General features: G+C 64.2%; 57 protein-coding genes and 1 tRNA gene (2 of these 58 running past the window's edge). 28 read left to right on the top strand and 30 right to left on the bottom strand.

All coding sequences use genetic code 11. The features are described 5' to 3' along the window. The 3 genes from BLR92_RS09060 to BLR92_RS09070 form a co-directional block, all read right to left on the bottom strand. On the bottom strand, positions 1–97 hold the beginning of the coding sequence (locus BLR92_RS09060) for an L-carnitine dehydrogenase (RefSeq protein ID WP_089727724.1). Its footprint begins 878 nt before the window's first position; the window shows 97 of its 975 coding nt (coding positions 1–97); it begins with the start codon at positions 95–97; the stop codon falls past the left edge of the window. 16 nt (positions 98–113) lie between these two features. Continuing rightward, positions 114–992 (bottom strand): beta-keto acid cleavage family enzyme, encoded by an 879-nt coding sequence (locus BLR92_RS09065; protein ID WP_089727725.1) that lies wholly within the window; start codon positions 990–992, stop codon positions 114–116. A gap of 142 nt (positions 993–1,134) precedes the next feature. Next, positions 1,135–2,154 carry a GlxA family transcriptional regulator gene (locus tag BLR92_RS09070; protein WP_089727727.1) on the bottom strand — a complete coding sequence of 340 codons (1,020 nt, stop codon included), beginning with the start codon at positions 2,152–2,154 and terminating at the stop codon, positions 1,135–1,137. Between the two features lie 148 nt (positions 2,155–2,302). Here BLR92_RS09070 and tmpA point away from each other — a divergent pair, with 148 nt between their 5' ends. The 9 genes from tmpA (at position 2,303) to BLR92_RS09115 (ending at position 10,954) form a co-directional block, all read left to right on the top strand. Then, positions 2,303–3,421, top strand: coding sequence for a 2-trimethylaminoethylphosphonate dioxygenase (gene tmpA, locus BLR92_RS09075; protein ID WP_089727729.1), 1,119 nt, complete (start codon positions 2,303–2,305; stop codon positions 3,419–3,421). An 8-nt stretch (positions 3,422–3,429) separates the two neighbouring features. After that, a complete protein-coding gene (locus tag BLR92_RS09080; RefSeq protein WP_089728056.1) occupies positions 3,430–4,029 on the top strand; it encodes an HD domain-containing protein in 600 nt (199 codons plus the stop codon). Next, a complete protein-coding gene (locus BLR92_RS09085; RefSeq protein ID WP_089728058.1) occupies positions 4,029–5,624 on the top strand; it encodes a 5-guanidino-2-oxopentanoate decarboxylase in 1,596 nt (531 codons plus the stop codon). Before BLR92_RS09080 ends, BLR92_RS09085 begins: the two co-directional genes overlap by 1 nt. Before the next feature lie 31 nt (positions 5,625–5,655). Beyond that, positions 5,656–6,585, top strand: coding sequence for an ABC transporter substrate-binding protein (locus BLR92_RS09090; protein WP_089727731.1), 930 nt, complete (start codon positions 5,656–5,658; stop codon positions 6,583–6,585). 25 nt (positions 6,586–6,610) lie between these two features. Then, positions 6,611–7,792, top strand: a complete 1,182-nt coding sequence (locus tag BLR92_RS09095; protein ID WP_089727733.1) for a pyridoxal phosphate-dependent aminotransferase — start codon at positions 6,611–6,613, stop codon at positions 7,790–7,792. 30 nt (positions 7,793–7,822) lie between these two features. After that, positions 7,823–8,647, top strand: coding sequence for an ABC transporter ATP-binding protein (locus BLR92_RS09100; protein ID WP_089727735.1), 825 nt, complete (start codon positions 7,823–7,825; stop codon positions 8,645–8,647). A gap of 84 nt (positions 8,648–8,731) precedes the next feature. Continuing rightward, positions 8,732–9,502, top strand: a complete 771-nt coding sequence (locus tag BLR92_RS09105) for a transporter substrate-binding domain-containing protein (RefSeq protein WP_089727737.1) — start codon at positions 8,732–8,734, stop codon at positions 9,500–9,502. 5 nt (positions 9,503–9,507) lie between these two features. After that, positions 9,508–10,212: an ABC transporter permease gene (locus BLR92_RS09110; RefSeq protein ID WP_089727739.1), complete on the top strand. Its 705-nt coding sequence runs from the start codon at positions 9,508–9,510 to the stop codon at positions 10,210–10,212. Positions 10,213–10,222: 10 nt separating this feature from the next. Beyond that, the gene (locus tag BLR92_RS09115) at positions 10,223–10,954 is read left to right on the top strand and encodes an ABC transporter permease (protein ID WP_089727741.1); all 732 of its coding nucleotides are present in this window, start codon (positions 10,223–10,225) and stop codon (positions 10,952–10,954) included. Positions 10,955–11,061: 107 nt separating this feature from the next. Here the strand turns inward: BLR92_RS09115 and BLR92_RS09120 are convergent, their stop codons facing one another. From BLR92_RS09120 to BLR92_RS09135, 4 genes are read right to left on the bottom strand one after another with little or no spacing between them, the layout of a single operon-like run. Then, positions 11,062–11,430: an AtuA-related protein gene (locus BLR92_RS09120; RefSeq protein ID WP_089727744.1), complete on the bottom strand. Its 369-nt coding sequence runs from the start codon at positions 11,428–11,430 to the stop codon at positions 11,062–11,064. Next, positions 11,417–12,802, bottom strand: a complete 1,386-nt coding sequence (locus tag BLR92_RS09125; protein ID WP_089727746.1) for an acyclic terpene utilization AtuA family protein — start codon at positions 12,800–12,802, stop codon at positions 11,417–11,419. The genes BLR92_RS09120 and BLR92_RS09125 overlap by 14 nt, the downstream gene beginning before the upstream one ends. Next, complete coding sequence (locus BLR92_RS09130; protein ID WP_089727748.1) at positions 12,799–14,712, bottom strand: TRAP transporter permease; 1,914 nt, start codon at positions 14,710–14,712, stop codon at positions 12,799–12,801. Before BLR92_RS09130 ends, BLR92_RS09125 begins: the two co-directional genes overlap by 4 nt. 18 nt (positions 14,713–14,730) lie before the next feature. Continuing rightward, positions 14,731–15,699 carry a TAXI family TRAP transporter solute-binding subunit gene (locus tag BLR92_RS09135; protein ID WP_089727750.1) on the bottom strand — a complete coding sequence of 323 codons (969 nt, stop codon included), beginning with the start codon at positions 15,697–15,699 and terminating at the stop codon, positions 14,731–14,733. A 140-nt stretch (positions 15,700–15,839) separates the two neighbouring features. On the opposite strand from BLR92_RS09135, the gene BLR92_RS09140 reads away from it, so the two are divergent. Beyond that, positions 15,840–16,724: a LysR family transcriptional regulator gene (locus BLR92_RS09140; protein ID WP_089727752.1), complete on the top strand. Its 885-nt coding sequence runs from the start codon at positions 15,840–15,842 to the stop codon at positions 16,722–16,724. A gap of 103 nt (positions 16,725–16,827) precedes the next feature. Then, the gene (locus BLR92_RS09145) at positions 16,828–18,030 is read left to right on the top strand and encodes a multidrug effflux MFS transporter (RefSeq protein WP_089727754.1); all 1,203 of its coding nucleotides are present in this window, start codon (positions 16,828–16,830) and stop codon (positions 18,028–18,030) included. A gap of 177 nt (positions 18,031–18,207) precedes the next feature. On the opposite strand, the gene BLR92_RS09150 is transcribed toward BLR92_RS09145, so the two are convergent. Further along, positions 18,208–18,284: transfer RNA gene (locus BLR92_RS09150), tRNA-Arg, on the bottom strand. A gap of 223 nt (positions 18,285–18,507) precedes the next feature. Between BLR92_RS09150 and BLR92_RS09155 the strand changes: the two genes are divergently transcribed. Beyond that, positions 18,508–19,305: a c-type cytochrome gene (locus BLR92_RS09155; RefSeq protein WP_245704157.1), complete on the top strand. Its 798-nt coding sequence runs from the start codon at positions 18,508–18,510 to the stop codon at positions 19,303–19,305. A gap of 70 nt (positions 19,306–19,375) precedes the next feature. On the opposite strand, the gene rep is transcribed toward BLR92_RS09155, so the two are convergent. From rep to pyrE, 4 genes are all read right to left on the bottom strand, one after another. Beyond that, on the bottom strand, positions 19,376–21,487 hold the full coding sequence (gene rep, locus BLR92_RS09160) for a DNA helicase Rep (protein ID WP_245704158.1): 2,112 nt from the start codon (positions 21,485–21,487) through the stop codon (positions 19,376–19,378). A gap of 4 nt (positions 21,488–21,491) precedes the next feature. Next, positions 21,492–22,004, bottom strand: a complete 513-nt coding sequence (gene trmL, locus BLR92_RS09165; protein WP_089727757.1) for a tRNA (uridine(34)/cytosine(34)/5-carboxymethylaminomethyluridine(34)-2'-O)-methyltransferase TrmL — start codon at positions 22,002–22,004, stop codon at positions 21,492–21,494. Positions 22,005–22,102: 98 nt separating this feature from the next. Then, complete coding sequence (locus tag BLR92_RS09170; protein WP_089727759.1) at positions 22,103–22,657, bottom strand: YfaZ family outer membrane protein; 555 nt, start codon at positions 22,655–22,657, stop codon at positions 22,103–22,105. A gap of 149 nt (positions 22,658–22,806) precedes the next feature. Then, positions 22,807–23,490, bottom strand: a complete 684-nt coding sequence (gene pyrE, locus BLR92_RS09175; protein WP_175488768.1) for an orotate phosphoribosyltransferase — start codon at positions 23,488–23,490, stop codon at positions 22,807–22,809. Between the two features lie 91 nt (positions 23,491–23,581). Between pyrE and BLR92_RS09180 the strand changes: the two genes are divergently transcribed. Beyond that, positions 23,582–24,349, top strand: a complete 768-nt coding sequence (locus BLR92_RS09180) for an exodeoxyribonuclease III (protein ID WP_089727763.1) — start codon at positions 23,582–23,584, stop codon at positions 24,347–24,349. Between the two features lie 42 nt (positions 24,350–24,391). Next, the gene (locus tag BLR92_RS09185; RefSeq protein ID WP_089727765.1) at positions 24,392–25,099 is read left to right on the top strand and encodes a GntR family transcriptional regulator; all 708 of its coding nucleotides are present in this window, start codon (positions 24,392–24,394) and stop codon (positions 25,097–25,099) included. 6 nt (positions 25,100–25,105) lie between these two features. Here the strand turns inward: BLR92_RS09185 and BLR92_RS09190 are convergent, their stop codons facing one another. The 7 genes from BLR92_RS09190 to BLR92_RS09220 all read right to left on the bottom strand — a co-directional run bounded on the left by BLR92_RS09190 (position 25,106) and on the right by BLR92_RS09220 (position 32,083). Beyond that, positions 25,106–26,056 (bottom strand): 3-hydroxyacyl-CoA dehydrogenase NAD-binding domain-containing protein, encoded by a 951-nt coding sequence (locus BLR92_RS09190; RefSeq protein WP_089727767.1) that lies wholly within the window; start codon positions 26,054–26,056, stop codon positions 25,106–25,108. Then, positions 26,053–26,916, bottom strand: coding sequence for a 3-hydroxyacyl-CoA dehydrogenase family protein (locus BLR92_RS09195; RefSeq protein ID WP_089727769.1), 864 nt, complete (start codon positions 26,914–26,916; stop codon positions 26,053–26,055). The genes BLR92_RS09190 and BLR92_RS09195 overlap by 4 nt, the downstream gene beginning before the upstream one ends. Then, positions 26,913–27,836: a dihydrodipicolinate synthase family protein gene (locus tag BLR92_RS09200; protein WP_089727771.1), complete on the bottom strand. Its 924-nt coding sequence runs from the start codon at positions 27,834–27,836 to the stop codon at positions 26,913–26,915. The genes BLR92_RS09195 and BLR92_RS09200 overlap by 4 nt, the downstream gene beginning before the upstream one ends. Positions 27,837–27,860: 24 nt before the next feature. Beyond that, a complete protein-coding gene (locus BLR92_RS09205) occupies positions 27,861–28,991 on the bottom strand; it encodes a mandelate racemase/muconate lactonizing enzyme family protein (RefSeq protein WP_089727773.1) in 1,131 nt (376 codons plus the stop codon). Positions 28,992–29,032: 41 nt separating this feature from the next. Further along, the gene (locus BLR92_RS09210) at positions 29,033–30,550 is read right to left on the bottom strand and encodes a tripartite tricarboxylate transporter permease (protein WP_089727775.1); all 1,518 of its coding nucleotides are present in this window, start codon (positions 30,548–30,550) and stop codon (positions 29,033–29,035) included. A 10-nt stretch (positions 30,551–30,560) separates the two neighbouring features. Continuing rightward, positions 30,561–31,007, bottom strand: coding sequence for a tripartite tricarboxylate transporter TctB family protein (locus BLR92_RS09215; protein WP_089727777.1), 447 nt, complete (start codon positions 31,005–31,007; stop codon positions 30,561–30,563). 68 nt (positions 31,008–31,075) lie between these two features. Next, positions 31,076–32,083, bottom strand: a complete 1,008-nt coding sequence (locus BLR92_RS09220) for a tripartite tricarboxylate transporter substrate binding protein (protein ID WP_089727779.1) — start codon at positions 32,081–32,083, stop codon at positions 31,076–31,078. Positions 32,084–32,272: 189 nt separating this feature from the next. Here BLR92_RS09220 and BLR92_RS09225 point away from each other — a divergent pair, with 189 nt between their 5' ends. Beyond that, positions 32,273–34,015, top strand: a complete 1,743-nt coding sequence (locus BLR92_RS09225) for an IlvD/Edd family dehydratase (protein WP_245704159.1) — start codon at positions 32,273–32,275, stop codon at positions 34,013–34,015. Beyond that, entirely contained in the window at positions 34,012–35,085 is a 1,074-nt protein-coding gene (locus tag BLR92_RS09230) for an Ldh family oxidoreductase (RefSeq protein ID WP_217636559.1), read from the top strand. Before BLR92_RS09225 ends, BLR92_RS09230 begins: the two co-directional genes overlap by 4 nt. On the opposite strand, the gene rph is transcribed toward BLR92_RS09230, so the two are convergent. Beyond that, the gene (rph, locus tag BLR92_RS09235) at positions 35,082–35,831 is read right to left on the bottom strand and encodes a ribonuclease PH (RefSeq protein WP_089727781.1); all 750 of its coding nucleotides are present in this window, start codon (positions 35,829–35,831) and stop codon (positions 35,082–35,084) included. The two genes, BLR92_RS09230 and rph, sit on opposite strands and share 4 nt — an antisense overlap. A 138-nt stretch (positions 35,832–35,969) precedes the next feature. On the opposite strand from rph, the gene BLR92_RS09240 reads away from it, so the two are divergent. Beyond that, positions 35,970–36,833, top strand: a complete 864-nt coding sequence (locus BLR92_RS09240) for a YicC/YloC family endoribonuclease (protein ID WP_089727782.1) — start codon at positions 35,970–35,972, stop codon at positions 36,831–36,833. Between the two features lie 197 nt (positions 36,834–37,030). Here the strand turns inward: BLR92_RS09240 and nadS are convergent, their stop codons facing one another. The 5 genes from nadS to BLR92_RS09265 all read right to left on the bottom strand — a co-directional run bounded on the left by nadS (position 37,031) and on the right by BLR92_RS09265 (position 41,158). Continuing rightward, complete coding sequence (gene nadS / locus BLR92_RS09245) at positions 37,031–37,315, bottom strand: NadS family protein (protein ID WP_089727783.1); 285 nt, start codon at positions 37,313–37,315, stop codon at positions 37,031–37,033. 1 nt (position 37,316) lies between these two features. Further along, positions 37,317–37,649, bottom strand: a complete 333-nt coding sequence (locus BLR92_RS09250) for a type II toxin-antitoxin system RelE/ParE family toxin (protein ID WP_089727785.1) — start codon at positions 37,647–37,649, stop codon at positions 37,317–37,319. 71 nt (positions 37,650–37,720) lie between these two features. Beyond that, complete coding sequence (locus BLR92_RS09255; RefSeq protein ID WP_089727786.1) at positions 37,721–38,899, bottom strand: MFS transporter; 1,179 nt, start codon at positions 38,897–38,899, stop codon at positions 37,721–37,723. Continuing rightward, positions 38,896–39,945 (bottom strand): dihydroorotase, encoded by a 1,050-nt coding sequence (pyrC, locus tag BLR92_RS09260; protein WP_089727789.1) that lies wholly within the window; start codon positions 39,943–39,945, stop codon positions 38,896–38,898. Before pyrC ends, BLR92_RS09255 begins: the two co-directional genes overlap by 4 nt. Position 39,946: 1 nt before the next feature. Then, positions 39,947–41,158, bottom strand: a complete 1,212-nt coding sequence (locus BLR92_RS09265; protein WP_089727791.1) for an MFS transporter — start codon at positions 41,156–41,158, stop codon at positions 39,947–39,949. Positions 41,159–41,273: 115 nt separating this feature from the next. Between BLR92_RS09265 and gmk the strand changes: the two genes are divergently transcribed. From gmk to thpR, 5 genes are all read left to right on the top strand, one after another. After that, positions 41,274–41,921, top strand: coding sequence for a guanylate kinase (gene gmk, locus BLR92_RS09270; protein WP_089727793.1), 648 nt, complete (start codon positions 41,274–41,276; stop codon positions 41,919–41,921). A gap of 94 nt (positions 41,922–42,015) precedes the next feature. Beyond that, the gene (gene rpoZ / locus BLR92_RS09275; protein ID WP_089727795.1) at positions 42,016–42,270 is read left to right on the top strand and encodes a DNA-directed RNA polymerase subunit omega; all 255 of its coding nucleotides are present in this window, start codon (positions 42,016–42,018) and stop codon (positions 42,268–42,270) included. 71 nt (positions 42,271–42,341) lie between these two features. Then, positions 42,342–44,477 carry a bifunctional GTP diphosphokinase/guanosine-3',5'-bis pyrophosphate 3'-pyrophosphohydrolase gene (gene spoT, locus BLR92_RS09280; RefSeq protein ID WP_089727797.1) on the top strand — a complete coding sequence of 712 codons (2,136 nt, stop codon included), beginning with the start codon at positions 42,342–42,344 and terminating at the stop codon, positions 44,475–44,477. Between the two features lie 101 nt (positions 44,478–44,578). Further along, on the top strand, positions 44,579–44,968 hold the full coding sequence (locus tag BLR92_RS09285; RefSeq protein WP_089727799.1) for a RidA family protein: 390 nt from the start codon (positions 44,579–44,581) through the stop codon (positions 44,966–44,968). 7 nt (positions 44,969–44,975) lie between these two features. Continuing rightward, entirely contained in the window at positions 44,976–45,488 is a 513-nt protein-coding gene (gene thpR / locus BLR92_RS09290; RefSeq protein WP_089727800.1) for an RNA 2',3'-cyclic phosphodiesterase, read from the top strand. A gap of 49 nt (positions 45,489–45,537) precedes the next feature. On the opposite strand, the gene BLR92_RS09295 is transcribed toward thpR, so the two are convergent. Further along, the gene (locus BLR92_RS09295; RefSeq protein ID WP_089727802.1) at positions 45,538–46,413 is read right to left on the bottom strand and encodes an SDR family oxidoreductase; all 876 of its coding nucleotides are present in this window, start codon (positions 46,411–46,413) and stop codon (positions 45,538–45,540) included. Positions 46,414–46,483: 70 nt separating this feature from the next. On the opposite strand from BLR92_RS09295, the gene BLR92_RS09300 reads away from it, so the two are divergent. After that, a complete protein-coding gene (locus tag BLR92_RS09300) occupies positions 46,484–47,410 on the top strand; it encodes a hydrogen peroxide-inducible genes activator (RefSeq protein ID WP_089727804.1) in 927 nt (308 codons plus the stop codon). After that, positions 47,314–49,494: an ATP-dependent DNA helicase RecG gene (gene recG / locus BLR92_RS09305; protein ID WP_089728065.1), complete on the top strand. Its 2,181-nt coding sequence runs from the start codon at positions 47,314–47,316 to the stop codon at positions 49,492–49,494. Before BLR92_RS09300 ends, recG begins: the two co-directional genes overlap by 97 nt. A gap of 179 nt (positions 49,495–49,673) precedes the next feature. Here the strand turns inward: recG and BLR92_RS09310 are convergent, their stop codons facing one another. From BLR92_RS09310 to BLR92_RS09320, 3 genes are all read right to left on the bottom strand, one after another. Then, positions 49,674–50,030 (bottom strand): hypothetical protein, encoded by a 357-nt coding sequence (locus BLR92_RS09310; RefSeq protein WP_089727806.1) that lies wholly within the window; start codon positions 50,028–50,030, stop codon positions 49,674–49,676. A gap of 138 nt (positions 50,031–50,168) precedes the next feature. After that, positions 50,169–50,444: an HU family DNA-binding protein gene (locus BLR92_RS09315; RefSeq protein ID WP_089727808.1), complete on the bottom strand. Its 276-nt coding sequence runs from the start codon at positions 50,442–50,444 to the stop codon at positions 50,169–50,171. 117 nt (positions 50,445–50,561) lie between these two features. Continuing rightward, complete coding sequence (locus BLR92_RS09320; protein ID WP_089727809.1) at positions 50,562–51,737, bottom strand: NAD(P)/FAD-dependent oxidoreductase; 1,176 nt, start codon at positions 51,735–51,737, stop codon at positions 50,562–50,564. Positions 51,738–51,854: 117 nt separating this feature from the next. Here BLR92_RS09320 and BLR92_RS09325 point away from each other — a divergent pair, with 117 nt between their 5' ends. From BLR92_RS09325 to phoR, 4 genes are all read left to right on the top strand, one after another. Further along, complete coding sequence (locus BLR92_RS09325) at positions 51,855–52,400, top strand: chorismate--pyruvate lyase family protein (RefSeq protein ID WP_245704160.1); 546 nt, start codon at positions 51,855–51,857, stop codon at positions 52,398–52,400. Between the two features lie 66 nt (positions 52,401–52,466). Next, entirely contained in the window at positions 52,467–53,384 is a 918-nt protein-coding gene (gene ubiA / locus BLR92_RS09330) for a 4-hydroxybenzoate octaprenyltransferase (RefSeq protein ID WP_089727811.1), read from the top strand. Between the two features lie 105 nt (positions 53,385–53,489). Then, positions 53,490–54,179 (top strand): phosphate regulon transcriptional regulator PhoB, encoded by a 690-nt coding sequence (gene phoB / locus BLR92_RS09335; protein ID WP_089727813.1) that lies wholly within the window; start codon positions 53,490–53,492, stop codon positions 54,177–54,179. 10 nt (positions 54,180–54,189) lie between these two features. After that, positions 54,190–55,551: a phosphate regulon sensor histidine kinase PhoR gene (phoR, locus tag BLR92_RS09340; protein WP_089727815.1), complete on the top strand. Its 1,362-nt coding sequence runs from the start codon at positions 54,190–54,192 to the stop codon at positions 55,549–55,551. Here phoR and fhuF read toward each other — a convergent pair. Then, positions 55,494–56,044: the 3' portion of a siderophore-iron reductase FhuF gene (gene fhuF, locus BLR92_RS09345; protein ID WP_089727816.1), read on the bottom strand. It continues 205 nt past the right edge of the window; only the last 551 of its 756 coding nucleotides appear in the window; its start codon lies off the right edge, out of view; its stop codon occupies positions 55,494–55,496. The two genes, phoR and fhuF, sit on opposite strands and share 58 nt — an antisense overlap.

A 56,044-nucleotide genomic window follows, 5' to 3' on the forward strand; every position in this document is an offset into this window, starting at 1 on the left:
CGCAGCCAGCCGCCAGGGCGCGCACGATCCAGCCGTTACCGATTACGCCGGTACCGATCACCGCGACGCGCGCCGGGGCATTATCGAATACTGTCATTCTATTACTCTCCGTATCAGGGCTGGCGCAGATCGAGTTTCTTCCGCGTCTCGGCGGGTGTGAGAACGCGACCGCCGAGGTTTTCGGCGATGGTCGCGGCCTTCTCCACCAGTTGCGCGTTGGTGGCGAAGACGCCCTTGCTAAGGTAGAGGTTGTCTTCGAGGCCGACGCGCACGTTGCCACCCAGCAAGATCGATTGCGCGACCATCGGCATCTGGCTGCGGCCGATGCCGAAGGCCGACCACTGGGCGTTGGCGGGCAGCTTGTTGCGCATCGCCAGCATCGTCTCGGTATCCGCTTCGGCGCCCCAGGGAATGCCCAGGCACAACTGGAACAGCGGATCGCCCTCGATCAACCCTTCTTCGATCAATTGCCGGGCAAACCATACGTGACCGAGGTCGAAGCATTCGAGTTCGGGTTTGACGCCGGCCTCTTTTACCAGGCGGGCGTGCTCGCGCAGCCAGTCGGCGGTGTTGAGGTAGATCATGTCGCCGAAGTTGAGGCTGCCGCAATCCAGCGTGCAGATGTCCGGCAGCAGCTCGCCAATCGGCGCGTGGCGCTCGGCGGGCGTCTGCATGTCGGTGCCTTCGCCGCCGCGGGTCGGGTCGTCGGGGTGCGGCGTCCAGTCGCCGCCGCCGCCGGCGGTCAGGTTGATCACCGCATCGACGTCCGCATCGCGAATGCGCAAGACGACTTCGCGAAAATGCTCGGTGGAGTGGCTGATGCCACCGGTTTCGGGGTCGCGCACGTGCAGGTGCACGATACTCGCCCCGGCACGCGCTGCCTCGATGGCGCTGTCGGCGATCTGTTGGGGCGTGATGGGAAGGTCGGGGTGCTTGTCGGCGGTATCGCCGGCCCCGGTGACGGCGCAGGTCAGGATGACGTCGCGATTCATATGGCTCTCCTAATGAGTTCGTTCACGGCGGTGAGCCGTCAAAAACGTTCCCTCATTGTCGAAAGCCTGACGCCCTGGAATTTGTCACGATGCGCCGCGCTATTGACGCTTGGCGCCATCGTGTTGCCCAGGGTGAAGCGGTTCAGCGTGTGCCGCGCCCGGCCGTCACGCTCGGTCGCTCCTGAAAGCGCGCCTGATAGGCACGCGAGAAATGCGCCAGATGCGTGAAACCGGTGGCCAGTGCCGCCTCGGTCACCCGACAACGACTGTCGGCGAGAATCCGTCGCGCCTGGTCCAGGCGCATGCCCAGATAGCACTGCTTGGGCGTCTCGCCGAAATGGGTCACGAACTGGCGCGTCAACTGGCGTTGCGACTGGCCCACCAGCTGGCATAGCTCGGGAATCGACAGCACCTGACCGAGATGCGCCTCCATGATCGCCAGCGCCTTGAGCACGATGCGCGGCAGATGCGCCAATTCGTAGCCGCTCACCGCGCCGGGCGCCTCGTCCTCGCGGGTCGAGGCGCGCTGATGGATAAGCTGGCGCCCCACCGCGTTGGCCAACGCCGGGCCATAATCGTGCTCGATCCACGACAGCATCATGTCGATGCCCGCCGCGCCACCGGTACCGGTCAGGCGCCGGTCGGCGAACTCGTAGCGCGCAGCACTCAACACGATGTGCGGGAACTCCTCGCGAAACGCCGGCACGCTCTCCCAGTGCAGCGCCACCCGTTGGTGCTCCAGCAGGCCGGCCCGCGCCAGGATGAACGGCGCCGTATCCAACCCGCCGAGCATGCCGCCATGCGCCGCCACATGGCGCAATATCGCTCGATCATGCGCGGTCACGGTGGCTTCCGCCTCGTAGGAGGAAATCACCATCAACATGTCGTTGCTGACCACCGCGTCGAGCGCGCCATCCACCTCGATGCGCACGCCATTACTCGCCACCACCGCCTCGCCATTGGACGACAACAGTTGCCAGGCAAACAGATCGCGGCCGAAACGATTAGCCACTCGCAAGGGCTCGAGCAGGCAAAACAGCGTCAGCATCGAGAACTTGGGCAATAGCCAGACACTGATCGTGTGTTCCGCCTCGGCGGGCGAAAGCACCGGCGGCAGATCGGGACGCGGATAGGGCCAAGCGGAATGGGGAGGCGTTTCCATGGCTAAAATTGTCAAACATATAGCGACTTTTATCAAATCAGCGAGACACTAGCGTCCTAAGGTAAGTAGCAGCATCGCTGGCGGCGACCTGCGATCTGCCAGCCTGCGTGCCCTGATACTGAATCTTTTCGTGCGGAGATGACATCCCATGCCCACCCCAGCGGATATCGCCTTGAACGCCGACGGACGCCGCCTGACCTTACGCGCTCGCGGCGTCGAGCGGGACTTCGCCGCCCTGTGGCTGCGTGAGCGCGCGCCCGACACGAAGACCCTCGATGCGCTCACCGGCCAACGCCTGATCGAGGCCGCCGAACTGCCGCTGGACCTGACCATCGAGCACGCCGCTATCGAGCAGGAGACGCTGACGCTGTCGTTCAGCGACGGGCACCGCACCGCTTTCGCACTCGATGCCCTGTTCGGACGTGCCGATGCAGGCGACGATCTAAGCCTCTGGGACGCCACGCTGAGCGAGTTGCCACGCGCCGATTTCAGCGCCGCACTCGATGACGACGACGCCTTGCTGGCGCTGCTCGAGTCGCTGCGCCGCCATGGCTTCGTCAAGGTCAGCGGCGTGCCTATCGAAGAGGACGGTATGCAGGCGTTGATCGACCGCATCGGCCCGCTGCGCATGACCAACTGGGGCGGCATCGCCGACGTCAAATCGGTGGCGCATGCCTACGATCTGACCATGACCCAGCGCGGGCTGGAACCGCACACCGACAACCCCTACCGCGACCCGATCCCCGGCTATATCTGGCTGCACTGCCTGAGCAATGCCGCCGAGGGCGGCGATAGCACGCTGGTCGACGGTTTCATGGCCGCCCGACGGCTCAAGGCGGAAAACCCCGACGCCTTCGATTGCCTGACGCGAGTCGCCTCGCAGTTCCGCTACGTCGACGACAGCACCCATCTGGAGAGCGAGGGGCCGCTGATCGAACTCGATAGCGCCGGGCGCATCAATCGGGTGCGCTACAACAATCGTACCGAACGCATCGACGCCTACGATACCGATACGCTGGAGCGCTATTACCGTGCGCGCCGACACTTCTATGCGTTGATCACCGACGAGGCGCTGACCGTGCACCTCAAGCTCGAACCCGGCGACATGCTGATCATGGACAATTACCGGCTGTTCCATGGCCGCACCGCCTTTGCGCTGGACGGCGGCGTGCGTCATCTGCGCCAGGGTTACGTCGATCGCGACAGCATGGCCAGCCGCCGCCTGGTGTTGAGACAACGAGCCAGCCAGTCGGAGGCCTGTACATGAGCGAGCCCATGAATCGCGCCACCTTTACCCGTTTCGATCATAGCCGCGCCGAAGATTGGCTGGTGATCGACGCACACTACCAGACCTATCAAAACGGCGTCGCCGAGCGCGTTCTGAGCCACCTCTTGAATATACGCGGCGATCATCACGGCTATCCGGTCGATCGTTATACCCACAGCCTGCAGACCGCCACCCGTGCGCTGCGCGCCGATGCCGACGAAGAAACCGTGGTGTGCGCGCTGTTGCACGACATCGGCGACGACCTGGCGCCGGCCAATCACGCCGAGATAGCGGCGGCGATTCTCGAACCCTACATCGACCCGCTGAATGCCTGGATGATTCGCCATCACGAGCTGTTTCAGGGCTATCACTATCGTCATTTCTACGGCCTCGACCCGCATGCCCGCGATCGCTATCGCGATCATCCGGCCTACGCGCGCACCGTGCGCTTCTGCGACGAGTGGGACCAGCGCTCGTTCGATCCGCATTACGACACCCTGCCCCTCGAGCACTTTCGGCCGATGGTCGCGCGACTCTTCGCGCGCCAGCCGCTCGATGCCATGCCCAGCGTGGCGAGCGCCAGTTCCCCCGACAAGGAGCGTTCGTGATTTCCTGTACCCAGCGTTTGCTCGACCTGCTCGCCGCCTACGGCATCGATACCGTCTTCGGCATTCCCGGCGTGCATACCATCGAGCTGTATCGCGGCCTCGACGCCAGCCCGCTGCGCCATGTCACCCCGCGCCACGAGCAGGGCGCCGGTTTCATGGCCGACGGTTACGCCCGTGCCAGCGGCAAGCCGGCGGCCTGTTTCATCATCACCGGGCCGGGCATGACCAACATCGCCACCGCCATGGGCCAGGCGCTGGCCGACTCGATCCCCATGCTGGTGATCTCCAGCGTCAACCATCGCGATACCCTGGGGCGTGGCCAGGGCCGCCTGCATGAACTGCCCGATCAGCAGCGCACCCTGAGTGGCGTCAGCGTATTCAGCCACACCCTGCATAGCGCCGAGGCATTGCCCGAGATCATCGCCCGGGCCTTCGCGGTGTTTCGCAGCGCCCGGCCCGGCCCGGTGCACATCGAGATACCGCTGGACGTGATGACCCAACCGGTCGCCGACACGCCGATTCGCATCCCGGCGCTGTACCCGCCGGCGGCGCCCGGCGAGGCGCTCGATCGCGCCGCCGCCTGGCTTGGCGAGGCCAGGCGACCGCTGGTGCTGCTTGGCGGGGGCTGCGTCGATGCACCCGATGCGGCGCGTGCACTGGTCGAACGCCTCGATGCGCCGGCGATGACCACCATCAACGCCAAGGGCGTGCTCGGCCTCGATCACCCGTTGAATCTCGGCGCTACCGCCAGCCTGCCCGCCGCGCGACAATTGGCCGCCGAGGCCGACGTGGTGCTGGCGCTGGGTACCGAACTCGGCGAGACCGACTACGACCTGGTCTTCGACGACGGCCTGCGTTTCGAGGGTCGGTTGATTCGCGTCGATATCGACCCGCAACAACTGGCGCGCAATCAGCCGGCCGACCTGGCCATGTTGGCCGACGTCGGCTCGGTGATGGCCGGGCTGCTCGAACGCCTGCCGTCACAGATCGATCGCGGTGGCGCCGCACAGGTGCGCGATACCCGCACCGCGCTGGCCCTGCGTGACGCCGAGGATGTCGCGCCTTACGCGGTCTTTCTCGACACGCTGCGCCAGGCGCTGCCCGAGGCGACCATCGTCGGTGACTCCACCGGGCCGGTGTATGCCGGCAACTTTCTGGTCGATATGCCCGCGCCGCGCCGCTGGTTCAACGCCGCCACCGGCTACGGCACCCTTGGCTACGGCCTGCCGGCGGCTATCGGCGCGGCGCTGGCCACCCCCGAGCGCCCCGTCGTCGCGGTGGTCGGCGATGGCGGGCTGATGTTCACGCTGAGCGAACTGGCCACGGCCAGCGACGCCGGGCTGCCGCTGGCCGTAGTGATCTGGAACAACGACGGTTACGGCGAGATTCGCCGCTACATGGACATGCACGAGGTGACGCGCCTGGGTGTCGACCTGCCCGCCCCCGATTTCGCCACGCTGGCCGGCGCCTTCCGCTGCCGTAGCGTGCGCGTCGCTTGCCCTGCGGAATTGTCGGACGCGCTGGCCGGTTCGCAGGCGGCACGCGTTCCCACACTGATCGAGGTGAATGCCGACCACTGGCCCGTCGCCACGTAACGCAGCCACTCCGACCTAACGAGGAGACTCAATGCAGATTCGTATACCGCTATTACTTATCAGCCTGACCTGCTTGCCACTGGCCGCTCAGGCACAAGCCACTGACGACGCCACACAAGTCGATTTCGTCGTCCCACCGTGGCCGGGTATCACGGTCAAGACCGAGATCGTCTCCCAGATCATCGAACGCCTCGGCTATGAGGCCAACGCTCAGGGCATGAGCAGCACCGTCGGCTACAACACCCTGCAGACCGGCGATAGCGATGTCTTCCTGGGTGGCTGGCTGCCGTCGCAACGGCAAAGCTATGACGCCGCCATGGAGGCCAACGCCATCGTCGACCTGGGCAATAACGTCACCGGCGCGCGCATGGGCTTCGCCGTGCCCGGTTACGTTCATGACGCCGGCATCACCAGCGCCAAGCAGTTGGACGATCCCGAAAACCGCGAGCGCTTCGATGCCGAGATCTACTCGATCGAGAGCGGTTCGACCGTCAGCGTGGCGCTCAGCGAGGCCATGGAAAACGACGTCTATGGACTCGGCGACTGGGAAATCAAGTCATCCTCGACCCCCGGCATGCTTAGCGAGGTCGACGCCGCCTACCGCGCCGAGCGCTGGATCGTTTTCTACGGCTGGACACCGCACTGGATGGCGCCGAAATACGACATGGTGATCCTCGACGACCCGCAGGCCGTCTACGGCCCCGATAACGGCAAGAGCGACGTTCGCACCATCGTCAGGCGCGAGTTCAGCGAGGCCAATCCCAATCTGATGCGCTTGCTCGACCAACTCGTCTTCACCGCCGCTCAACAGAGCGAGTTCATCAGCGAGTTCAGCCAGAAAGAACTGGACCCGGAGGTGGTGGCCCGCCAATGGATCGAAGCGCATCCCAAGCGAATCGAGGCGTTCCTGGAAGGCGTGACCACCCGCGACGGCCAGTCGGTAGACGAACTATTCCAATAACGATCCGCAACGCGAGGAGCGACGCATGCACTACTCCGCCCTGACGTCACGCATCGCCGGCGAAGGCGCCGCCGCCTGGGATATCCACTACCGCGCCCTGGCCCGCCAGGAGAACGGCGAGGAGGTGACCCTGCTGTCGGTCGGCGACCCCGACTTCATCACCCCCGGACCGATCATCGACAGCGCCATCGCCAGCCTGTGCAGTGGGGCGACTCACTATGCCGACGTCCAGGGCAAGCTGCGCCTGCGCCAACTCATCGCCCGGCGGCATCGCGAGCGGGGCGGCGTCGCCGATGCCGACAACGTCGCGGTGATGGCCGGTGCCCAGTGCGCGCTGTATGGCGTCGCCCAGTGCATTCTCGATCCCGGCGATGAAGTCATCGTGCCGGAGCCGATGTACGTCACCTACGAGGCCGCGTTACAGGCCACCGGCGCGACGCTGGTGCGCGTACCGCTGCGCGCCGAGAACGACTTCTCGCTACGCGTCGACGACCTGGCCGCGGCGATCACCCCGCGTACTCGTGCCGTGCTGCTGAACAGCCCGCACAACCCCACCGGCCAGGTGATGACCCGCCAACACTGGCAGGACATCGCCGGGCTGTGCGTCGAGCACGACCTGTGGGTAATGTCCGATGAGGTCTACGCCGAGCTGACGTTCGACGGTGAGCATGTGTGTCCGGCGACCCTGCCCGGCATGGCCGAGCGCACCGCGGTGATCAACAGCCTGTCGAAATCCCACGCCATGACCGGCTGGCGGCTAGGCTGGGTGATCGGCCCGCAGACGCTGATTCAACATCTCTCGCGCCTGTCGCTGTGCATGCTGTATGGCAGCCCCGAGTTCATTCAGGACGCCGCCTGCACCGCCTTCGAGGTGCCGCTTCGCGAACTGGAGATAATGCGCGAGACCTACCGCGAGCGCCGCGATAGCGTCTGCGACGCGCTGGCCGACAGCGAAGTCGTCTCGGTTTTGACACCGGCGGCCGGCATGTTCGTGATGGTCGATATCCGCCGTACCGGGCTGAGTGCCCAGGCGTTCGCCGATCGCCTGCTCGACGAGCACGCGGTTTCGGTGCTGGCCGGCGAAGCCTTCGGGCCTTCCGCTGCAGGCTTCATTCGGCTGGGTTTGACGGTGGATTCGAAACAGCTACGCAGTGCCTGCCAGAAAATAGAACGCTACGCCCAGGAGTGCCTATCGACGACCACCTGAGACCCCTCACTGACCTAACGGCTTTGCTGCATGGAAAACACACCGAAAACAAGATTGGCGCCGGCGACCACGCCGGCCGGTACGCAAAAATCGCCGCTGGCCATCGAGGCCCGCGAACTGGTCAAGAACTACGGCACACTACAGGTATTGAAAGGCGTATCGCTCGCGGTCCGCGAAGGCGGCGTGGTATCGCTCATCGGCTCCAGCGGGTCGGGCAAGAGCACCCTGCTGTGTTGCATGAACCTGCTGGAATTGCCCGATCGTGGCGACCTGAGCATCGCCGACGAGACGATCCACTTCACGCGCAACGCCCAGGGCAACAACCTCGGCCTCGACCGGCGCCAGATACAGCGCTTGCGCACCAAGGTCACCATGGTGTTCCAGCAATTCAACCTGTGGCCGCATCTCAGCGTGCTGGGTAATGTCATCGAGGCGCCGAGGCGCGTGCGCCGCCTGCCCAAGCGCGAGGCCGTGGCGCTCGGCGAGCATTATCTCGACAAGGTCGGCATGTCCGACAAGCGCGACGAATACCCGGCGTTTCTCTCCGGTGGTCAGCAACAGCGCGTGGCCATCGCCCGCGCGCTGGCCATGGAGCCGCGCGTGCTGCTGTTCGACGAACCCACCTCGGCCCTCGACCCCGAACTGGTCAGCGAGGTACTCGGCGTGATTCGCGGCCTTGCCGACGAAGGCCGCACCATGTTGCTGGCGACGCATGAAATGCATTTTGCCCGTGATGTGTCCAGCCAGGTGGTGTTCCTGCACCACGGAATCGCCGAGGCGACGGGCACCCCGCAACAAATCTTCGAGCATTCCGACAGCGAGCGCTGCCGACGATTCGTCTCGTCCGTGGCCTGAGCGGAATGCCCAGGGCGCCGAATAGCGCTCGCGTTAGTGGACGGCAATTGGCCGATCCGCTCAATAACGATAAGGAGCATGACCATGAAATCCAGCTTGATAACAGCGGCAGGCATCGCCGCACTGATCTCCTCGACACTGAGCGTCGCGGCGCAACCCCTCAAGATCGGCATCTCGGCAGAACCCTATCCACCGTTCACCTACAAGAGCTCCAACGGCGACTGGACCGGTTTCGAGGTCGAACTGGGCCTGGCCATCTGCGCCGAAATGCAGACCGAATGCCGAATCACCCCAACCGGCTGGTCCGGCATCTTCCCGGCACTCAATGCGGGCAAGATCGACATGATCATGAACTCCCTGTCGATCACCGTGGCCCGTGACAAGGTCATCGACTTTACCGTGCCTTATTACTTCACCCCCGGCGCCTATGTCACCGCCAAGGGTAACGACCTGCAGATCCCCGAGGAGCTCGATGGCAAGATTCTCGGCGTACAGGGCTCGACCACTCACGCCAGCTTCGCACGCAAGGCACTGCGCGACAGCGGCGTCGAAATCAATGTCTACAACAAGCAGGAGCAGGCTAACCGAGACCTGCTGGCGGGCCGTGTCGATGTCATCCTCGCCGACAAGGTCGCCATGACCGAGTTCGTCGAGCGCGACGCCGCCCAGGGTTACGAAATCCGCGCCACTGCGCCGCGCCACGAGGCCTACGGCGAAGGGGTCGGTATCGGCCTGCGCGAAGATGACGACGCGCTTGAAGAGAAGCTCAACACGGCGATTGCCACCGTGCTCGAAAACGGCACCTGTACCCAGCTCTCGAAGCAATATTTCGGGACCGACATCTGCGGTAGCTGATCCGCATGGAACTCTACCGTAACGAGGGCCTGCTCGATTGGGCAGGCCCGATTCTGCAAGGCGCGCTGGTCACGCTGGAGATCGCCCTGCTGGCCTACGCCATCGGGCTGCTGCTGGGCCTGCTCGGCGCCAGTGCGCGGCTGAGCCACTGGCGCCCACTACAGGCTACCGCCGTCGGCTACTCTACACTGGTGCGCGCGATACCCGAGCTGTTGTTGATCATCCTGCTCTATTACGCCGGCCCTCAGGCGTTCAATAGCGCACTCGATGCGTTGGGCTGGAACGGTTCGATCGAGATCAGCGGCTTCGTGACCGCCGTCGGCGTACTGGCCTTCGTCCAGGGTGCCTACATGACCGAAGTGTTTCGTGGCTCGATTCTGGCGATACCGTGTGGACAGCTCGAGGCCGCCGATGCCTACGGCTTCTCGCGCTGGATGCGCTTTCGTCGCATCGTCGTCCCCGCCATGCTGCCCAATGCCCTGCCGGGCATGTCGAACCTGTGGCTGATCCTGATCAAGGATACCGCGCTGGTCAGCGTGATCGGCTTCGAGGAATTGTTCTTCACCGCCCAGCAGGCGGCGGCCAGCACGCGTTCCTACTTCCTGTTCTATGCCGTCGCCGGGGCGCTGTATCTGGTCATGACTCTCGGCTCCAATGTGCTCTTCGGACGTGCCGAACGCTACGTGCGGCGTGGCCAACCCAGCGCCTAAGGAGAGCGACATGGATTTTTCCTGGCTTACCCAGCCTTACTACCAGAGTTATTTATGGGAAGGCTTCGTCAACACGCTGGTACTGGTTGGCGTATCCGGCGTGTTGGGTCTGGGGCTGGCGGTGGCCTTCGCGCTGATGCAGATCAACGCCCCCCGACCACTGGCCATGCTGGTGCGTGGCTTTACCACCACGATTCGCGGCACGCCGCTGCTGGTGCAGTTGTTCTTCTTTTACTACGGCGTGGGGCATTTGCTACCGGGAATTCCCGGCCTGCGGGAGAGCGTTTTCTGGCCGATCCTGCGCGACCCGTTCTTCTACGGCGCGCTGACCTTCACGATCAGCGTCGGTGCCTACTCCGGCGAGGTGATCCGCGGCGCCATGCTCAGTGTACCGAGTGGCGAGCTGGCCGCCGGTCGCGCCTTCGGGCTGACACGCTTTCAGGTGCTGTATCGGTTATGGCTACCGCGAGCCATTCAGCTCTGCCTGCCGACGCTGACCGGCGAGATGATCCTGCTGCTGAAATCGGTACCGCTGGTCTCGACCATCGCCATGATGGATCTGCTCATGGCCGCCAACATCATTCGCGATGAGACCTTTCTGGTCTACGAGCCGCTGCTGTTGATCGCCGGCATCTACATCGCCATGACCCTGGTGCTGACCGGCGCCATGCGACTCATCGAGCAGCGCTTCCCCGGCGCACGCCCGGTGGCCACGCGCAGGCGTCGGTTGCTGCCGGGTTAGGGCCACTGCCCTGACTTCGGTCATCGAGAAGATCCGCTCTGGGTCAATACCTAAGCATGGCCCTTTAGCTCCCTACACCGCTCTTCGATCTCAATTTTTAGTGCCTGTCAGGTTTCCCCCAGTAGCAGACCGGCATCGACCGTGACCGACATGCCCAGCAGCAGGAAGGATAGCGTCTTGCCGTGGCCATCCAGATTCAGCGCCCCGTTCACCCCACCTTGCAGTACGTCGTCGATGACGAAGTTCATGCCGGCCAGGTTGGGCATCAGATAACGCCTGACCCGGCTGGCACCCCGATGGGCAAGCAGTGCCTGCACTCGTGCCTCGGTGACCTGCTCGACGAGGGCACTATAGGCCTCGGGGCGATAGGCGAATAACGACAGGTTAAGCCGGTTGCCCTTGTCGCCCGCCCGTGAATGCGCCAGCCGATGGAGTGGGGCCGTGGCTGGACCTTGATGTATTTCAGCTTGCGACATGATCGGAGCTCCCGGAATCCACTAGCGTGGCGAAGGCCTCTACGTCGGTGCGTTTGACCAGATAGGACGCGGTGCATACCCGACGCTGTAGCTGACGACGCACCCCGCCACCGCCGGCCGGCCCGGCGCAGTAAAGCGCCAGCAGCTCCTGGGTAGCGCGCTCGACCCAGACTCGCTCGGGATGCTCTACCGCTAGTCTTAACCGGTAATCGCCATCCGGGGCTGCTGGCTCGCGCTGCAGCGTGCCATCGTCATCATCGAAGACGCTGGCATGACCGACGATGTCCAGGCGCTTGCGCAGCTCCTGCGGAACCCGAAAAGCCAACCGCTCGCGCAGCACCTGCCCCGCCAGACGCGCCCGGGCCAGCGCATTGGGACCGGCATAGGAGATCTCCGCTTCGCCCTGCCAGCCGCCTTCGTAGCAGACAGTGGTCTTGAGCCTGGGCGGTGCCGGCTTGCCGCGGATGCCCATGACTTCGACCCGATCGGGGCCGAGTTCGCGCACCTGCGCTCCGCTCAGGTCGACGACCACGTCGGGTGTGAGGTAGGCGGCGGGGTCGTGCACCTCGTAGAGCAGCTGCTCCTTGACCGTGCGCTCGGTGACACAGCCGCCCGTCCCCGGTGGCTTGGTCACCACCAGGCGGCCATCCACCTCGACCTCGATGATGGGGTAGCCCAGCGTGGCTAGCCCCTCCACCTCCTTGAAACCGGGATCGGCGAAATACCCCCCACTGACCTGGGCCCCGCACTCACCGAGATGCCCCGCCATGATGCCTGCCGCCAGCCGATCCCAGTCATCCCAGGCCCAGCCGAAATGATGAACGAGCGGGGCCAGAAACAGTGACGGGTCGGCCACTCGGCCGGTGACGACGACCTCGGCCCCCAGTTCCAGCGCCTGAACCAGCGGCGCAGCCCCCAGATAGACATTGGCCGAGACCAACTGATCGGCTTCGGGCAGTGCCTGCGTTTCCGCCTCCCATAGGGTCAGGTCGAGATCTGTCAACCGGGCGCGAATATCGTCGCCATGCACCCGACCGATGCGTATATCGGGCCGACCGGCCTGACGGGCCAGACGCGACACCACTTCACAGGCTCCGTCGGGGTTGGCGGCGCCGAAATTGCCCAGGATAGCGATGCCATGCCTCAGGCAATCCCTGAGCACCGGGGCCAGCAACTCATCGAGCAGCGGCTCGAATCCGGCCTCCGGCGTCTCGCGCATGGCACGATGAGCGGCGGCCAGGGTACGCTCACCCAAGGTCTCGAAGACGAGAGCACAGGGTTGGCCACGACGGATCAACTCGGCGACGATGGGAGCCGCCGCATCGGTGCGGTCTCCCGAGAATCCCGCCCCACTGCCTAGCAGAAAGCTCATGGGCGTGTCCCCCGGGAGTGGGTCATGGTCTGCGCCGATAGAGGTCTGGCTTCGGCGTACCGTCGTGTCAGCGTAAGATGCCTGGCATATAGCCCGGCCAGCACCAGCAAGGCGGAGAGTGTCGTGAGCCAGCCTGGCGTCAATGCCAGGACGATGACCAGCGCCAGCCCCGCCATGTCGAGAAGCCGTACGCCCGTCACCGACACCCGGGATACCAGCGCGGCAAACGCCGTCACGAAGGCCAGCCCCTGGCAGATGGCCAGAACGATATCGGTCCAGTTGCCGAAGCCCGCCAGGGCCGGGTAGATCAGCAGCAGGAAGGGAATCACGTAGATCGCCGCCGCCAGGCGCACCGACTCACCCGCTGCATGAAGCCAGCCGGTCTGGGCGATGCCCGAGGCCACGAAGACCGCCACGCACACCGGTGGCGTGATCACCGACAGCGTGGCGAAATAGAAGACGAACAGGTGGGCGATCAGCGGCTCGACGCCGATCTCGGTAAGCGCCGGGGCCAGCACGGAGGCCACCAGCACGTAGGCTGCCGTGGTGGGAATGCCCATGCCGAGAACCAGGCACACGCCACCGACGATGAGCGCGACCAGGAACAGCGACTGTCCACCGACCTCGACAATCAGGCTGGCCAGCGTCACGCCGATACCGGTCATGCCGATCATTCCCACCAGGATCTGCGCCCCGGCCAGCAGCACGCCGATAATGACCATGCCCTTGCCGGCATCGATCAGCCCCGATAATAGCCGGGTAGCGATATCGCGCAGCGGAGTCCGCGCCAACAGAGCGAAGCCCGTGTAGGACAGCACGGTCATCAGTACGCCATAGAAGGCCGCAGTCTGAATCGAGCGTCCCGACAGTACGCCGTAGAACAGGCCCCCAAGGGCAGCCAGGATGGGCACGAGCCGTTCGGCGCGCAATACCGAGGCCCAGCTTGGCAGTTCCTCCTCGGGGACCACCTGCAGGCCCCGGCGCCGGGCCACCATATGGATGGTCAGGAACACGCCAAGATAGAAAAATACCGCAGGCAACAGCGCGGCCAGGGCGATGCGCACGTAACTCTCGCCGAGGATCTCGGCCATGATGAAGGCCGCCGCACCCAGGATCGGCGGGGCGATCTGGCCACCGGTGGAAGCGACCGCCTCGACGCCGGCGGCAAAAGGGCGCGGATAGCCCAGGCGCTTCATCATGGGAATCGTGAAATTGCCGGTGGTCGCGACGTTGGCCACGGCACTGCCGCTGACCATGCCGAACAGCCCCGACGCCACCGTGGCCACCTTGGCGGCGCCGCCGGGAGCACGCCCGCTGATGCGCAGGGCCAGATCCATGAAAGTCTGCCCACCGCCGGTATGCAGCAGCAGGCCACCGAACAGAACGAAAGCGGCGATGGTCGTGGCGGCCACGCCTACCAGCATGCCCCAGATACCCAAGTCGCCGAGGAACAGCGTCTCGGTCACGAAGGCCGGGCCAAAGCCGCGATGCCCCAGTGCACCGGGAATATAGGCCCCCAGGAAGGCATAGCCCAGCCCGGCGACGACCAGCAGCGGAAATATCCAGCCGATGGCACGCCGGGATAGCTCCAGAATGGTGACCACCAGGGCGGCGGTCATCAGCATGTCCCAGGTCGTGGCCCAGGGCAGTTCGACCAGGATCCGCTGTTGGTTGATAGCGATGTAACCACAGGCCACCACCGCACTGGCCGCCAGTGCCAAATCGATAGCAATACCCAGAGGGCGCCAGTGCGTGCCGGCCCCCAGTGGATAGATAACGAGGCCGAGCAGCAGGGCCAGCGCAAGGAAGACGCTGCGCTGGGCCAGACTGTCGAACGGCCCGGTTGCGGAGGTATAGAGAATCAACCCGCCCAGTGCCAGGGCCAACCCCTTGATCAGATGTTCACGCATGCGCCTTCCTCCAGACCGTTATTTGGCCGGCTGCAAGGCTTCGGGAATCTCAAGGCCCTGCTCCCGATAGTAACGCGCCGCACCGGGATGTAGCGGTACCGTACCGACATCAAGCGTCATGCGCGCCATGTCCGCCCCCTCGACGGCCGAGAAGGCATTGGCCTGTGGCTCGGGGTTTTCCATGATGGCCTTGACGAGCTGGTAGGCGGTCTCCTCATCGAGCCCCGGGCGGGCATGCACGGCGACACCGAATGCCCAGGTCTTGTAGGCCGGCAGCCCCTCCCCAGCCCCAGCGGGAATCTCGACGACGCCAATGTCCGGCATTTCCTCACGCAGGGTCTTCGCCTGCTCGTCAGTCAGCGAGAGCACCCGGATCGGGGTGAAGGTCGCGATATCCATGGTCGAACCATCGAGACGGTTGCCCACACCGGATTTCACATAGCCGGCCAGGCGACCGTCCTTGATGGAATTCACGACATTGGTGGTCGAGCCGCGTACGTAGTCGGGCTGGATGCCCAGCGTATTCATCACCGCCTCGGTGGTGGCCTCGGTGGCCGAACCGGTGATGCCCGGATTGAAGCGTACGCCTTCCAGGCCCTCTAGCGAGGTAACGCCGGCGTCCTTGCGTACCACCGCATTCTGGGGCGCCACGGTATAGACCCACAGCAGGCGGCTGTCGACGGGGCGATCTTCGAAGTCGTTGAGCCCCTTGTAGGCGTGATAGCCGGTATTGGTCGTCACGAGTCCCAGGTCGATCTGGTTGCGACTGATCCGGCGCAGGTTATCCACGGTTGCCCCGGTCTCGGCGACCGATGAGCTGATACCCTCTACCTGGTTGTTGATGATCTGATTGACGGCCACGAAATAGCCATAGTGGCTCGACGAGCCGGAGGTCGAGCCGATGAGCAGGCGCTCTTCAGCCTGGACAGTGGAAGAAACAGCGAGCACAGCAAGGCTGGCCGCCACGGCGGTGAGTAGCGTTTTCATGGTTGGCTCCATGGGCCGCATTTGCAGGCCCTTGTTGTTGTGTGGCATGGCGCCGGGCGCTCAGCGCCTTCCTCTGCAGGGTCGCCGCCAGAGATTATTTTGTATATTGAATAGTTTTTAAGATTCCTTATATTTATTAAATGAATCCCAGCATCAAGCAGCTCAAAGCCTTTGTCGCGGTGGCCCATTCGCGCAGCTTGGCGGAGGCCAGTGAACGTATTCATCTCTCGCAGCCGGCGCTGAGCATTACCATCCGCAAGCTCGAAGAGACGGTTGGCGGTCCTCTGTTCGCCCGCACGACTCGCCAGCTATGGCTCACGCCAGAGGGAGAAGCCTTCCTCCCCGTGGCGATACGCCTGCTCAACGACTGGACGGAAGCCTTCGAGGATCTCAACGAGCGCTTCATGAAGAAGCGCGGCAAGGTCACCATCGCTGCACTGCCCACCCTGGCGGCGGGCCTATTGCCGGGCATCATCGCGGCCTTTCGAGAGCGTCATCCGCAAATCAACCTGAGCCTTCATGACGTACTTGCCGATCAGGTCAATCAGCTCGTGCGCGAGGGTCGTGCCGATCTGGGATTCTCGGTCCCGCCCCAGGAATCCGACGACCTAGTCTTCGAACCCATCCTGGCCGACCGCTATGTCGTCGTCTGCCCTCATGGACATCCCTTGCTGGCCCAGGACGACGTGGCATGGGCACAGCTTTCGGGCTATCCGTTCATCGGTATCAACCGGCTGTCGAGTTCCAGGCAGGACATCGACCGGATCATGGCCGAGGTCGGCAAGCCGCTCGATATCCTCTGTGATGTCAGCCAGATCGCCACGGTGGGCCGCATGGCGGCGGCCGGCATCGGTATCAGTGTGCTGCCGGCGCTTAGCTTCCGGCAGATCGCTGGCGACGGCATCGCCTACCGTCACTTGGTCGAACCAACCATTACTCGCGAACTGGGTGTCATCATGCGCCGGCGTCACCCGCTCTCGGCTGCAGCGACGGCCCTGATGGCGCTGATCCGTGACGCGACATGAACCGGGGCTTGATAGCCTGCGCACCGCCTTGCTCTCTTCGTTAGCTGGCTAATGCGATACGCGACGACGTAGAATTGCTATCCGATCATCGAATTGGATAGCCATGATCAAGCTCACCTCGCCGCTTGCCGTCGTCGTTCTTGCCGCCATGGTGGCGATGGGGCCGCTGGCCACCTCCATGTACCTGCCCGCCTTCCCGGCCATGGCCGAGACGTTCGGCGTCGGCGCGGACGAGGTCCAGTTGACGCTGAGTGCCTACATGATCGGCCTGGCAGTGGCGCAGCTGCTCTGCGGACCGCTAGCCGATCGTTTCGGGCGTAAGCCGCTGCTGCTCACCGGCATGGCCCTGTTCTGCCTGGGCAGCGTGGGCTGCACGTTCGCCGACAGCATCGATAGGCTGTTCGGCTACCGCTTCCTCCAGGCCTTCGGCGCGGCGTCCGGCATGGTACTGGCGCAGGCGATGGTCCGGGATACCTTCGAGCCGATCGATGCGGCGAAGAAGCTCGCCTACATGGGCAGTACTGTGGCGGTCGCTCCGGCGCTCGCCCCGGTCGTGGGCGGCACGCTGCTGGTGGCATTCGGCTGGCCGTCGATCTTCCTGGTCCTGGCCCTCTATGCGGCGCTGACACTGGCCATCGTCAGCGTCGGCCTGCCCGAGTCGCTGCCCCGAGACCGCCGTCAGCCCCTGCATCCGCGCACGGTGTCGGGCAACTACCTGGCGGTGATCGGCAACCGCGCCTTTCTCGCCCATGCGCTGGCGGTGAGCCTGATGTTTGCCGGCCACTACGGCTTCATGTCGGGCGCGCCGTTCGTGCTGATCGAGCTGTTCGACGTGCCCGAAGCCCGCTTCGGCTGGTACTTCCTGTTCGTGGTGGTGGCCTTCATCACCGGCAACCTGCTGGGTGCGCGCCTGACCGCCCGGGTCGGCGGCCACCGCCTGATTCTCGCTGGCGGCAGCCTACTGGTTCTGGCCGGCGCGCTGCTGGTGACATTCACGATGAGCGGTACCGATGCCGTGGCGGCGATCATCGGGCCGCAGGTCATCTACGGCATCGGCTCGGGCATGATGATGCCGCAGTTGATCGCTGGCGCCCTGGCCCCCTTCCAGCACATGGCCGGCACCGCCGCCTCGCTGCTGGGCTTCATCCAGATGGGCTCGGCGGCGGCCTCCAGCGCCCTGGTCGGTCGCCTGTACGACGGCACGGCGCTGCCGATGGTACTGGTCATCGGCCTGGCCGGAGCCAGTGCCCTGGTCATCTACCTGGCGCTGGTTGGCCGACCGACCTTGACTCCTCAAGCGGAATGACTCTCGCTGTTGTGGCCCTCCAAGTCTGCCCGTTTCAGGCCAACCTGCGAAGAGCCAAAAAGGATGAGAACTCATCTCCGCTGCCTTTGGATTGTCGCTTGTGATTACCTGCGTGGTTACAGGCAGCCGAGCGAGCATTAAAAAGGGCCTGCGATGTCTCGCAGGCCCTTTAATATTTGGCGCGCCCAGTAGGATTCGAACCTACGACCACCGCCTTCGGAGGGCGGTACTCTATCCAGCTGAGCTATGGGCGCGTGGCAACTTGCAAGGACCAAGCCTTGAAAGCGGCAACAATCCTATATGCCTGACAGGCGACTGTCCAGCGGCTCCGGGTGGTCGCGAGCCGATGCCGGCCGATTGCCGGGTGCGGCACAAAGTGTGGCCATTTCGCGCTTATTAAGGTTATCGGTATACTGTCGACCTTCACGCTATTGCGTCGATCGGGTTTCGATTACAAGACCGTAAGAGGTGGTGAGAGTGAAATTCAAGAAATGGATCATGGGGGCTCTGGCTACCCTGGGTCTGGCCGTCGGCACGGCCTCGGCCCAGTCCTCCGATATGTCTAATGAAGCCATCGCCAAGCGCCTGGCACCGGTGGGCGAGCTGTGCCTGGTCGACGAGGATTGCGGTGGCGCCGCACCGGCAGCCGCCGCGGGTGGCGGTGGCGGTGGCAAATCGGGCGAGGAAATCTACGCCAGCGTGTGCATGGCCTGTCATGACACCGGCGCCGCCGGCGCGCCCAAACGGGGCGATGCCGCCGCCTGGGGATCGCGCATGGAAAAAGGCATGGAAACCTTGTATGCCCATGCCATCGATGGCTTCAATGCGATGCCCGCCAAGGGTGGCAACCCGAGCCTCTCCGACCAGGACGTGAAGAGCGCGGTGAATTATCTGACCGAGCCGGTGCGCGGCGACGATGTTGCTATCGACACCGGCAGCGACGCCGGCGCTGCGGCAGCCGAAGACGCGACAGCGGATGCCGAAGCGGCTCCCGCCGAGGGCGCTACGACCGAGGTCGCGGCTGCCGGCGGTAGTATCGACGGCGCGGCGATCTACGCTCAAGTCTGCACGGCCTGTCACGCCACCGGCGTGGCCGGGGCGCCCAAGCGTGGCGACGCCGCCGCCTGGAGCCCGCGTCTGGAGAAGGGCGTGGAAACGCTGTATAGCAGCGCCATCAACGGTCTCGGTGTCATGCCACCCAAGGGCGGCAATCCGAACCTGAGCGACGCCGAAGTCAAGGCGGCGGTCGATCACCTGATCGCGCCGGTGCAGTAACGCCTAAGCACGCAATCACGAACGGGGCGCCAGTCGGCGCCCCGTTCGTGTTGGTGTCGGGATAAAATCCTCAATCCAGTAAAGAGCGCAATCCGGCGATGGCGACCTGGCCTCGCGCCTGCTTCTTTTCGGGGTTTTCCTTGTCGGCGCGGCCTTCCCACTCCAGGTCGTCCTCCGGCAGTTCATCGAGGAAACGGCTCGGCGTGCAGTCCATCAACTCGCCATAAGTCTTGCGCTGCCTGGCCAGTGTCAGTGTCAAGGTGCGCCGCGCACGAGTGATGCCGACATAAGCCAGGCGGCGCTCTTCCTCGACCGTGCCGGCTTCGATGGCATTGCGGTGCGGGAGTAGATCTTCCTCGAGGCCCATAAGATAAACGTGTGGGAACTCCAACCCCTTGGAGGCATGCATGGTGAGAAGCTGCACGCGATCGGAGTCGTCCTCCTCGGCCTGCTGTTCGAGGATATCACGCAGCACCAGCCGCGAGATCGCAGCCTCGACGCTGTCGGTCTCGGTATCCTCGCTGGCTTCAATCTCTTCAGGATCGCGCTGCATCGATTTCTCGAGCTGATCGATGAGTATCCATACGTTGGCCATGCGCCGCTCGGCGACGGTCGGCGCGCTGGCGTTCTGGTGCAGCCAGGCCTCGTAATCCATGTCGCGCAGCATCTCGCGAATCGCCGCGATGGCGTCGCCCTGATCCATGCGCTTGCGCACGCCGTCGATGAAATGCACGAAGCGGCCCAGCCGCTCCACGGCGCGGGTCGGCAATAGCTGCTCCAGCCCCAGCTCGTGACAGGCGGCGAACAGCGAGATGCCGCGTCCGGTGGCTTGGTCATTGGCATAGTTGGCGAGTTTTTCCAGGGTGCCGGGGCCGATCTCACGGCGCGGCACGTTGACGATGCGCAGGAAGGCGTTGTCGTCGCCCGGATTGATCAGCAGCCGCAGGTAGGCCATGGCGTCCTTGATCTCGTTGCGCGAGAAGAACGAGGTGCCACCGGAGAGCTTGTAGGGAATCTGGTAGTGCTGCAGCTTGAGTTCGAGCAGCCGGGCCTGGAAGTTGCCCCGGTAGAGCACCGCGAAATCGCGCCAGGCGGCCGACTCCTTGATGCGCCGGGTGAGAATCTCGCTGGCCACGCGCTCGGCTTCGGCTTCCTCGTGGCGGTTGACGACAACGCGGATCGCATCGCCCGGCCCCATATCCGACCACAGGGTCTTCTCGTAGACGTGGGGGTTGTTGCTGATCAGCGTGTTGGCGGCGCGCAGGATCACCCCGGTGGAACGGTAGTTCTGCTCCAGCTTGATGACCTTGAGGCGCGGGAAATCCTCGCCGAGGGTGACCAGGTTCTCCGGTCGCGCGCCGCGCCAGGCATAGATCGACTGGTCGTCATCGCCGACCACGGTGAAGGTGGCGCGCTCGCTCATCAACAGCTTGACCAGCAGGTATTGGCTGACGTTGGTGTCCTGATACTCGTCGACCAGCATGTAGTGGATCTTGCGTTGCCAGCGCGCCAACGCTTCAGGGTCACTTTGCAGCAGCACCACCGGCAGCAGGATCAGGTCGTCGAAGTCAACGGCGTTATAGGCCTTCAAATGCCGGTTATAAGCCTCGTACAACCGCGCGGCGTACTGCTCATCTTCGTCCACGGCGTGCGACAGTGCTTGGCCGGGCAGCACCAGATCGTTCTTCCAGGTGGATATCTGGCTCTGCACCCGGTTGATCTGATCGGCGTCGATCTGAGCGTCCTTCTGCATCAGGTCGCGCAGCAGCGCCTTGGCGTCTTCGGGATCGAACAGCGAAAAGCCCGACTTGTAGCCCAGCGTCTTGAGCTCACCGCGAATGATGTTGAGCCCCAGGGTGTGGAAGGTCGATACCGTCAGCCCGTGGCCCTCGCGGCCCTTGAGAAGCTGGCCGACGCGCTCCTTCATCTCGCGGGCGGCCTTGTTGGTGAAGGTCACCGCAGCGATCTTGCGCGCGCTCATGCCGCATTCCTGAACCAGGTAGGCGATCTTGCTGGTGATCACGCTGGTTTTGCCCGAGCCGGCGCCGGCCAGCACCAGGCAGGGGCCGTCGATGTAGCGCACGGCTTCCTGTTGGCGTGGATTGAGCTTGGCAAGGCGTTGGCTTATTTCGCCAGAGCGCTGATGGCTTTTTTCACCAAACCGCTGATGGCTCTTAGACATATCGTTACTCGGACCCGGACACATCGGACGAACCCGGAACGCCGGCCGCAGGAAGGCCGGCGCCGTCGAAATCCAACTGACGCCAGGCCTCGAAGATCAGGATGGCGCAGGCATTCGACAGGTTCAGGCTGCGGCTCTGCGGCAGCATGGGAATGCGCAGGCGTTGTTCGGCCGGCAGCGCGTCGAGCATCGGCTGTGGCAGGCCACGCGTTTCGGGGCCGAACACCAGGGCGTCGCCTTCGCGATACGCCGGTTCGTGGTAGCCGGTGCGCCCGCGGGTGGATACGGCGAAGACCCGGGCAGGCACCGCGTCGCGCATGAAGGAAGACCAATCGGCATGCACGCGCACCCGCGCCCATTCGTGATAGTCCAGCCCGGCGCGGCGCAGGCGTTTGTCATCGAGCGCGAAGGCCAGCGGCTCGATCAGATGCAGGCGAAAGCCGGTATTCGCGCACAGCCGGATGATATTGCCGGTATTGGGCGGAATCTCGGGTTCGAAGAGGACGATGTCGAGCATGAGGCTTCATGGCCGGGAGCGATGAGTATGCGCGCATCATACGCAATCGGCGCCCCGATTGGGACGCCGATTGCGCGGTACTTCGACGACGCGGGCGATCAAAAGCCGATGCTGACGCCCAGCATCGGCCCGCTGTCGAGCGTCTGCGCATCTTCGTTCTCGAAGTCGGAACGAAAATAGCGATAGCCGCCGTAGAGATACGTTTGCGATACCAGGTTCACACGCACCTGGGCACCGTACTCATAACTCTTTTCGAGATCGCCGTGGCTCAAGCCTTCCGGCGTGTAGAAGCCGTAGGCGCCGACCGAGGTCAACGGAATCGGCGTGGCGACGAACGCCGAACCGCCCAGGCCCAGGCCGCCGCCATTGCCGTAGTGCGTGTCCTGATACTGATAGCGGCCACCGACCGCCAGGTCGATACCCGGCAGGTAGGGCGAGAACATCAGCGAACCGGAGTAGGCCTTGGCATTGTGGCCGCTGTCGTCGGTGTTGAGGTAGCCGACGCCGGCGCGCAAGCCGGGAAGTATCGCCTGGCTGGCATCGACGCCGAAGGACTCGTCGCCGGCGTTGGCGGAGACGCTAAGTGCCATGGCCTGATGACTGGCAAGCACGAAGGTGGCGGTGGTCAGCGCGAAACCCAATTTCTTGATCATGTCACTTCCTCCCTATCGGAGCGCGTCGAAACGCGGTGTACTGCGATAGAAATAGTGGCATAATTGCACGGATTATCAAACGCTGTTTTTAAACCAGCTTTGCGGACCCGATAGTGCGCATCAATGACTCGCGACCAGCCATGCAGCCGTCAAGCGGAAGCCACGCCGTAGCGGGCGCGGTAGGCGCGGATCGCCTCGCCGTGAGCGGCCAGCGATTCGCCGGCGTGCACCTCGACATACTCGAGGACCTGATCGAGCGTGACGATACTGATCACCGGCATGGCGTAGCGCACCTCGACCTCCTGGATCGCGCTCTGGCGCTTCATTTCACCGTCAGCCGCGCCGCGCTCCTGGCGGTCCAGCGCGATGACCACGCCGGCGGCCTCGGCGCCGGCCGCGTCGATCAGGCTCATGACCTCGCCGATGGCGGTGCCGGCGGTGATCACGTCGTCGATGATCAGGATGCGGCCACTCAGCTCGGCGCCGACGATGTTGCCGCCTTCGCCGTGGTCCTTGGCCTCCTTGCGATTGAACGCGAAGGGCAGGTCACGACCGTGATGATCGGCCAATGCCACTGCGGTGGTCGCGGCCAACGGGATGCCCTTGTAAGCTGGACCGAACAGCACGTCGGTTTGGATGCCGCTGTCGGCGATGGCCTGGGCATAGAAGCGACCCAGCCGGGCCAGTGCCGCACCGCTGCGGAACAGGCCGGCGTTGAAGAAGTAAGGGCTGATTCGACCGGATTTCAGCGTGAACTCACCGAACCCGAGCACGCCCTGCTCGATGGCGAAGGCGATGAAGTCACGCTGATACGCTTGCAGATGGCCGGCCACGAATCCCCCTATCATATTTATTGGTAAGAGCAATTTACCCAAACGTCGAAAGCTCGGGTATGATACACGCGCGACGAAAAAGGGACCATGTATGAAAATCGCCAGCATCAACGTCAACGGAATTCGTGAAGCGGTCGATCGAGGTTTTCTCGATTGGCTGGCCGAGCAGGATGCCGACGTCGTCTGCGTGCAAAACCTGAAGGCCAAGAGCTTCGAGCTCGATGACAGCATCCTGTATCCCGAAGGCTACGAGGGCTATTTCCTGGATGCCGAACAGGACGGGTTTTCCGGCGTCGGCATCTATTGCCGCAAGATTCCCAAGGCCATCATGTACGGCCTGGGCTTCGAGCAGTGCGACAACGAGGCGCGCTTTCTGCAGGCCGACTACGACCGCTTCAGCATCGTCAGCTTCCTGATGCCCGATGGCAGCGATTACGCCGCCAAGCAGTCGTTCATGACCCAGTATCAGGAATACCTCAGCAAGATGTCCCGCAAGCGCCGCGAATACATCATCTGCGGCACCTGGCATATTGCCCACAAGACCCTGGATCTGGCCAACTGGGCGGACAACCAGACCACGCCGGGCTTCAAGCCCGAAGAGCGCGCCTGGATGGATCAGGTGTTCGGGCCCACCGGTTTCATCGACACCTTTCGCGAGATCAATCGCGACGCCGGCGAGTACACCTGGTGGCCCAAGCTCGACCAGGACATGCCGCGCGGCCGTCAGGAGGGTTGGCGCATCGACTACCAGGTCATCGGGCCCAACCTGCGCCGTCATGTGGCCGATGCCTGGATCGACGTCGATGCGACCTTCTCCCAGTACGCGCCGTTGATCGTCGAGTACGATCTGGAACTGTAAGCACGCCGAAGACGTGAAACTGCACTATGGAGAGCTTCGCCGATGCGCGCTGCTGGCCTCGAGGGCTACCTTGACGATGACAAGCCCACCGCGAAGAAAAGCGGCGACAACCTCGCCCAGGCCGTCGCCACGAGCCTCGAAGAGGATATCGTCTTCGGGCGCCTGCACCCTCGTGAGCGCCTCGTCGAAGAGGACCTTACCGAGCGCTACCAGGTAAAGCGCCACATCATCCGCCAGGCGCTGGTCATCCTCGAACGCCTGGGGCTGGTCGAGCGAATTCCCAACCGCGGCGCCGTGGTGCGCCTGTATAGCGTGGATGAAGTCGAACAGATCAACGACGTGCGCGAGTTGCTGGAATCCCACGCCGCCGAACTCATCCCGCTACCCCTGGACGATGCCGACATCGAGCTGCTCGAGTCCATCCAGCAACGTCATGCCGAAGCGGTCGAAGCCGGCGACCAACGCCAGGTGTTTCGCACCAACCTGGCCTTCCACAGCACGCTCTTCTCGCTGTGCGGCAACCAGGCACTGGTCGAGGCGATCAAGGACTTCGCGCAGAAATCGCATGCCTACCGCTCGATCTTCGTCAACGACAAGGCCTATTTGCAGTGGGCGGCGAACGCGCACAAGGCGATAGTCGATGCCTTGAAGAATCAGGATCGGCCGGCGCTCGTCGAGCTGTGCCGCGACCACCTCGCTCCGGCCAAGAACCGCTATATCGAAACCTACCGCTCACGCTTTTCCGGCTAGCGGACGTTATCCGCGCGACTCGCCGACGGCCTTGATCGCGGCAACCAGCTTGCGGTCACGCTCCAGCGCCAGCTCCTCTATCGAACGCTCACGTGCCTCATCGAGCACGCCGTCGGCGATCCTGTCCTTGAGTTCGGCGCTCAGGGTCGGCCTGCCCAGACTCTCCCAGCGGCGCTGCTGGCTATCGCCGAGATGCGCGAGATAGTGCCGAATGCCACCTTCGCCGCCCCCCAGGTGATAGGTCAGGTGCGGGCCCATCGTCGCCCAGCGCAGGCCCGGCCCGTAAACGACCGCGGCATCGATGTCGGCGACGCTGGCCACCCCCTGATCGACCAGCGAGACGGCTTCACGCCACAGCGCCGCGCCGAGCCGCCCGGCGATATGGCCTTCGATATCGCGGCGCAGGCGAACCGGCTTCTTGCCCAGATATGCATAGAAGCGCATCGCCCAATCGAGCGTCGTCGCGTCGCTCGACTCGCCCCCCGACACCTCGACCAGCGGCATCAGATGCGGCGGATTGATCGGGTGGCCGGCGATACAACGCTCGGGATGTCGGCAGCCGGCCTGGATATCGCTGATCTTCAGCGCGGAGGTGCTCGAGGCGATGATCGCGCTCGGGCCGAGCCAGCGTTCGAGGTCGGCGAGAATGGCCTGCTTGAGCGCAAGGTTCTCCGGCGCGTTCTCCTGCACGAACTGCACGCCTTCGAGCTCCGGCCCGGGCTCGGCGACGACCTCGACCCTGGCGAAATCGGCGGCGGCAGTCACCAACCCGAGCTCTTCGAGCATCGGCGCCATCGTCGCAATCGTCTGGCGCAGGCGGTTGGCGGCACCGTCTGCCGGATCGATCGCCAGTACCTCGATGCCATGGGCGAGAAACAGCGCGGCCCAGGCCGAGCCGATCAGGCCCGTGCCGATGATCGCGGCGTGGCTAACGTCTTCGGGGGTGGGTCGCGTCATGAGCGATTTTCCTCCAGGTAGGCAAGCAATATTCGCAGTTTCGTCGACGCGCGTTCGGCGACCGCATGCGCGTCCTGCCCACGCCAGTCGTAGAAGCCCCTGCCGCTGTTCAGGCCGATGTCGCCCCGGGCCAGCATGTCCTGGACGAGGGGATTGGGCCTGGCATCGTGACAAAGATCGGGGACGATGGTCCGCTGAGCGCGCGCATGGCCTTCGAGGCCGCCGATATCCTTCTGTTCCAGCAGACCGGATATGCACATGCGCGGACCGAGCAACCAGCGCCCGGCCTTGTCGATATCCTCGGCGCTCGCCAGCCCTTGCGACATCAGATGGTACGCCTCGTGGAGCAGCGCGTGTTGCAGCCGGTTGATCAGCGCACCGGGCACGGGACGCTGCATGACCACCGAGTCCCTGCCGCTCAGCGATAGCAGGCGCCGGGCATCGGCGAGCGTATTCTCGGAAGTCTCGGCGACGCGCACGACCTCGACCAGTGGCAGCTCGCGAGCGGGGTGAAAATAGTGGATACCCAGAAAGCGATCCGGGAAACCCAGCCTGTCGGCGATGTCCTGCAAGGGCAGCCCGGAGGAATTCGAGGCGAGAATCGGCTCGCCGGCGTAAGCGGCCTCGGCGCCCAGCAACAGCTCGCTCTTCAGTTCGATGTCCTCGGGAATCGCCTCGACGATCAACTCCGGCGGTGCCTCGGGAAACGCCGAAAGGGCCTGGATATTGGCGTGAAGTCCGGTCAGCCGCGCCGGGTTTCGGCTGATCAATGCCGTCGCCAAGCCGGCCCTGGCGAACGTATCGGCGATGGCCGTGCCCATGGTGCCCGCGCCGACCACGATGACCCTGGCCACGCTCACGAACCCATTCCCCACCCCGGCATGGAGAATTCATGACGCTTCAACAGCGCATCGAGCGTGCCGCGTTGCGCGCCATCGAGTTCGACGAGTGGCGGCCGCACCCTGGCCCAGCCGTCATCGCCGTTGACGGTGGCAATCGTCGCCTTGAGTGCGGGGATCATCGGCAACTGCGCAATGCTCTCGCGGAAGGCCGTAGTGCTGCGCTGGCGTTCGTCGGCGTCGTCGCTGCGCCAGTTGACGTAAAGATCGTGAATGGCGGCGGGATTGATGTTGGCGGTGGCGCTGATGCAACCGGCGCCGCCGGCCTGCAGCGTTTTCAGCAGGAAGGATTCCGATCCGGCGAACACGGCGAAATCATCGAACCGTTCCAGCATCGTCTGGGTGTTCGACCAATCGCCGGAACTGTCCTTGATGCCGACCACGGTTTCTGGGTATTCCTTCAGCAGCCGTTCGATGAGCGCGAGGCTGATGGGAATCTGGGCGACCTGCGGAATGTGGTAGAGATAAATCCGCAGATCGTGACTGCCGACGCGCTGAATCACCTCGCTGTAATAGCCAAACAACCCCTCGTCGGAGACGCCCTTGTAGTAGAACGGTGGCAGCATCAGCACGCCGCCACAGCCGATATCGACGGCTTTGCCGGTCAGCTCTACCGCATCGGGAATCGAACAGGCACCGGTTCCCGGCATCATGCGGGCCATGTCCAGGCCGCTCGCCGCGATCTCGTCGAGCAGTGAAAGCCTCTCGGCCACGCTGAGCGAATTCGCCTCGCTGTTGGTGCCGAACAGGGCCAGCCCACATTGCTGGGACAGCAACCAGCGACAATGGGTGATCCAGCGTTGCGGATCGGGGTTGAGGTCGCTATCGAACGGTGTGACGACCGGCGACAGAACGCCCGTGAAGGCAGCATTGGACGACATGAGTTACCCTCCTGTTTTGGCGAATCAGGCCCAGTCATCCAGCGCAAAGCGCTCGAGCGCCTGCTCGTCGAAGCCGAAACCCAGGCCCGGCTCGCGCGGCAGCAGGATACGCCCATCCTGCGTTTCCAGTTGCCTGTCGATGAGGCGGCGGAAGTTGAGCACCTGGTCATCGGGGAAGAACTCGACGAACTGGCCGTTGGCCGCCGATCCAACCAGATGAACGTGCAGATCGTGAAACCAGTGCGGGCACAGGTTGACGCCGTAGCTCGCCGCCGTCGCGCCGATGCGCCGGTACTCGCTGATACCGCCGCACACGGCGGCATCGGTCTGTAGGATGATCGCGGCGTCCTTGTCGAGCAGTTCCTTGAAGCGCCAGCGGCCGGCCTCGATCTCCCCGGTCGCCACCGGGATGTGGGTATTGGCGGATAGCCGGGCGTGATTGTCGATATCGTCGGGGCTGAATGGCTCCTCGATCCAGTAGGGGTTGTAGGGCTCGTAGCGCTCCATGAAGCGCATCGCCGTCGGCAGGTCGCTCCAGGCATTGTTGGCGTCGAGCATCAACAGCACATCCGGGCCGATCGCCTCGCGCGCCGCCTTGATTCGCGCTTCCTCGCCTTTGGGGTCGAGGCGCCCCACCTTCATTTTCACGGCCTTGAAGCCCTGCTCGACATAGCCGGCCAGCTCCTCGCCGAGTTTTTCCGGTGTCTTGCCATCCAGGTAGTAACCGCCGGATGCGTAGGCCGGCACGCTGTCTTCATAATAGCCGCCGAGGAAGCGATGCAGTGGTAGATTCACCGCGCGCGCATTGCGATCCCACAGCGCGATATCGATGATGCTCAAGGCGCGCATCGCCGCCCCCGAGCGGCCATGCAGGATTCCTTCCCGGTACATTTTCTCCCACAGCCCCTCGACGCGCAGGGCGTCCTCGCCGATCAGCATCGGCGCGAACAGCTCGCGAACGCCGTGGGTCACGAGGCTGCCGGCGTTGCTGCCGCCATAACAGAAACCGATGCCCTCGGCGCCGTCATCGGTCCTGACCCGGACGATGGCGTAATCGCGGTGATGCACCTGGCGCGTCGAAAACGACGTCGGGTTGTCGAGCGGGACACGAATCGTTCTGGCGTCGATGGAGTGAATCTTCGATGGTAGCGACATTGTTTTCCTTCCTGAGCGATTGTTTGAGGCGCGGAGGCTTTTCAGAGGTTACGAGGGCCGGAACTTCTATAACGGAGTTTTTTGGCGAGCCCGAAGATCGGCGTCGCCTGAAGTATGGAAAACAGTGCAATCGCCAGCAGCACGGCGGAAATTGGATTCTCGAGGAAAATCATCCAGCTTCCCTGACCGATCAGCATGGATTGCTGCAGGCTGGCGTCCAGTATCGGGCCCAATATCAAGCCGATGACCAGTGGCGCCGTGGGTATCTTGAACTCGTCGAATGCGAAGCCGATCATGCCGAATACCAGCATCAGCATGATGTCGAAGTAGGAGTTGTTGAGGGCGAACGACCCGACCACCGCCAGCACCACGATGATGGGAGCCACGACCCGGTTGGGCACCTTGGTCACCGAGACGCATAAGCGGGTAAACAGCAGGCCGACAATAAAGAGCGCAATGTTGGCGAAGAGTACCGCCCATAACAGGGTGTAGGTGATTTCGGCATGATCGGTCATCAGGGTCGGGCCCGGCAGAATCCCGTGGACCATGAACGCGCCCAACAACACGGCGGTCGATGAGCTTCCCGGAATGCCGAGGGCGATCGTCGGCACCAGCGCGCCCCCCACCACGGCATTGTTCGCGGCCTCGGGCGCCGCGATGCCGGCAGGACAACCCGTGCCGAATTCGTGTTTGTTCCTGGCGAAACGCTTCGCTTCGTTGTAGGCAAACCAGCACGCCGTATCGCCGCCCGTGCCGGGAATCAGGCCGGTCATCACGCCGATGCCGCCCGAGCGAACGATATTCGGCAGCAGTGCCCGGAACTCCTTGAAGCGCGGCAGCATGCGATCGGCTATCGAACTGACGGCGGCGTCCTTGTTGGCATCGCCCTGGAGGATCAGTCGGATCGCCTGCGGTATGGAGAAAAGCCCGATCAGCGCGACCGTGAAGGGCACCCCCGAAAACAGGTTCAATTCGCCGAAGGTAAAGCGCGGCGTGCCCGTGGTCGGGTCCATGCCGATGGTGGCGATAAGCAGGCCGAGCACGCCGGAGAACAGACCCGCGATCATCGCGCCACTCGATAGCGAGCCGACGATGGTGATGCCGAGAACGGCCACGGCGAAGAGTTCCACCGGGCCGAAGTGCAGCGCGAGGCTGCCCAGCAAGGGCGCGAAGGTCAACAGCACGATGGAGCTGATCACACCGCCGATCAGAGAGGCGGTTAGCGATATGCCCAGGGCCTGCCCGGCCTTGCCCTTCATCGCCATGGGGTAGCCGTCCATGACGGTCGCCGCCGCCGCCGGAGTTCCCGGCGTTCGCAGCAGGATCGCCGCGATGGAACCACCGTACATGGCCGAGAGATACAGTGCCGCGAGCATGCTGATACCCGTTTCGGGCGGCATCGCGAAGGTCAGCGGAAGCAACAGCGCGATGGCCATCGTCGCCGACAGGCCCGGCATCGAGCCGACGACGATACCGATCAGTGTTCCTGCCACGATGGCCAGCAGATTGGCTGGATCGAAAACGTTGAGAAGCCCGGCGAGAAGAAACGATTCGGTCATGGAAAGCGCCTCATGAGCCCGGATAAAGGAGGATCGGCATTTTCAGGAAATAAATGAAAATTGCCCAGATAACGAGCGTGACCGTGGCCGTGATAACGATCGTCCATAGCCAATGAATCGGCCGGAGCACCACGAGCACGACGAGCAGAAAGACCGGCGTGGCAACCAGGTAGCCGATCGTCTGAATAGACCAGGCATAGGCGAATATCAGCACGATAAAAGCCACGCCAAGCAGGATGGCGCGCGGCTCCACTTTCGGAAAAATCGTCAGCTCGCCCTGCGCCGAGGCTTTTCTCCAGGACATCAGCACTTGCACGATCAGCATGACCGAAAGCAGGATCAGCACAGCGCCGACCACATCGGGAAGCCGCGAGGCGGCGATGCGATAATCGGCGGCCTCGACTCTAAAGAAAACGGCCAATGCGATCGCTGCGATAGCGACGAGAATACGCCCCATAATCAAGACTCCCAGCGCCCGGAAAGGAAATGGCCGGGGACGGATCCTGCCTGCCCCCGGTTAGCGCATCAGCTACCCGAACCTTGGACCTCGTCCTTGATCTCGTCCCATACCTCGATGAAGCGTTGCTCTTGATCCTGAAGGTAAGCCGTGTACTTCTCGGGGCCCATGAAATCGATGTTCATCGCCCGGTCCGCCGCGGCCTTCTGGAACTCGGGGTCTTCGGTCACCCGCTGCAAGCCATTGGCGAGTTGCTGGCGTGCTTCTTCGGATAGACCCGCCGGGGCGCTATAGCCGCGCGAGGAACCCGCCACGACATCGTAGCCAAGCTCCTTGGCCGTCGGGACATCCGGCAACGATGGCAAACGCTCTTCGGCAAATACGGCCAGCGCGCGAAGGTTGCCGGCTTCGATCTGCGGATAGGTAATGCCGACGTTATTGAAGCTGGCATCGATCTTGCCGCCCATGGCCGCGGTCCAGGACGGGCCGTCACCCTGGAAGGGAACTGTCTGGAATTCCACGCCCGCCTCCTTGGAGAGGATGATCGTCGAGAACCAGTCGTCGCCGCCGACCCCGGAATTGCCGACCGTCACGGTGCCGGGATTTTCCTTGGCGGCGTTGATGAGATCGTCAAAATTCTTGTAAGGGCTATCCTTCGCGACCACCACGACACCGGGGTCGGTGACGATATTGGCGATGGGCGTCAATTCGCTGATGTCGTAGGTAATGGCCTCATTCATGATGTAGTTGGTCATCAGCATCGGCGTATTGGTGATGCTGATGGTTTCACCGTCCGGCTCGATCTGCTTGGCCAGCCGGGTCCAGGCGATCGCGCCGACGGCCCCCGGTTGATACTGATTGACGAAGTTGACGCCCATTTCATCGGCGAGAAAAGGCTGCACGAGCTGCGCCAGCGCATCGCTGCCACCCCCTGGCTTGAAACCCATCAGCACGGTGACTTCGTCGCCGCCGACATAGTCCTGCCCGGCTTGGTCTTCCTGCGCCAGCGCCGTGGAAAAACCCATCACGGACGCCAACAGCCCCGCCGTGGTAGCGGCCAATATCCTGGTTTGCATAAAGCGACTCCTCTCATTGTTTTGTTGCTTTCCCCAAACCCAATGGCAACCATAGATACTGTTCTCGCAAATTGTCAATAATATTGTTGACGATTGTTCCAATGCATTATATTGCTAGGCATGGAGGCGCCAATAACGGGCCCAGGGTTCGTTGGCGGATTGCATGAAAAAACAAGAGGAGGGAGGCGAATGGCACCGATGGACAGCGGTGAACGCGGCATGCGCAAGGGCCTGACGAGCTACGGCGATGCAGGTTTTTCGCTCTTTCTACGCAAGGCCTTCATCAAGGGCATGGGCTATTCCGACGACGCCCTGGAGCGCCCGATCATCGGCATCGCCAATACCTACAGTGGCTACAATGCCTGCCACGCCAACGTTCCCGATCTCGTCGAGGCGGTCAAGCGCGGCGTGATGCTGGCCGGCGCGCTACCCGTCGAGTTCCCGACGATATCCATCCACGAAGCCTTCTCGCACCCGACCAGCATGTTCCTGCGCAACCTCATGGCGATGGACACGGAGGAACTGGTCCGCGCGCAGCCGATGGACGCCGTGGTGCTGATCGGTGGTTGCGACAAGACGGTACCCGCCCAGTTGATGGGCGCGGCGAGCGCGGGAATCCCCGCCGTGCAACTCGTCTCCGGGCCGATGCTGACCGGCAGCCATCGCGGCCAGCGCGTAGGCGCCTGCACCGACTGCCGGCATTTCTGGGGGCGCTATCGCGCCGGCGAGATCGACGATCGCGAGATCGCCGAGGTCAACGACCAACTGGTGCCGACCGGCGGAACCTGCGGCGTGATGGGTACCGCCAGCACCATGGCTTGCGTCGTCGAGGCGCTGGGCATGATGGTGCCGGGTAGCGCGACCGCACCGGCGGTCAGCGCCGATCGACGGCGTATCGCCGAAATGAGCGGCCGTTGCGCCGTGCAACTGGCGGCGCGGGGCACCACGCCCGAGCAGATCATGACCCGCCAGGCCTTCGAGAACGCCCTGACCGTGCTGCTGGCGATCGGCGGATCGACCAACGCCCTCGTGCACCTGACGGCAATGGCCGGGCGGCTCGGCATCAAGGTCGACCTGGACGCCTTCGACCGCATCGGGCGACGCGTGCCGGTGCTCGTCGATCTCAAGCCATCCGGCAAGCATTACATGCAGGATCTGCACATGGCCGGCGGCCTGACGACGGTGCTGCGCGAACTTAAGCCGCTACTGCATCTCGATTGCTTGACCGTCAGTGGCAACACGCTGGGCGAGGAGATCGATTCGGCACCGGATTCGTGGGCCCAGGAAATCGTCGCGCCGCTCTCATCGCCGGTTTATCCCCAGGGTGGCATCGCCGTGCTGCGCGGCAACCTCGCGCCCGGCGGGGCGATCGTCAAGCAGTCGGCGGCCACGCCGGGCCTGCTGAAACACACCGGCCGCGCGGTGGTCTTCACCTCGATCGAGGATCTCACCACGCGCATCGACGATCCCGATCTCGATGTCACAGCCGACGATATTCTCGTCTTGCAGAACGCCGGGCCGAAAGGCGCACCGGGGATGCCCGAGGCAGGCTATATGCCGATCCCGCGCAAGCTCGCCAACCAGGGGGTCAAGGACATGGTACGCATCTCGGACGCGCGAATGAGTGGCACGGCCAGCGGCACCATCGTTTTGCACATCGTGCCCGAAAGCGCCGAAGGCGGCCCGCTGGCGCTGGTGCGCGATGGCGACACCATCGAACTCGATGTCGCGACACGCAGACTCGAGCTTATGGTCGCCGAGAGCGTGCTTGAAGAGAGACGCGCCGAATTCACCCCGCCGCGGCATGCCGGCGCCGAGCGCGGCTACAAGAAGCTGTTTCTCGACAGTGTGCTGCAAGCCGACGAGGGTTGCGACTTTGCCTTCCTCGTGCCCGAGACGAACGACGTCACGCCGAGAGGGAACGCGTCGTGAGCGATCGTCGGCAAGCGCGCATCGCGGCGGATGCGCTTCAAGACGTGTGCCAAGCGGCGTTGTGCTCGGTGGGTCTCGCCCCGGCGTATGCCGCCATCGTCGCCGAGACGCTCGTCGAGGCCGACCTCCTCGGCCATTCGACGCATGGCGCGGCGCTGCTGCCCCGCTACCTGAAGGAACTCGAAGAAGGCCGGATGGCGCGCGATGGCGAGCCGGCGGTGATCAAAGACACTGCCGCGAGCGCTGCCTGGGATGGCCATTACCTGCCCGGCCCGGTGCTGGTTCGCCGGGCACTCGACCAGGCCAGCGAACGTGCGGTTCGTTATGGCATTGCAACGGTGGCCATCGGGCGCAGCCACCACATCGCCTGCCTGGCTGCCTATCTCAAACGGATCACCGACCGGGGGCTGATCGCGGTTATCGCCAGCTCGAGCCCGGCGACACGCTCGGTGGCGCCGTTCGGCGCCGTCGAGGGCGTTTATTCTCCCGACCCGATAGCCGCCGGCTACCCGACCGAGGGCGACCCGGTGCTGATCGATGTCAGCATGTCGATCACCACCAATAGCCTGACCTCGCAACTCGCCAGCGCGGGAGAAAAGCTCGCCCACCCCTGGCTGATCGACGCCGACGGCAACCCGAGCGACGACCCGAGCCTGATCGGCGACGGCTGCGGCGCCTTGCTGCCGATGGGCGGTTTCGATCATGGTCACAAGGGCTTCGCGCTGGGGCTTCTCGTCGAGGCGCTGACATCGGGGCTCGCTGGCCTTGGCCGAGCCGACGAACCGACCCGCTGGGGGGCGTCGGTGCTGGTCATGGTCATCGACCCGAAAAGCCATGGTGGGATAGAAAGCCTCAAACGAGAAACCGGCTTTCTCGCCGATGCCTGCCGAGCCGCCAGCGTAGCCACCGGCAAGCCCGCCGTGCGTTTACCCGGCGAGCGCGCCCTCGCCCTGCGTCAGGAGCAACGAGAAAACGGCGTGCTGCTCAGCCACGCCGCGCTCGAAAAACTCGAGGGTTGCATCGCGCCTGATGCCTGGGCAAAGGCGGGCATCGTTAGCAGCGAGACCTAGCCTCTCAGGCCCAGCGCCTCGCGCTGATGCGCGAACAACTGCGCGCCGGCGCTCTCGGCCAGATCGAGCATGGCGTTGAGCTCGCTGCGTCCGAACGCCGCCGCCTCGGCGGTGCCCTGCACCTCGATCAGCCCGCCGCTCTCGGTCATCACCACATTCATGTCGGTATCCGCGCCGCTGTCTTCCGGGTAATCCAGATCGGCTACCGGCGTGCCCTTGAAGATGCCCACCGACACCGCGCTGACCAGTTCCTTGAACGGATCGGTCTTGATCAGCTTGTCGCGCTGCAAATGGCGAATCGCATCGACCAGCGCCACGCAGCCGCCGGTAATCGCGGCGGTGCGCGTGCCGCCATCGGCCTGGATCACGTCACAATCGACGGTGATGGTGAACTCACCGAGCTTCTTGAGGTTCACCGAAGCGCGCAGCGCGCGGCCAATCAGACGCTGAATTTCCAGCGTGCGCCCGCCCTGCTTGCCGCGTGCGGCCTCGCGCGGGCCGCGGGTGTGCGTGGCGCGCGGCAGCATGCCGTACTCGGCGGTGATCCAGCCCTGACCCTTGCCGCGCAACCAGCGTGGCACGCCGGCCTCGACGCTGGCGTTGCACAGCACCTGGGTATCGCCGAACGACACCAGCACCGAGCCCTCGGCATGGCGGGTGTATTCGCGAATCAGTCGGATCTCGCGGATCTGCTCGGGCTGTCGCCCGCTTGGGCGCCTGGCTGGATGCCCAGTACTTGAATGCATAGCGTCTCTCGAAAATCGGTTCATGGCGTGGGGAATCAAACGTCGGTGCGCCATTCTACACGCTCGCTCACGCGCTTGAATCCGTTACACTGGCTGCGTACCGATTCACGGCTCTGGCCATTCATTCGAGGAACTCGCATGACCCATAGCATGACCGCCTTCACCCGGCAGACCATCGAGGCCGACTGGGGCAGCCTGCAACTGGAACTGCGCTCGGTGAACCAGCGCTATCTGGAGCCGCACTTCCGCCTACCGGAAGCCCTGCGCGACCTGGAACCGGCGTTTCGTGAGGCACTCAGGAATCGCCTGGCGCGCGGCAAGGTCGAATGCACGCTACGCTTCGAACCCGCCGCCGGCGGCGAATCGCTGGCGGTCAATCGCACGCGCCTCGCCGAGCTGGCCCGCGCGCTGCATGAGGTACGTGCCGAGGTGCCCGACGCCGAGATGCCCAACGCCCTGGCGCTGCTCGATCATCCCGGCGTAGTGGAGTCTCGTGGCGCCGACCTGGAAACGGTTCAGCGCGAGGCCCTGGCGCTGTTCGATACTGCTCTGAACGACCTGATCGCCGGGCGCGCCCGCGAGGGCAAGCGCCTCGCCGAGTTGATCCAGAGCCGCCTCGACGGCGTGCGCATCCAGGTCGCCGAGGTGCGTGCCTTGCTGCCAAGCATCCTCGAGCGCCAACGCGCGCAGCTTCTCGAACGTCTCGAAACCCTCAAGGCCGAGCTCGAACCGCAGCGCCTCGAAGCCGAGATCGCCCTGCTCGCCCAGAAGGCTGATGTCGATGAGGAACTCGACCGACTGGAGACCCACGTCACCGAAGTCGAGCGCCAGCTCAAGCAAAAGGGCCCGGTCGGTCGGCGTTTGGATTTTTTGATGCAGGAGCTCAATCGCGAGGCCAATACGCTATCGTCCAAGGCGGTGGTCGCCGAGAGTACCCGCTGCGCGGTGGAACTGAAGGTGCTGATCGAGCAGATGAGGGAACAGATTCAGAATATTGAGTAGCGCTCACCAACTCCAGGCCACGCATAAAATGTTTTACTTATGCAAACAATATCGGACGTAAGTCTATCAAAGACTACGAAAATCTTCCTCAAGCTACTGACAACTAGAAAGTAAATTTGGGAGTCAGTCCCAACAGCGTTGGGACTGGCATATAAGCTGCCAGCCCACCCTCTCCTGATTCAATACTGCGTCTTCTTTCAGTGAGCGATTAGTTCACGGTAAAAGTCTGGGTTGTCTTGTATCGTGGATAATACCTTGGCGGCGAGGCCCGTCGGATTTCGGCGCTTACCTTCCCAGCTTTTGACAGTATCTACACTGGTGCCCAACGCGTCGGCAAACTCTACCTGGGAAACATTGAGCTTGGCGCGAATGGCTTTGACATCAGCCACTTCATGGCGAGTGACACGAGCGGGGTTTTTCCGGCCTTGCTTAATGTCTACGGCTTCTTCCAGGGAAGACTTGAGTTCATTGAAGATGCTCATGTTACACCTCATCTTTCAGCTGTTTCGTTAACGACTTCAATGCCGCCTTTTCTGCTTTTGTTAGGCTGTCCTTCGTGCTTTTGGGGTAGGCAAGCACGAGATAGATAACGTCCTCTATTGCCAAGAAATAGATCACTCTTGCGCCACCACTCTTGCCTTGCCGGCCCGTCGCCATACGGATTTTGCGTAGGCCGCCTGTTCCCTGGATGAGGTCACCCTTGTCGGGTTGGGCGATCAGCTCTCGCTGCAAGTCCTTTAATTCATCATCTGTGGCGATCTTTTGTACCTGACTGGTGAAGGTAGAGGTCTCGATAAACTCAATGGCATGCGACACTCGCGACAAACTCCTTTTCCTTATTTACAGAATAGGAGTACATAGTACACCTTGTCAATGACTATGCGATGTCAGGCGCTTTCCACCGCCGCAGCCCGATCCACCCACAACCCCACATAGAAAATCACCAAGCCACCCGCCGCCAGCGCGGCGCCGACCAAGCCAGTCGACGACCAGGCGAAACCGAGCTTGACGGTGACACCAGCGAGCAAGGCGCCGAGTGCATTGGCGCCATTGAAGGCGGCGTGATTGAGCGAGGCGGCCATGGTCTGGGCATCCTCGGCGACGTCCATCAGGCGCGTCTGCAACGCCGGGCCCAGCGCCATGCTGGTGCCGACCAGGCCGACGAAAAACATCCCCAGCCATATAGAATTGGCGGCAAAGTAGAACAGCCCTTGAACGACCAGGCACCAGATCAGAATGCCGGGAATGGCGCGCAGCAGGTTCTTGTCCGCCATGCGTGCGCCGGCCAGATTGCCGACGATGGTGCCGACGCCGAAGATCACCAGCACCAGCGGCCCCAGCGCCTCGGCCATGCCGGCCTGCTCGGTCAGCGTCGGCATCACGTAGCTGAATATCGCAAACATGCCGCCGAAGCCGATACAGGCCACGCCCAGGGTGAACAGCACGCGCTGCTTGACCAGCGCCGACAGCTCGCGGCGCGGGCTGGCCAGAGGGTTGGCGGGCTGAAAGGGCACCCAGAGCCCGATCAGCAGCGCGGTGAGCAGGGCGATGACGCCCACCCCGGCGAAGGCGACCTGCCAGCCAAGCAGATTGCCGGCCCAGGTGGCCAGCGGCGCGCCGATCAGGATCGCCGTGGTCAGCCCAAGCATCACCCGGCTTACCGCGCGGGCACGCTCGTCGATCGGTACCGCGGCAGCGGCGACCAGCGCGGCGACGCCGAAATAGGCGCCATGCGGCAGCCCGGCGAGAAAGCGCAGCAGCACGAACGACCAGAAATCCGGGGCGAAGGCGCTGGCGATATTGCCGATGGCGAATACCAACATCAGCGCGATGAGCAATCCACGCCTCGGCACGCGAGCGGCCAGCGCGGAGATCAACGGTGCGCCCACCACCACGCCGAGGGCGTAGCTGCTGATGGCGTAGCCGACATCGGGCACGGCGACCCGAAGATCGCTCGCCACCCGGCTCATCAGCCCCATGATAACGAACTCGCCGGTACCGATGCCGAAACCACCCAGCGCCAGGGCCAGCTCGGCCAGGCGCGGGCGAGAGAGGGTCAGGCTCAAGCGTCTTTCACCGACCAGGTTAGCGTCTCGCCGGCGCGAAACGGCACCAGACGCCGCTCACCGTCGCCGATCGACTCGGGCACCGTCACCGGCTCGCGAACCAGTTCGATGAATTCCGCGTTGGGCGCCAGCCCGTAGAAGGCCGGCCCATTGAGCGAGCAGAACGCCTCGAAATGCTCAAGCGCGGCCTCTTCCTCGAACACCGTGGCGTAGACCTCGAGCGCGGTGGGCGCATTGAATACCCCGGCGCAGCCGCAGCTCGTCTCCTTGGTGCTGGCCACGTGTGGCGCCGAGTCGGTGCCCAGGAAAAAGCGCGAGTGGCCGCTGGCAATGGCCTCGCGCAGCGCCTGCTGGTGAACGTTGCGCTTCAATATCGGCAGGCAATAGAGATGCGGGCGAATGCCGCCGACCAGCATGTCGTTGCGATTGTGCGCCAGGTGCTGCGGGGTGATCGTCGCCGCCAGGAACTCGTTGCCCTCGCTCACGTACTGCGCCGCTTCACGGGTAGTGATGTGCTCGAAGACCACCTTGAGCTCGGGGAACTGACGGCGAATGTCTTCCATCACCTCGTCGATGAAGACCTTCTCGCGATCGAAGACATCCACATGGCCGTGAGTCACCTCGCCATGAATCAACAGCGGCATGCCGATGCGCTGCATCGCCTCGAACAGCGGGTAGATCGCCTGGACGTCGCGGATGCCGTGGGCGGAATTGGTCGTGGCGTTGGCCGGATAGAGCTTGGCGGCGGTGAACACGCCGTCATTGTAGCCGCGCTCGAGCTCATCGGCGGTCACGCTCTCGCTCAGGTAGCAGGTCATCAACGGCGTGAAGTCGTGCCCTGCCGGCAACGCGGCGACAATCCGCTCGCGATAGGCGCGAGCCGCCACCACCGTGGTCACCGGCGGCGCCAGATTGGGCATGACGATGGCGCGTCCATAGCGCGCGCTGGTGTAGGGCAGCACCCTCGCCATCAGCTCGCCGTCGCGCAGATGCAGGTGCCAGTCGTCGGGGCGGCGGATGCGTAGCGAGGTAGCGGGGGCGGTCATGTCAGGACTCCGGGTGAGATGAATGGGTCGATGTAGACGAACGACGTCTTAACAATAATACCAGTGCGGCGGCCGCCAATAATGCGACGAATCCGGAAAATCCCACGCCGGTGGCGGAAAGGCCGATGACACGCGCCGTCAGCCCGATACCCAGCACCGGGATCGACAGCGCCACATAGGTCACGACGAAGAACGTCGAAGTCACCGCGCCGCGTTGGTTGGCCGGGCTTGCCGCCGTGACCGCGCCGAGCCCGGCGCGAAAGGCGATGCCCTGGCCCAGCCCGACGATCAGCGCACCCGCCACGAAGCACCCCAGCGAGGCGAGCCCGATACCCACGCCGACCAGCCCCGCGCCGACGATGACCACGCCACAGCCCAACGGCAAGCGGTTGCGCTCGACCAGGCGACCCTGCAGGAACTGCCCGAGCGTGGAGGCGAAGAACACCACGCCGGCGACGAGGCCGATCAGCGCCAGATTGGAATAGCCCAGCACCTCGCCCATGAAGGCCGGCGCGGTGGCGGTGAAAAAGCCCAGCACCGCGAATCCCGCGAAGCCGGCGATCGCCGCCGGTAGAAATACCCCGCGTACTTCGGCGGGTATGTTCAGGCGCTGTAGCCGCAAGCGCGGATGCGGCGGTCGCTCGACCGTTTCCGGGGCCAACCACACGGCGACGAAGGCCAGCGCCAGTAACCCCAGGTGCCCGGCGTAGGCAAGATGCAGCGGCCATGGCGCAGTCTGCCCCAGCAGGCCGGCGACGACCGGCCCCAGGCCCAGCCCGCCCATGTTGGCGGCGGTGGCGACGAAGGTCGCCGAACGTTGCCAGTGGCGTGGCGCCAGCTCGATCACCGCCACGGTCGCCGTGCCGGTGAAGACACCGGCCGAAACACCCGACAGCACGCGCCCGGCGAGTAGCCCGCTCAGGCCATCGCTGACCAGAAACAGGCCATCGCTGAGGGCGGCGGCGACCAGCCCGGCGAACAATAGCGGGCGCCTGCCGACCTGGTCCGACCAGCGCCCGGTGCCGATCAGTGCAGCGATCACGCCGACCGCGTAGGCGGCGAAGATCACCGTGATCATCAATTGCGAAAAGCCGAAGCGCTGCTGATAGACAGGATAGAGCGGTGTCGGCAGCGTCGCGCCCAGCATGACCGTCAGAAAGGCGAAGGCCACGCCGCAAAAGGCCAGTCGCGAGGAAGGCGACGGATGAGTCATGAGCGTCCTTGTTCGAGGGCCGAATGCGACAGTGTAGAGCCAGCGCCGCATTATGCGATAATGCGCGCTTTCCCGCAGCGGCTCGACTCAACCGCGCAATCGGATATTGGAACTCATGTCACAAGGTAGCTTCAATAACGGCACGCTCTACATCGTTTCCGCGCCTTCCGGGGCCGGCAAGACCAGCCTGGTGCGCGCGCTGCTCGAGCGCCTCGACGCTATCCAGGTGTCGGTGTCGCATACCACGCGGCCGATGCGCCCCGGCGAGGTCGACGGTATCAACTACCACTTCGTCGATGTCGCCACCTTCGAGCGGATGATCGCACGCGGCGACTTCTTCGAGCATGCCCAGGTGTTCGACAACCACTACGGCACCTCGCGCCCGGCGGTACAGGCATTGCTTGCCGCCGGCCAGGACGTGATTCTCGAGATCGACTGGCAGGGCGCGCGTCAGGTGCGCGCGCAGATGCCCGAAGCGGTGTCGGTGTTCGTGTTGCCGCCCTCGCGCGAGGCGCTGCATGAGCGCCTGTCGGCGCGCGGCACCGACGACGCCACGGTGATCGCCCGGCGCATGCGCGACGCGGTCAGCGAGATGTCGCACTTCGACGAGTACTCGCACATCGTCATCAACGACGATTTCGCTACCGCCGTGGCCCAACTGGCCGGCCTGGTGCTCGCCGAGCGTGCCAAGCTGACGCGGGTTCGCGAGCGTCACGGGGCGCTGCTGGCGGCGCTCTTGTCAGGTATCGAAGGGGTCGAGTAAACTGATGGGTCCCTACCCCGCGATTTCAGGGGCTGTGCGTCGTACCAGCCTCGTCACGCTGTTTCACTTTATCGGCAAATTCAGGAATACGTTCATGGCGCGAGTTACCGTAGAAGATTGTCTCGATCACGTCGAAAACCGCTTCAAGCTGGTGATGATCTCCACCCAGCGCGCCCGCCAGTTGGCACGCGGTACCCGTGACGCCCAGCTGCCCTGGGAAAACGACAAGCCCACCGTGATGGCGCTGCGCGAAATCGCCGCCGGCCAGATCGATGAAAACGTTCTCAACGAGCCGGTCGAGGCGCCGGTACGCATTCGCCCGGAACCCAGCGCTGAATTCGACGCCTGAGCTCGACGCCATTCGTTCGACTCAGCGGCTGACGAATCATCAGGCGATGTTTTACAGGATAGGCGCGCCGCATGTTCACCATCGATGACCTGGCCGACCGCCTCGGCGGCTATCTCCCAGCGGACGAGATCCAGCAGGTCAAGCGCGCCTTCTATTACGCCGAGCAGGCCCACGACGGCCAGCGGCGACGTTCCGGCGAGCCCTACGTCACCCACCCCCTCGCCGTCTCCAATATCCTCGCCAACATGCACATGGACCATCAGAGCCTGATGGCCGCCATGCTGCACGACGTGATCGAAGACACCGGTATCTCCAAGGATGCGTTGTCCGTGCAATTCGGCGAACCGGTGGCGGAGCTGGTCGATGGCGTCTCGAAGCTGACCCAGATCACCTTCGAGGACAAGGCCGTCGCCCAGGCCGAGAACTTCCAGAAGATGGTCATGGCGATGTCCAAGGACATCCGGGTGATCATCGTCAAGCTCGCCGACCGGCTGCACAACATGCGCACGCTCGGCGCGCTGCGCCCCGACAAGAAGCGCCGCATCGCCCGCGAGACGCTGGAGATCTACTCGCGGATCGCCAGTCGCCTGGGCATCAACACCATCCGCGTCGAGCTCGAGGACCTGTCGTTCCAGGCCCTGTATCCGATGCGCGCCGAGCGCATCAAGCGCGCCGTGTCCAAGGCGCGCGGCAATCGCCGCACGATGATCCGCCAGGTGCAGACCAGCCTGCAGCATTGCCTCGACGACGATGGCCTGCCCGGCACCGTGGTCGGCCGCCAGAAGCATCTGCTGTCGATCTATCGCAAGATGCGCGATCAGCGCAAGCCGTTCGCCGAGATCATGGACGTGTTCGGCTTTCGTATCATCACCGAGGACGTCGACACCTGCTATCGCATCCTCGGCGCGGTGCACAACCTCTACAAGCCGGTCCCCGGACGCTTCAAGGATTACATCGCGATCCCCAAGGCCAACGGCTATCAGAGCCTGCACACCACCCTGTTCGGCGCCAGCGGCATACCCATCGAGGTGCAGATCCGCACCCGCGAAATGGAGGCGATGGCCAACAACGGCATCGCCGCGCACTGGCTGTACAAGGCCGGCCAGACCGAGCGACCGATCGCCGCCGGCAGCCATGCGCGAGCGCGCGAATGGGTGCGCGGGCTGCTCGAAATGCAGCGCCATGCCGGCAACCCGCTGGAGTTCATCGAACACGTCAAGAACGACCTTTTTCCCGACGATACCTACGTGTTCACGCCAAAAGGCGACATCATGGAGCTGCCGCGCGGCGCCACTGCGGTCGACTTCGCCTACGCCGTGCATACCGACATCGGCAATAGCTGCATCGCCTGTCGCATCGACCGTCACCTGGCGCCGCTGTCGAGCCGCTTGGAAAGCGGCCAGACGCTGGAGATCATCACCGCGCCCGGCGCGCGCCCCAATCTGGCCTGGCTAAGCTTCGTGATCACCGCCAAGGCACGTTCGGCGATCCGCCATGCGCTCAAGCACCAGCAGCGCACCGAGTCGATACAGCTCGGTCGGCGGCTGCTCAACAAGGCCCTCGCCGACTTCGAGACCAGCCTCGAGGAACTGCCTCAGGGTCAACTGGCAGGACTGCTCGACGAGTTCGAAATCAAGCACGCCGACGACCTGCTCGAATCCATCGGCCTGGGCACGCGCATGGCCTACGCCGTGGCCCGCCGGCTTGCCGAATCACAGATTGCCGGGGGACTTTCCGGCACCGTGACCGGCAGCGGCCAGGACGGCCCGGTGGTGATCAGCGGCACCGAAGGCATGGTGCTGAGCTTTGCGCGCTGTTGCCACCCGTTGCCCGGCGACCCGGTGATCGGCCACCTGTCGGTGGGCAAGGGCATCGTCGTGCACCGCGACGACTGCCGTAACATCAATGAGTTGCGCAACGACCCCGAGAAGCTCTTCAGCCTGGAATGGTCGGCGGAAATCAGCGGCGATTTTCCGGTGGCGCTGCGCATCGAAATGGAAACCCGGCGCGGCATGGTCGCCGAACTGGCCAGCCTGGTCACCGACGCCGATGCCAACATCGAGCGCATCGGCATCGAGGAGCGCGACGCGCGGCTATCGATCGTCAATCTGACCCTGGCCGTGCGCGATCGCGTGCACTTGGCACGAATCATCAAACGCATGCGCAACCTGCACCACATCGGCAAGATCAACCGCGTCCACAACTGAATCGCTGCCATCGCCCCGCCGTGCACTACGCGGCGGGGCGATGGCTTTTGTTTTTCACTGAAGCACGACAACCGGGCATAACCGCAACCAAGGAGTCACTCATGAGCAACAAAGCCGTGATCAACACCGACAAGGCCCCCGCCGCCATCGGCCCTTATTCCCAGGCGATCAAGGCCGGCAATACCGTCTACCTGTCCGGGCAGATTCCGCTCGACCCGCAGACCATGGATCTGGTTTCCGACGATTTCGAGGCCCAGGCACGCCAGGTCTTCACCAATCTCACCGCCGTCTGCGAGGAAGCCGCCGGCTCGCTCCAGGATATCGTCAAGCTCAACCTCTACCTGGTCGACCTGGATAACTTCGCCATCGTCAACAAGGTCATGGAGGAGTTCTTCAAGGCGCCCTTCCCGGCGCGCGCGGCGGTCGGCGTCAAGGCCCTGCCCAAGGGCAGCCAGGTGGAAGCCGAGGCGGTCATGGTCATCGGCGACTAGATCTTCCATGCGACTGTTCTTCGCCCTGTGGCCCGATGACGCGCTGCGTGGGCGACTCGCGGCGCTGGCCCGCGATACCCAGCGGGATTGTGGCGGACGCCCCACGGCGCCCGCCAAGCTCCACCTGACACTGGCCTTCATCGGCGATGTCGCTCCCGAGAGCGCCGATGCGCTGGCGGCACTCACCGCCACGCTGCCCTGCCCGGGTGGGGAATGGACCCTCGACCGCCTCGGCCACTTCCGCCGCGGCGGTATCGCCTGGGCCGGCAGCCAGGCGCCTTCGCCGCCCCTCGAAGCGCTGAATCGGCAGCTCTGCCGGGCCCTCGTCAGCCTGGATCTGGCAACGCCATCCCAGCGCTTTCTGCCTCACGTGACCCTGCTACGCCAGGCGCGGAGGGCTCCTGTGAGGAGCCTCTCCCCGCCCCTGGCATGGCACTATAGGCGAGTCGCACTGGTGCATTCCCGCTACGCCGATGGCCGCCATGATTACGTCACGCTGGCCCGCACGCCGCTGCCTTGATCGACGTTATCGATCGGCATATGGGAATTCGCTAGCTTGCCACGTCGCCTCAGGCCTTTTCCGGCTCGATCCGGCCTTCGCTGGCCAGCACCTGGGCATAGCCCTCGCGGAAGGTCGGGTAACGGAAGCGATAGCCGGTTTCACACAAACGCGTGTTATCGCAGCGTTTGCTGGAACGCCGCCGCAGCGGCGACTGGATCGTTTCGACGGATTCGACCTTCAAGCGCTTGGCCAGCCAGGTCATCACCTCATGCAGCGGCACCGGCTCGCAGTCGCTAGCCAGATACAGATCGTCGAGGCTCTCGCCACCCAGGGCCAGCTCGATCAAATGCGCCAGCACGCCGGCACAGTCGTCACGATGAATGCGATTGGAGTACATTGGAGGCGTGGCGGCGGCGATTCGGCCTTCGCGCACCTGGCGAATCAACCGGTCGCGGCCCGGGCCATAGATACCCGAGAAGCGCACCACCGTACCGGGTAGCGGGTGTTCGATCAGCGCGCGTTCCGCCTCGAGCATCAATTGGCCGGAAAAGCCGGTAGGCTGAGTCTCGGCAGCCTCGTCGACCCGTTCGCCATCCTGCTGAGGATAAACGCTGGTCGATGAGACGAAGAACACCCTGGCCGGCGAGTGCGCGCGATGACTGAACTCCGCCAGCACCGCTTTGAGGCCATCGGGGTAGGCCGCTCGATAGGCGCTCTCTTCGAAATGATCAGCACTCGCCACATAGACGACGATATCGGCGTCGGGCAGGGCCGCGAGGGCGCCCTCGGCGTTGATATCCAGTGCCAGCGGCTCGATACCGTGGCCTTTGAGGGATTGAGGATGGCGCCGAACACCTATCACCCGGTGTCCCGCCTCGATAAGCTGTTGGCCGAGCGTCGTGCCGATGTCGCCGCAGCCGAGAATCAGACTCGTCTTCTTCACCTTTACCTGGCTCCTTGGTAAAACGAACCTTAACCCATCGTTTCGACAGGATGCCCATCCGGGCCGAACCATGACTCTAACAGAACTCCGGTACATCGTAACCTTGGCTCAGGAACGTCATTTCGGGCGCGCCGCCGAGCATTGCTTCGTCTCCCAGCCGACCCTGTCGGTGGCCGTGAAGAAGCTCGAGGAAGAGCTTGGCGTGGCGCTTTTCGAGCGTTCCAAGTCCACCGTTCAGGTCACCCCACTGGGTGAAAAGATCATCGAGCAGGCCCAGCGCGTGCTTGAGCAGGCCAGTGTGATCCGCGAGTTGGCCAACGAGGGCAAGGACCAACTGAGCAGCCCACTGCGCATCGGGGCCATTTACACCATCGGGCCCTACCTGTTTCCCCACCTGATTCCCGAGCTGGCGCGCAGCGCGCCACAGATGTCGCTGTACATCGAGGAGAACTTCACCGCCGAACTGCGCCGCAAGCTGAGAAGCGGCGAGCTTGATGCGATCATCATCGCGCTGCCGTTCACCGAGGCCGACGTGGTCACTCGCGCACTCTACGACGAGCCTTTCGAGGTCCTGCTACCCAGCGGGCACCCCTGGACCAACCGTACCAGCATCGACAAGCAGGACCTACTCGAGGAGCGCTTGCTGCTGCTTGGCGAAGGCCATTGTTTTCGCGATCAGATTCTCGAGGCCTGCCCGGCGATCAGCGCGCATCTCAACAGCCCTGCCAACACCCTCACCGCCGAGGGTGGCTCGCTGGAAACGATTCGTCACATGGTTGCCTCCAGGCTGGGTATCACCGTACTGCCGCAATCGGCCATCGGCACCGGGCATTACGAGAGCGGCATGCTCGAAAGCCGGCCCTTCACCCCCGAGGCGCCGAGTCGTACCGTGGCGATCGCCTGGCGCGCCAGCTATCCACGGCCCAAAGCCATCGATGCGTTGATCAATGCCGTCACCGCGTGCCGCCAACATCGGCTCGATGCCGTGCCGGCATGAGTCGTCCGTTACTCGCGGAGCCGGTCACCGCGCTGGCCGGGGTCGGCGAGGCGCTGGCCGCCAAGCTCGCGCGGCTGCGCATCGCGTGCGTCGCCGACTTGTTGTTCCATCTGCCGCTGCGTTATCAGGACCGTACCCGCATCACCCCGATCGGCACGCTGCGCGCCGGTCAGGAAGCGGTGATAGACGGCGAAGTGTGCGCCGCCGAGGTCGTCATGGGCCGGCGGCGCAGCCTGCTGGTGCGTCTCAAGGATGGCTCGGGCATTCTCAGCCTGCGCTTTTTCCACTTCGCGCCGGCTCAGCAGCAACAATTCAGCCGCGGCGCGCACGTGCGCTGTTTCGGCGAGGCACGCGCCGGCGCCACTGGGCTTGAGCTGTACCATCCCGAATATCGCCTGCTGCGCCAGGGCGACGCGCCGGTCGAGGAACATCTGACGCCGATCTACCCGACCACCGAAGGGCTCAATCAGGCGCGCCTGCGCGGGCTGATCGGCCAGGCACTCAAGGCGCTGGCCGATGCCCCCGAAACGCTGCCGGACGGCATTCCCGAGCCGCTGCGCGAGCGCTTTCGGCTACCCGAACTGCATGCGTGCCTGTGCTATCTGCACGAGCCGCCGCCGGATGCCGACCTCGAGCGCCTGGCCACCGCCAGTCACCCTACCCAGCGCCGTCTGGCACTCGAAGAATTGCTCGCGCATCAGCTCAGCCTGCGCCAGGTGCGCCTGCGCATTCAGGCCGATGGCGCCCCGACGCTGCCCTCGGGTCGCGGCTTGCAGGCGCGCTTTATCACCCAGTTGCCGTTTGCGCTGACCGGCGCCCAGCGCCGCGTGCTCGATGAGATCGCCCGCGACCTGGAAGCTCCGATGCCGATGCTGCGCCTGCTGCAGGGCGATGTCGGTTCGGGCAAGACGGTGGTCGCGGCGATGGCCGTGCTACAGGCCATCGCCGGTGGCTGCCAGGCGGCGGTGATGGCGCCCACCGAGATTCTCGCCGAGCAGCACTTCCGCAACTTCCGCGACTGGTTCTCGCCGCTGGGCATCGAGGTCGCCTGGCTGGCCGGCAAACTCAAGGGCAAGGCACGGCTCGACACCAAGGCGGCGCTCGCCGACGGTCGCGCCCAGGTCACGGTGGGTACCCATGCGCTGTTTCAGGACGATGTGCATTTTCAGCGCCTGGGCCTGGCGATCATCGACGAGCAGCACCGTTTCGGCGTCCACCAGCGCCTCGCGCTGCGCCAGAAAGGCGAAGCCGGCGGCCTGACGCCGCACCAGTTGATCATGACCGCCACGCCCATCCCGCGCACCCTGGCGATGAGCGCCTACGCCGATCTCGACCTGTCGGTGATCGACGAGTTGCCACCCGGGCGCACCCCGGTGCAAACGGTCGCGGTACCCGACGAACGCCGCCCCGAGGTGGTCGAGCGCATCCGCCGCGCCTGCGCCGAAGGTCGCCAGGCCTATTGGGTCTGCACACTGATCGAGGAATCCGAAGCGCTGCAATGCCAGGCCGCCGAGGCGACCCGCGACGCGCTGACCGAAGCGCTGCCGGAGCTGGCCATCGGCCTGGTTCACGGGCGCATGAAATCCACCGAGAAGGCTGCGGTGATGGACGCCTTCAAGGCCGACGAGCTAGACCTGCTGGTCGCCACCACGGTCATCGAGGTGGGCGTCGACGTGCCCAATGCCAGCCTGATGATCATCGAGAACCCCGAACGCCTCGGCCTGTCGCAACTCCACCAGCTGCGCGGTCGGGTCGGCCGTGGCGGCACCGAGAGCTTCTGCGTGCTGCTCTATCACCCGCCGCTGTCGGCGCACTCCCGCGAGCGCCTGGGCGTGATGCGCGAGACCAGCGACGGCTTTCGCATCGCCGAGAAGGATCTCGAGCTGCGCGGCCCCGGCGAAGTGCTGGGCACTCGCCAGACCGGCCTGGCGCAGATGAAGATCGCCGATCTGGAACGCGACCGCGACCTGCTCGAGCGGGTCAGCCCACTCGCCAAAGCATTACTCGAGGAAGCCCCGGACGCCAGCGATGTGCTGATCCGGCGCTGGTTGGGTGAGGAGGCGGGGCGTTACGGGCAGGTATAGAGACGAGAGCTAGAAGCTAGAAGCTAGAAGCTAGAAGCTAAGGATGGTCTCGGCTCTTGGCTTTTCCTTCAAGCCGCTTCGCGGCGTACTTCCAGCTTCCAGTCGCGTAGCGACGCTCTTCTAGCTTGCGTCAGCCGCGAAGCGGCGCTCTTACAGCTTCCCGCTGCGAAGCAGCGGCCTCACATCTTGCCCAGCAATTTCTGCAACCGGGTCAGATCCTTCGAGTCGCCGACCAGGCGCACGCGGCCATCGATCATGCCGTCGAGAAAAGCCTGCTGAGTGGGTTTCTTGAGGATCGCCAGCGCCGCTTCGGCGTCGCGAAAACGCAGTTCGAGATCGAGATCCACCGGCAAGCCCGACGCACTGTGAATGCCTTTTGGCGTCATGCGATAGTGACGCGCGATGGCCAGATCCTCGGTGGCGATGCCCCAATCCAGGCGGTTCAGTTCACCGAGCGTCTCCCGAAAGCGGGCATTCCCACGCCGAGCACGCTTGAGCATCAGGCCAAGCAGCCACAGCACCAGTCGCAGCTTCATGACGCTCCTGACCAATCACGTTGAGTAAAAATCGCCGGCTGCGAGCGCAACCGGCGTGACCTGAGAGCCTGATGACGATATGTAGCAGCCGGCTCTCACTTTACTTCATACGATACTTCAAAAACGACTACGAGTTACTTACTTGGCGACGGCGTCCTTGAGGGCCTTGCCGGCCTTGAAGGCCACGGTCTTGCTGGCCGGGATGGTCAACGACTCGCCGGTCTGCGGGTTCTTGCCGGTGCGTGCGGCACGTTCACGAACGGTGAAGGAGCCGAAACCAATCAGCGATACATCCTGCCCCTTGGCGACGGTGCCGGTGATCTCATCGAGAATCACGTTGAGCACCTGACCAGCTTTGTCCTTTGATAGATCGGCACGCTCGGCAATCGCCGCGGCGAGTTCTGGCTTGCGCATAAAGCCCTCCTGGGTTTGGCATTAGCACGGCGGACCAACCGCCGTTTGTTGTTCTTGAGCACGGGTTGATTTAGCAATCCCCGCAGTAAGACTATAACCTGCGGGGGCATGACGTCACTAGACTAGCAACGCCGGTGCCGCTCGCGCCAGTTCGACTTTCCTCCGCACGCAGGCGCCTGTCAACGCAAAGCCGATCAACCGTCCCTGCTTATCTTCGGCCAACGCCGCCAGATCGGCGCCTTCTCCTTCGATTCGCCAGCGCTCGGGCGGGGTCCGCGGCGCCAATGCGACCACTGGGCACGCCGGTGTCTTGACCAGCACCGGCCAGGGGCCATAGCTGACCGCCGTCGGCGTGCCGGCGAGGGTGGCGGCCAATGCCCGGGCGCTGGCCTGCAACGGTTGCACGTACATCGCGTTGACGCCGGCGACGCAGGCCACGTCGCCCAGCGCGTAAATGCCGGGCGCCGAGGTGGCGAGGTAACGATCGGTATGAATTCCCGCCGCGCTGGTTTCGAGACCGGCATCGAGCGCCAGCTCGCTACGCGGCACCAGGCCGGTGGCGATCAGCACCAGGTCGGCGTCCAAGGCATGGCCGTCATCGAGCGCCAGACTGACGTCGCCGCCCGTGACGCTCAGCGAATCGAGGCCACGCCCCAGGTGCAAGTCGACGCCGCTATCGGCCAGGGCTTCGCCCAGCACCCGACCCAGCGGTTCGGGCAGTAGTCGGGCCAGCGGAGCGCTTTCAGGGGCGATCAACGCCACCTCGTGACCGCCCGCGACCAGATCGTTGGCGAATTCGCAGCCCACCAGCCCGGCGCCGATGATCGCTATCCGCGCGCGATGCCGAGGCGCACGCTGGCGCAGCGTCTCGAGTGCCGCGTAAAAGGCGCGATAGTCGTCGAGATCGTTGATGGTGAACGCGCGTCCGCGCAGCGCTTCGGGGATGGCAAACGGTGGGCGCGGCACGGCGCCGGTGGCGATCACCAGTTCACCGTAGGCAAGCCGCTCGGCGCCGATCGAAAGCTCCCCGGCGGCGACATCGATGGCATCGACCCGGGTATGCGTGCGCACCACGGCGCCCAGTTGATCGGCGACCTCCAGGGCGCTGCGACTCGCCAGCTTCTCGGGCGGCAGGCGCTTGGCGAAACCGGTGGACAGCAACGGCTTGGAATAGTCGTCGCCGCTATCCGCGCTGATCAGGACGATCGCGCGTTGCGGATCCCGGGCGCGTAACTGGCGAGCCAGGCCCAGGCCGGCCATGCCGGTGCCGAGAATGGTCAGCGGTGCGCTCATGGGGCTCCTGGTCGTGACGATGATCGGCCGCGCAGCGGCGTCGGCGAGAACGTCGGTAACGCGATTCATGAAAGCCGCATGTTACACTAGCGCCCCCGTTTTGACCCGGAGTTCGCGGTGCGCGACGACGTTTTTCTCGGTCCCGATCGGTACCTGGCATGGCGCCCCGCCGCGGCCTGGCGACCGGCCATGAGCGCCGGTTGGTGGCACTGGGTAGCCTCCACCGACTCGCTGACCGCGCGCCTGATCGATGCCGCCCATGGCGATTTCGGCGTGCGCCTGCTCACCCAGCGCCTCGACCGCCCGCGCCGCGACGAGGCGCTGGCGCTGGATATTCCCTTCACGCAGCGGGTCTGGCGCCGCGAAGTGGCGCTGTGCGCCGCTGGAAACCCCTGGGTGGTAGCGCGCTCGGTGGCACCGCTGGCGCAGTTGCGCGGCCAGCGCCTGGGCCAGCTCGGCGAGCGCTCGCTGGGCAGTTGGCTGTTTCGCCAGCCGGATCTCGAGCGTGGCCCGATCGACGTCACCCGCCAATCGGCGCCGTTTCATGTCGAGCGCGGCCCCTGGGGTCGGCGTTCGCTGTTCCAGCATGGCCGCTTCCAGGTGCTGGTGCAGGAGTTCTTTTTGGCGCGCATGGCGGATGAACTGAACCTGCCCAGGCGATAAGCTGTTGCTGTCCATGTCGCCCGGAGCCGCTCCATTTGCTGTCTGAGATCGTTTCAAGGATATCCCATGCCCGCCCCCGACTCGTCGAGCCATTCATCGCATAAAGGGCTTCCACGCGGCCTCGCGCGCTTGCCCGATTTTCTGCAGCTGACCCGTCTCGACCGGCCGATCGGCACCTGGCTGCTGATGTGGCCGACGATGTGGGCGCTGTGGGTCGCCGCCGAGGGCCTGCCCGCGCGCGATACGCTGCTGATCTTCGTCGTCGGGGTGTATCTGATGCGCGCCGCCGGCTGCGTGATCAACGACTACGCCGACCGCCGCGTCGATGGCCATGTCAAGCGCACCCAGACCCGCCCGCTGGCCACCGGGCGCATCAGCGAGGGCGAGGCCAAGGGGCTGTTCGTGGCGCTGGTCGTTGCCGCCTTCGTGCTGGTGTGCTTCACCAATGCGTTCACCGTGATGCTCTCGGTCGGCGGCGTGATACTGGCGTTCATCTATCCGTTCATGAAGCGCTACACGCACTGGCCGCAGGTATTTCTCGGCGCGGCCTTCTCGTGGGCGATTCCCATGGCCTTCGGCGCGGTATTGGGTAGCTTGCCGGCGGAGGCCTGGCTGCTGTTTCTCGCCAACGTCGCCTGGACGGTGGCCTACGATACCCAGTACGCGATGGTCGACCGTGACGACGACCTTAAGATCGGCATCAAGTCCACCGCGGTGCTGTTCGGCGATTACGACCGGCTGATGATCGGCCTGCTGCAACTGGCCTGCCTGACGCTCCTGGCGGTGGTCGGCTCGCGTTTGGCGCTGGGCGGCTTCTTCTGGTTGGGGCTTGCCGCGATGGCGCTGATCTTCGTCTATCAGCACTGGCTGATTCGCAACCGCTCCCGCGAGCGCTGTTTCCAGGCCTTTCTCAACAATCACTGGGCGGGACTCGTGCTGTTTGCCGGGCTGGCGCTGGACCTTTGGCCCGTCAGCTTGTATTAAGGAGCGACTGTCATGTCGCTGTCATAACAGCGCGTTCTAATCGTCATCGTCCTGTCATCGCGGGTGCGTATGGATGGCATCCGCTTACCGCACGAGGCAAGGTGAATGACATCAAAGACCGTTCTTATCGTCGATGACGAAGCGTCGATTCGTGAAATGATCGCGGTAGCCCTGGAAATGGCCGACTACCGCGTGCTCGAGGCCGACAACGCCCAGACCGCCCACGCCATGGTGGTCGACAACAAGCCCGACCTGCTGCTGCTCGACTGGATGATGCCCGGCACCAGCGGCATCGAGCTGGCGCGACGCTTGAAGCGCGAGGAAACCACCGCCGAGTTGCCGATCATCATGCTCACCGCCAAGAGCGAGGAGGACAACAAGATCCTGGGTCTGGAAGCCGGCGCCGACGATTACATCACCAAGCCGTTCTCGCCACGCGAACTGGTGGCGCGTCTCAAGGCGGTGCTGCGACGCGCCACGCCACGCGGTATCGAAGACGCGGTTGAAATCGATGGGCTGATGCTCGACCCGGCCAGCCATCGCGTCTCGTCGAACGGCCTGGCGCTGGAGATCGGCCCCACCGAGTACCGCCTGCTGCAATTCTTCATGACCCACCAGGAGCGCGCCTATACGCGTGGCCAGTTGCTCGACCAGGTATGGGGCGGCAACGTTTATGTCGAGGAGCGTACCGTCGACGTGCACATCCGCCGCCTGCGCAAGGCGCTCGGCGAGCCCCATCAGCACCTGATCCAGACCGTGCGCGGCACCGGCTACCGCTTCTCGGCCAAGGGTTGATCCACGGCTCATGTACTACTGGACCAACGAACTCTGGCGGCTGGCCTATCTGGTCGGCGGGCTGGGGGCGTTGGGCTGGGTACTCGGCGAGCCGGGCTGGGGGCTGGCTGGCGGGCTGGGTCTGTTCGTTTTTATACATCTCAGACATCTGCGCGAGCTGTATGTCTGGCTGATTCGGCATCCGCATCAGGAACCCCCGGTCGGCACCGGCGTGTGGGGCGATCTGTTCGATCGCCTGTATCGCTATCACAAGCATCAGCGCCAGACCCAGCAGCGCCTGCGCGACATCATCCGCCGCGTACAGGACTCCTCGGAGGCGATGCGCGACAGCGTGGTGATGCTCGACCGACGCGGCGACCTGGAGTGGTGGAACAGCGCCGCCGAGGCCATGCTGGGCCTGCAAGCCGCCCACGACCGTGGCCAGCACATCACCAACCTGCTGCGTGACCCGCGCTTCGTCGAATACTTCAACGCCCGCGATTACCGCGAGCCGCTGACTCTACCCTCGCCGATCCGCGACGACCTGATCCTGCAATTCCAGCTTACGCTCTACGGCGATGACGAGCGCCTGCTGATGGCCCGCGATATCAGCCGTTTGCACCGCCTGGAGCAGATGCGCCGCGATTTCGTCGCCAATGTCTCCCACGAGTTGCGCACGCCGCTGACGGTGCTGGCCGGCTATCTGGAAACTTATGGTGAGTATGCGGATCAGCTGCCACCGCGCTGGCAGCGCGGGATCGTTCAGATGCAAGGCCAAACCACGCGCATGCAGAATCTGGTCGACGATCTGCTGCTGCTGGCGCGACTGGAGACAGATCACCGTGCCGAGCAGGCCGCGCCGCTCGCTATCGATTCGATGCTGGATAGCATCCGGGCCGATGCCGAGACGCTTTCGGGCGGCAGCCATCATCTACGTATCGAGATCGAAACGCCGCAGCGGCTATCGGGTATCGAGCAGGAGATTCGCAGCGCGGTATCCAATCTTGTGTTCAACGCGGTGCGCTATACCGCGCCGGGCAGCAGCATCGTGATGCGCTGGCGCGCCTGGCCGGACGGTACTCAAGACGGCGCCGCGCTGGAGGTGAGCGACGACGGCGAAGGCATCGATCCGGTGCACATCCCGCGCCTTACCGAGCGCTTCTACCGTGTCGACAAGGGCCGCAGCGCCGCGACCGGCGGCACCGGGCTGGGTCTGGCCATCGTCAAGCACGTGCTACTGCGCCACGATGCCCGCCTGGAGATCGAATCGCGCCCCGGCGAAGGTGCGCTGTTCCGCTGTGTGTTTCCCGCCGAGCGGCTAGTCAATGGCGAGCTTCAAGCCTCCTCGGCAGGCAAGGCCAGCGCCGCCGGCAGCGGGCAGTTGCCGCAGTAGCCAAGCTCCGTTAGCCGATAGCGCACGCAACACACCCGCCGCACGCAGCGGGCCTCACCCGCACCGTCGATGACCTCGCGAATCGGTCGATACAATGGATTGCGGGCGCCATCGGCGAAGTGACCAAGCGCCATCAGTCGCGCGCCCTCGGCCACCGCAGCCGGCGGGCTTGGCAGCTCTCGCAACCGATCGATCAAATAGGCGTAGTAATGGCCAGCGTTACTCCATAACGCGCGCGGGGCGATGCCGGTATGTGCCGCCATGGCCGTGATCGCCGGGTTCAGCAGCCCATCCATCAACGGTCGCAGGCGGGATTCGCCACCTTCACCGCTCACCCGCTCACCTTCGTTGGGCACCACCAGCGTCGTGACCAGGCTCTGCTCGTCGAGCAGTAAGCCGAGTTGATCCAGCGCCAGCGGCAACTGCCGGTCGAGCAGCAGATTGGCGGCCACCGGCACGTAGATCGCCTGGGAGAGGAAGTACTTCGACCACT

The organism is Modicisalibacter muralis (assembly GCF_900102945.1).
Classification (GTDB): Bacteria; Pseudomonadota; Gammaproteobacteria; order Pseudomonadales; family Halomonadaceae; genus Modicisalibacter; species Modicisalibacter muralis.

Bases quoted from the DNA above. Each gene is read 5' to 3' on its own strand.
- BLR92_RS09130 (WP_089727748.1), bottom strand. From the start codon at position 14,712: ATGCGTGAACATCTGATCAAGGGGTTGGCCCTGGCACTGGGCGGGTTG.
- BLR92_RS09065 (WP_089727725.1), bottom strand. From the start codon at position 992: ATGAATCGCGACGTCATCCTGACCTGCGCCGTCACCGGGGCCGGCGAT.
- BLR92_RS09310 (WP_089727806.1), bottom strand. From the start codon at position 50,030: ATGAAGCTGCGACTGGTGCTGTGGCTGCTTGGCCTGATGCTCAAGCGT.
- thpR (WP_089727800.1), top strand. From the start codon at position 44,976: ATGCGACTGTTCTTCGCCCTGTGGCCCGATGACGCGCTGCGTGGGCGA.
- BLR92_RS09180 (WP_089727763.1), top strand. From the start codon at position 23,582: ATGAAAATCGCCAGCATCAACGTCAACGGAATTCGTGAAGCGGTCGAT.
- BLR92_RS09095 (WP_089727733.1), top strand. From the start codon at position 6,611: ATGCACTACTCCGCCCTGACGTCACGCATCGCCGGCGAAGGCGCCGCC.
- BLR92_RS09185 (WP_089727765.1), top strand. From the start codon at position 24,392: ATGCGCGCTGCTGGCCTCGAGGGCTACCTTGACGATGACAAGCCCACC.
- spoT (WP_089727797.1), top strand. From the start codon at position 42,342: ATGTTCACCATCGATGACCTGGCCGACCGCCTCGGCGGCTATCTCCCA.
- rpoZ (WP_089727795.1), top strand. From the start codon at position 42,016: ATGGCGCGAGTTACCGTAGAAGATTGTCTCGATCACGTCGAAAACCGC.
- BLR92_RS09240 (WP_089727782.1), top strand. From the start codon at position 35,970: ATGACCCATAGCATGACCGCCTTCACCCGGCAGACCATCGAGGCCGAC.
- BLR92_RS09215 (WP_089727777.1), bottom strand. From the start codon at position 31,007: ATGGGGCGTATTCTCGTCGCTATCGCAGCGATCGCATTGGCCGTTTTC.
- BLR92_RS09145 (WP_089727754.1), top strand. From the start codon at position 16,828: ATGATCAAGCTCACCTCGCCGCTTGCCGTCGTCGTTCTTGCCGCCATG.
- BLR92_RS09090 (WP_089727731.1), top strand. From the start codon at position 5,656: ATGCAGATTCGTATACCGCTATTACTTATCAGCCTGACCTGCTTGCCA.
- BLR92_RS09115 (WP_089727741.1), top strand. From the start codon at position 10,223: ATGGATTTTTCCTGGCTTACCCAGCCTTACTACCAGAGTTATTTATGG.
- BLR92_RS09105 (WP_089727737.1), top strand. From the start codon at position 8,732: ATGAAATCCAGCTTGATAACAGCGGCAGGCATCGCCGCACTGATCTCC.
- tmpA (WP_089727729.1), top strand. From the start codon at position 2,303: ATGCCCACCCCAGCGGATATCGCCTTGAACGCCGACGGACGCCGCCTG.
- BLR92_RS09080 (WP_089728056.1), top strand. From the start codon at position 3,430: ATGAATCGCGCCACCTTTACCCGTTTCGATCATAGCCGCGCCGAAGAT.
- phoB (WP_089727813.1), top strand. From the start codon at position 53,490: ATGACATCAAAGACCGTTCTTATCGTCGATGACGAAGCGTCGATTCGT.
- BLR92_RS09120 (WP_089727744.1), bottom strand. From the start codon at position 11,430: ATGTCGCAAGCTGAAATACATCAAGGTCCAGCCACGGCCCCACTCCAT.
- BLR92_RS09300 (WP_089727804.1), top strand. From the start codon at position 46,484: ATGACTCTAACAGAACTCCGGTACATCGTAACCTTGGCTCAGGAACGT.
- BLR92_RS09100 (WP_089727735.1), top strand. From the start codon at position 7,823: ATGGAAAACACACCGAAAACAAGATTGGCGCCGGCGACCACGCCGGCC.
- BLR92_RS09170 (WP_089727759.1), bottom strand. From the start codon at position 22,657: ATGATCAAGAAATTGGGTTTCGCGCTGACCACCGCCACCTTCGTGCTT.
- ubiA (WP_089727811.1), top strand. From the start codon at position 52,467: ATGCCCGCCCCCGACTCGTCGAGCCATTCATCGCATAAAGGGCTTCCA.
- pyrC (WP_089727789.1), bottom strand. From the start codon at position 39,945: ATGACCGCCCCCGCTACCTCGCTACGCATCCGCCGCCCCGACGACTGG.
- BLR92_RS09210 (WP_089727775.1), bottom strand. From the start codon at position 30,550: ATGACCGAATCGTTTCTTCTCGCCGGGCTTCTCAACGTTTTCGATCCA.
- phoR (WP_089727815.1), top strand. From the start codon at position 54,190: ATGTACTACTGGACCAACGAACTCTGGCGGCTGGCCTATCTGGTCGGC.
- BLR92_RS09070 (WP_089727727.1), bottom strand. From the start codon at position 2,154: ATGGAAACGCCTCCCCATTCCGCTTGGCCCTATCCGCGTCCCGATCTG.
- gmk (WP_089727793.1), top strand. From the start codon at position 41,274: ATGTCACAAGGTAGCTTCAATAACGGCACGCTCTACATCGTTTCCGCG.
- BLR92_RS09205 (WP_089727773.1), bottom strand. From the start codon at position 28,991: ATGTCGCTACCATCGAAGATTCACTCCATCGACGCCAGAACGATTCGT.
- BLR92_RS09135 (WP_089727750.1), bottom strand. From the start codon at position 15,699: ATGAAAACGCTACTCACCGCCGTGGCGGCCAGCCTTGCTGTGCTCGCT.
- trmL (WP_089727757.1), bottom strand. From the start codon at position 22,004: ATGCTCGACATCGTCCTCTTCGAACCCGAGATTCCGCCCAATACCGGC.
- BLR92_RS09200 (WP_089727771.1), bottom strand. From the start codon at position 27,836: ATGTCGTCCAATGCTGCCTTCACGGGCGTTCTGTCGCCGGTCGTCACA.
- BLR92_RS09140 (WP_089727752.1), top strand. From the start codon at position 15,840: ATGAATCCCAGCATCAAGCAGCTCAAAGCCTTTGTCGCGGTGGCCCAT.
- rep (WP_245704158.1), bottom strand. From the start codon at position 21,487: ATGTCTAAGAGCCATCAGCGGTTTGGTGAAAAAAGCCATCAGCGCTCT.
- BLR92_RS09190 (WP_089727767.1), bottom strand. From the start codon at position 26,056: ATGACGCGACCCACCCCCGAAGACGTTAGCCACGCCGCGATCATCGGC.
- BLR92_RS09285 (WP_089727799.1), top strand. From the start codon at position 44,579: ATGAGCAACAAAGCCGTGATCAACACCGACAAGGCCCCCGCCGCCATC.
- BLR92_RS09320 (WP_089727809.1), bottom strand. From the start codon at position 51,737: ATGAGCGCACCGCTGACCATTCTCGGCACCGGCATGGCCGGCCTGGGC.
- rph (WP_089727781.1), bottom strand. From the start codon at position 35,831: ATGCATTCAAGTACTGGGCATCCAGCCAGGCGCCCAAGCGGGCGACAG.
- BLR92_RS09315 (WP_089727808.1), bottom strand. From the start codon at position 50,444: ATGCGCAAGCCAGAACTCGCCGCGGCGATTGCCGAGCGTGCCGATCTA.
- BLR92_RS09220 (WP_089727779.1), bottom strand. From the start codon at position 32,083: ATGCAAACCAGGATATTGGCCGCTACCACGGCGGGGCTGTTGGCGTCC.
- BLR92_RS09125 (WP_089727746.1), bottom strand. From the start codon at position 12,802: ATGAGCTTTCTGCTAGGCAGTGGGGCGGGATTCTCGGGAGACCGCACC.
- BLR92_RS09110 (WP_089727739.1), top strand. From the start codon at position 9,508: ATGGAACTCTACCGTAACGAGGGCCTGCTCGATTGGGCAGGCCCGATT.
- BLR92_RS09225 (WP_245704159.1), top strand. From the start codon at position 32,273: ATGGCACCGATGGACAGCGGTGAACGCGGCATGCGCAAGGGCCTGACG.
- nadS (WP_089727783.1), bottom strand. From the start codon at position 37,315: ATGAGCATCTTCAATGAACTCAAGTCTTCCCTGGAAGAAGCCGTAGAC.
- BLR92_RS09265 (WP_089727791.1), bottom strand. From the start codon at position 41,158: ATGACTCATCCGTCGCCTTCCTCGCGACTGGCCTTTTGCGGCGTGGCC.